This is a genomic window from Streptomyces sp. NPDC058240 (assembly GCF_042882135.1).
Classification (GTDB): domain Bacteria; phylum Actinomycetota; class Actinomycetes; order Streptomycetales; family Streptomycetaceae; genus Streptomyces.
This window is the reverse complement of the sequence record NZ_JBHVWT010000001.1, coordinates 260,924-311,200: the sequence shown is the minus strand read 5'-3', so window position 1 is coordinate 311,200 and position 50,277 is coordinate 260,924. Positions and strand designations below refer to the sequence as shown.

Genomic DNA, 50,277 nt, shown 5'->3' with positions numbered 1-50,277 from the left:
GTAGCGGCGGACCGCGTCCAGCATCTCCCCCTCTCCTCCCCCCCCCCCCCTCCTCCTAGGGTGATGAGATGGCGAATGCCTGGATCTGTGCGTGTGTGATCGGCGGCAGCGTCGGATGCGTCCAAGCCCCCCCGCCCCGCTCAGCCCGACTCGCGCCACCGGTTGGTGATCGGCAGCCGCCGGTCCTTGCCGAAGCCCTTCGGGGAGATCTTCGTGCCCGGCGGGTACTGCCGCCGCTTGTACTCCGCCGTGTCCACCATCCGCAGCGTCTTCGCCACCAGCGCCGCGTCGAACCCGGCCGCGACGATCTCGTCCAGCCCCTGGTCCCGGTCGACGTACAGCTCCAGGATCCGGTCCAGTACGTCGTAGTCGGGCAGCGAGTCCGTGTCGACCTGTCCCGGGCGCAGCTCGGCGCTGGGCGGCTTGGTGATGGACGCCTCCGGGATCGGCGGGGTCTGCCCGCGCTCCTCGGCGGCCCGGTTGCGCCACTTCGCGAGGCGGAAGATCGACGTCTTGTAGACGTCCTTGATCGGGCCGTACGCCCCGACCGAGTCGCCGTACAGCGTCGAGTAGCCGACCGCCAGCTCGGACTTGTTGCCCGGTGCGAGGACGATCTGGCCCTCCTGGTTGGAGACGGCCATCAGCATCGTGCCGCGCAGCCGGGACTGCAGGTTCTCCTCGGCGAGGCCGGTCAGCCCCAGCGAGCCCATGTACGCGTCGAACATCGGCTCGATCGGTACGGTGCGGAAGTTCAGCCCGGTACGGCGGGCCAGCTCGGCCGCGTCGCCCTTGGAGTGGTCCGAGGAGTACTTCGACGGCATCGAGATGCCGTACACGTTCTGCGCCCCCAGCGCGTCGCAGGCGATCGCCGCGACCAGCGCCGAGTCGATCCCGCCGGAGAGCCCGATCAGCACACTGCTGAAGCCGTTCTTGGCGGCGTACGCCCGCAGGCCCACGACCAGCGCCGAGTACAGCTCCTCGTCGTCGTCCAGCCGCTCGGCGTACCCGCCGGCCAGCTCCGCCGGGTACGCCGGGAGGGCCTCCTCGGAGAGCACCACGTGGTCGATCCGCAGTCCGTCGTTGACGACGCCGGACGGCGGCTCCGTGGCGGCGGCCGGCAGCTCCAGGTCGAGTACGACGCTGCCCTCGGCGAACTGCGGGGCACGGGCGATCACTTCGCCGTCCCGGTCGACGACGATCGAGTCGCCGTCGAAGACCAGCTCGTCCTGGCCGCCGATCATCGCCAGATACGCGGTGGTGCAGCCCGCCTCCTGGGCCCGCTTGCGGACCAGTTCCAGCCGGGTGTCGTCCTTGTCCCGCTCGTACGGCGAGGCGTTGATCGACAGCAGCAGCCCGGCGCCGGCGGCCCGCGCGGCCGGCACCCGGCCGCCGTCCTGCCAGAGGTCCTCGCAGATCGCGAGTGCCACGTCGACGCCGTGGACCCGTACGACCGGCATCGAGTCGCCCGGCACGAAGTACCGGAACTCGTCGAAGACGCCGTAGTTGGGGAGGTGGTGCTTGGCGAAGGTCAGCGCGACCTGTCCGCGGTGCAGCACCGCGGCGGCGTTCCGCGGGGAGCCGGCGGGCTGGCCGTAGCGGGGCTGGGCCGTCTCGGAGCGGTCGAGGTAACCGACCACGACCGGCAGTTCCCCGAAGCCCTCCGCGTCGAGCCGGGCGGCGAGCGCGCGCAGCGCCTGCCGCGAGGCCTCGACGAAGGACGGGCGCAGGGCCAGATCCTCGACGGGGTAGCCGGTCAGCACCATCTCCGGGAACGCCACCAGATGGGCGCCCTGTTCGGCGGAGTGCCGGGTCCAGTGGACGATCGCCTCGGAGTTGCCGGAGAGATCACCGACGGTCGAGTCGATCTGATTCAGTGCGAGACGTAGTTGAGGCACGCGGACCAGTGTAATCGTCTGACTGACGCAATGTCCTGGCGGGCCGCGGAATCACGGCCGCGGCCCGCCGGAACCAAGCCGGGAACGGGTCAGCGGCGGTAGCCGAGGACCGTCATCATGCCCACGTCCGAGTGGTAGATGTTGTGGCAGTGGAGCATCCACAGTCCCGGGTTGTTCGCGTCGAACTCGACGGCCAGGGAGCTGTTCGGCCGGATGATCGCGGTGTCCTTGCGCGCCCAGTCGACCGCGCCCCGCCGGGTGGCCCGGTGGCGCGGCCCCGCCGGTCCCACCAGGCCGAACGAGTGCCCGTGCAGATGGATGGGGTGCCACATCTCCGTGACGTTGAAGAACTCCAGCCTGACCCGCTCGCCCGCCTTCACCGGATGGCGCTGGCCGGGGTTGTACGGCTTGTGGTCGAAGGCCCAGTCGTACGCCCTCATGCTGCCGGTCATCCTGAACCGGATGGTCCGGTCGGGTTCGCGCGAGGACAGCTCCACGGACCCGTCCGGCATCAGTTCCTCCGCCTCCACCAGCCTTCCGTCCAGCTCCTTGGGCCGTACGGACGCGGTGGGCGCCGCCCCCTTCCCGGTACGCAGCAGGGCCAGCGCCGTGGCCTTCTTGCCCTCCGCGAGCGCGGTCAGCGGGAACACCCCGTCGCCGGCGGTGACCACCACGTCGTACCGCTCGCCCATGCCCAGCAGCAGGGCGTCCGTCGTGGTGTGCCGGACCGGGTAGCCGTCGGTGTGGGTGATCGTCATCCGGTGGCCGCCGAGCGCCACCCGGAAGGCGGTGTCGCCGCCCGCGTTGATGATGCGCAGCCGGATCCGGTCGCCGGGCTTGGCGGCGAAGGACGTGGGGGACTGCGGGGTGCGGCCGTTGATCAGGTAGTACGGGTAGGCGACATCGCCCCCGTGGCTGTCGAGCAGTTCGCTGAAGGAGTCCTTCTCCAACCGTGAGGGCCCGGAGCGGCCCTTGGCGGGCTTGGCCGGCTTGCCGGGGGCTCCGTGCGCGCCGCCGCTGTGGTCCATGCCGCCCCTGCCCCCGCTGAGCTCGTCCAGCACCGAGTCCGGCGTCGAACCGTCCACCCCGTCGACCCAGTCGTCCAGGACGACGACCCACTCCTTGTCGTACTTGAGGGGCTCCTTCGGGTCGTCGACGATCAGCGGCGCGTACAGCCCGCGGTCCTGCTGGACACCCGTGTGCGGGTGGAACCAGTACGTCCCCGCGTGCGGCACGGTGAACCGGTAGGCGAATTCCGCACCGGGTTTGATGGGTGCCTGGGTCACGTAGGGCACGCCGTCCATGTCGTTGCGCACATTGAGGCCGTGCCAGTGCAGAGACGTTTCCGCAGGCAGGTGGTTGGCGAGGGTGACCGCCAGCGTGTCCCCCTTCGTGACCCGGAGCTCCTTGCCGGGCAGCCGGGCGTTGTACGCCCAGGAGCCGACGGTGAGCCCGCCGCCCAGATCGAGCCGGGTCGGAGTGGCGACGAGGTCGAGCTTCCGTACGGGACCCGAGCCCCGCTTGGCCTCGGCCGCCGCGACCTCCTCCCCGTCGGGGGAGACGTACTCGCCCTTGGACTTCCCGCCGGGGGAGGCCCCGCGGTTCGCGCTGCCGTGGCTCGTGCCACCGGCGTTCGCGCTACCGGTCTTCTTGCCGCCGCGGCCCGTGTCGGATTCGCCGGAGCAGGCGGCCAGTACCGCCGAACCGGCGGTGGCGACAGCGGCGCCGAGCACGGCGCGTCGGGTGGGTGGAGTGCGCATGACGGAGTGCACCTCGGGGTGTTGTCGGTATTTCGGTCTGCTGGGGGAGGGGGAGGCGCGCCCCCTTCTATATGCGCAGCACCGACGACGGGGCGGGACGGGTCACGCCCGGCCGGGGACCCGGCTCCGGCAGTGGCGTGCCCCGTCCCGCGACGCCCCTGAGAAGGTGGAGGATCCCGATGAGCAGCGAGACGAACAGCAACAACTGTCCGTATGTCGCACATCCACTCAGGGTCATGTCGAGCACCCTACCCCCGCCGGGTATCCCTCGCGCGCGGAAACGTATCGCCGCAGTGGTACGGGCTCCGGCGGGGCGGGCAGCACGATGGCCCGGCACCCCTCGGCAAGGGATGACCGGGCCATCGGCACCGGACCGTGGGACCTGGTCCGCGCGGCCGGTCAGCCGCGCGCGTAGACCTTCTCCGCCCAGCCGGCGATCTGCTCCTCGGTGAGGTGCTGCGCCAGGTCGGCTTCGCTGATCATGCCGATCAGCATCTTGTTCTCGACCACCGGGAGCCGGCGGATCCGATGGGTCTGCATCTCTTCCAGAACCATCTCCACACCCGCCTCCGAGTCGATCCAGCGAGGGGTGCCCTGGGCGAGGTCGCCCGCCGTCATCTTCGACGGATCGTGGCCCATGGCCACACAGCCGATCACGATGTCGCGGTCCGTGAGGATGCCGATCATCCGGTCCCGCTCGCCGTTGGCCGAGATGGGCAGCGCGCCGACCTTGTGGTCGCGCATCAGCTGCGCGGCCCGGTCGAGCGTCTCGTGCGCGGGGATCCACGTGGCCCCGGTGTGCATGATGTCCTTGGCGGTGGTCATGAGGGATTCCTCCTGCGTGCCGATGGGCATGCTGTACGACCCCGAGCGAACCCATCGTCATGGGCCCGTTCGGGGGGCGCGACCGCTATCACCCGTTCGGGTGTACCTGCGGCGCGGAGGGAATCTTTCAGGACCGGGGCCCGGCGCCTCGTGCCACCAGCATGTGGGCCATCGCGTCCAGCTCCGACTGCTGGGCCTCGACCATTCCCCGGGCGAGCCGCTTCTCCGCCTTCACCGTGCACAGCCGGGCGCAGCCGCGGGCCATGTCGATGCCGCCCTTGTGGTGGGCGGTCATCAGTCGGAGGTACAGGACCTCGGCCTCCCGGCCCTTCGCCGAACGGAGCCGGTTCAGCTCGGTCCTGGTGGCCATGCCGGGCATGAGGGAGCCGTCATGGGGCCGGTAGCCGGTCCCCATGCCCTGCATCCCGTCCATGCCCTCCATCGAGTGCCCCTCGTGCCCGGCCGCCATCCAGTCCATCGGCTCCTGCCCGGCGGCCACCTTCGGCAGCTCCCACAGATCCAGCCAGCCGAGCAGCATGCCGCGCTGATTGGCCTGCGTATTGGCGATGTCGTACGCGAGACGGCGTACCTCCTCGTCCTGCGTACGGTCACGCACGATGAAGGACATCTCCACCGCCTGCTGGTGGTGGACCGCCATGTCACGGGCGAAACCGGCGTCCGCCGAATCCACGGCGGGCGTGCGCGGCGCGGTCGCGACGTGCTCCGCCCCGTTCCCGTCGCCGCGCGCGGAGGCGACCGTCGCCGCCCCCGCGAACAGCAGCGCGAGCACCACGGCGGAGCCGGCCACCCACTCGACGCGCCGGACGCGTTTCACCGCGGTCACTGCGCCCCCAGCCCGCCCGTGCACGTCGCACCGGGCTCGGGCGTCTGCGGCCCCTGCACGAACTCCGAGAAGAACCGGTCGACCCGCGGGTCGTCGGCGCCGTCCACCGTCACCTGCTTGCCCCAGGCGGTCAGCATGATCGTCCCGGACTGGCCCTCGTACGGGCTCATCAGCGAGTACGGCGTCCGGCCGACCCGCTCGGCGAGCTTCGCCACATCGGCGTCCGAGGCCTTGTCCGTGTACGTCACCCACACCGATCCGTGCTCCAGCGAGTGCACGGCGTTCACATCGGGCAGCGCCTTCGTGTACACCTCGCCGTCGCAGTTCATCCATACGGGGTTGTGGTCACCGCCCACCGGCGGCTTCATCGGGTACGCGACGGTCCCGCTGACGTGGTTGCGGGTCAGCTTCGCCGCGTCCCACGTCCGCAGTCCCTCGATCGACCCGTCGGTGGGCTTCTTCTGCTCCGCCGAGGGCGCCTTGTCGTCCGCCGCCGGGGCGGCCCGCTTCTGCTCGGACGCCTCGGACTTCTCCAGCACCATGTACGAGCCGAAACCGACCAGACCGACGACGACGAGCACGCTCAGGCCTATGGCCAGGGCACGGTCGCGGCGCTGCCGCGCGCGGTAGGCGTCGTGCTGCTGCGCCATGGGGGTCCTGGGGTCGAAACTCATGTCGTCAGTTCCTTCTGGGAAGGGGCGGGAACGGCTGGCGGGAAGCCAGGGCCTCTCGTTCGGATCATGCCGGGCTCGCGGGGTCCCTGATCCGGCCTGAACCAAACGAAAGACCCAGGAGAACCGGCGCGCGCGGAGCCGTCGCGAAGCCGCTCCACCCCCTGCGCGCCATGGGCGCCGATCGTAGTGGGTGGCCGGGTGCTCCATCTCACTTCGTGTGCGTAATCTGGGTGAAATCCCGGGTCGTGATACTGGAGCTTCTCCCCTACCCCGGGCGGTGGTGCACGGACCGTCTGAACTGCAAGGATGTGGCTATGGACAAGCAGCAGGAATTCGTCCTCAGGACGCTTGAGGAGCGCGACATCCGCTTCGTACGGCTGTGGTTCACCGATGTCCTGGGCTACCTCAAATCCGTCGCCGTGGCCCCCGCCGAGCTGGAACAGGCGTTTGACGAGGGCATCGGCTTCGACGGCTCGGCCATCGAGGGCTTTGCCCGGGTGTACGAGTCCGACATGATCGCCAAGCCGGACCCGGGCACGTTCCAGATCCTGCCGTGGCGGGCGGAGGCCCCCGGCACGGCCCGGATGTTCTGCGACATCCTGATGCCCGACGGCTCGCCGTCCTTCGCCGACCCGCGCTACGTCCTCAAGCGCATCCTCGCCAAGACCTCCGATCTGGGCTTCACCTTCTACACCCACCCGGAGATCGAGTTCTTCCTGCTGAAGGACAAGCCGGTCGACGGCAGCCGCCCCACCCCCGCCGACAGCTCCGGCTACTTCGACCACACCCCGCAGAACGTCGGCATGGACTTCCGCCGCCAGGCGATCACCATGCTCGAATCCATGGGCATCTCGGTCGAGTTCAGCCACCACGAGGGCGCCCCCGGCCAGCAGGAGATCGACCTGCGGTACGCGGACGCGCTCTCCACCGCCGACAACATCATGACCTTCCGCCTGGTGATGAAGCAGGTCGCGCTGGAGCAGGGCGTGCAGGCGACGTTCATGCCGAAGCCGTTCTCCGAGTACCCCGGCTCGGGCATGCACACCCACCTCTCCCTCTTCGAGGGCGACCGCAACGCCTTCTACGAGTCGGGCGCCGAGTACCAGCTCTCCAAGGTCGGCCGCTCCTTCATCGCCGGCCTGCTCACCCACGCGGCGGAGATCTCCGCCGTCACGAACCAGTGGGTCAACTCCTACAAGCGCATCTGGGGCGGCTCCTCCCGCGCCGCGGGCGCCGGCGGCGAGGCCCCCTCGTACATCTGCTGGGGCCACAACAACCGCTCCGCGCTCATCCGCGTCCCGATGTACAAGCCCGGCAAGACCGGCTCCGCCCGCGTGGAGGTCCGCTCCATCGACTCCGGCGCCAACCCCTACCTGACGTACGCGGTGCTCCTCGCCGCGGGCCTCAAGGGCATAGAAGAGGGCTACGAACTCCCGGCCGGCGCCGACGACGACGTCTGGGCGCTGTCCGACGCGGAGCGCCGCGCGATGGGCATCGAGCCGCTGCCGCAGAACCTGGGCGAGGCGATCGCGCTGATGGAGAAGAGCGAACTGGTCGCCGAGACGCTCGGCGAGCACGTCTTCGACTTCTTCCTGCGCAACAAGAAGCAGGAGTGGGAGGAGTACCGCAGCGAGGTCACCGCCTTCGAGCTGAAGGCGCTGCTGCCGGTGCTGTGACCGTGACGCAGTGACACCCGGGCCGGAGGCGGTGCGCCTCCGGCCCGGAGTGCGTTCAGGTTGAATACCGGCATGAGCGAGAGCGACGACCACACGAGAACCGGCGCCCGACTGACGAAGTCCGGCTGCCTGGCCGGCCTGCTGGTCGCCCTCGCGATCCCGCTGTGGATCGTCGGCGCACTGCTCGTCGATGTCCTTTCCCGCTAGCCGCTGCGCGTCGAAGCCGCTGCCGCTGGTCAGGTCTGGCTCCGTCCGGCCAGGAGATCGCCGGCCCCGGTGCGCCGGTAGACGACGCGTCGGCCGACTCTCGTGCCTGCGACCAGGTCCGCATCGCGCAGGACGGCCAGGTGGCCGCCGACGGTGCCCAGCGACTGACCGAGTTGCGCGGCGAGCTCGCTGGTGGTCGCGGGGCGTTCGAGCTCGTGGAGCAGGGCGGCGCGGCCGGGGCCGATCAGCCGCGCCAGTGCATGAGCCGGTTTCGGCCGCTCGGTCGCCGCGGCGGATCCGCGGGCCGGATAGACCAGCGCGTACCGGTCGGGCGGCGCCTCGGACAGCCAGGTGCCGCTCGTCATGCAGACCGGCACGAACAGCATCCCTTCCTCGCCGACGATGTGGTCCGGTCCGGGCTGGTCGCTGAAACGGATCGCGTCGGTGCCCACCCAGGCGCTGCGGCGGTTCATGTGCTGCAGGGCACGGGGCCAGCCGTACGCGGCCAGCAGCCCCGCGCGGTAGGTGACGTCCCGTTCCAGCAGCGCCCGGCGGCGCGGCCAGTCCGGGGAGACGTGTTGCTTCCACACGTACCGGAACAGGTCGGCCGTCCGAGCTCCCCAGCCGTGTCCTGCCAGCCAGTTCAGGTCGTGTCTTTTCCAACTGCGCGCCACGGCTGCCTCGAAGTCGGCGCGTACGTCCGCATCGCGCGCGGCGGCGACCGGTTTCAGCTCCTCGGTGAGACCGGTGCGCATGCCGCCGGACGGAGGCAGGGTGAAGAAACCGGGCAGGTACTTGGTCGAACCGACCAGCTCGACCAGCCCCTTGGCGAAGGGATCGGCGTTCAGGACTGCGCCGAATGCTTCGTGGTGGCGGGCGTGCCAGGGGGCGAGCCAGGGATCGGCGCAGGGCTTGCTCAGAACGATCATCGAGCCCAGCGTCTCGGCGATCGGCGACAGCGCGAACCGGGACCGTGACAGGGCCAACGAGCTCAGCCGCAACAGCACCATCTTTCGCCTCCTGCCGAAACGTTAGCGTGCGCGGCGGCAGCACCGGACACTCCGGGCGATGCATTCCTCTCCGCGTTCCTCCCTCTTCGGGCAGGCAGAATTCCGCGCGTTCTTCGCCGGACGCCTGGTGTCGTTGCTCGGCAGTTCGATGGCTCCGGTCGCGCTCGCCTTCGCGGTCCTGGACGCCTCGGACAGCGCTCATGACCTCGGCGTCGTCCTGGCCGTCCATATGCTGCCGCTGCTGGCGCTCCTTCTGGTGGGCGGGGCCGTGGCCGACCGGTTCCCACGCCGGTCCGTGCTGGTGGCCGCCAATCTGGGCTCGGCGCTCACGCAGGGCGGCGTCGCGGCGATCCTGCTGACCGGCCACTACTCACTGGTCCTGGTGGCCGCACTGGAGTTCCTCAACGGCGCACTCGCCGCGTTCGCCACGCCGGCACTGCGCGGGATCGTTCCCCGGCTCGTCGACAAGGCTCTGCTCCAGCAGGCGAACTCCCTGCTCGGATCGGCACGCAACGCGACGAAGATCCTCGGGCCGAGCCTGTCGGGCGTGCTCGTCGTCGCGGTCGGCAGCGGCCCCGCCATCGCCTTCGACGCGTTCACCTACCTGTTGGCGGCAGGTTTCCTCGCGCGACTCCGCCTCGCCGCCGACACGGACGCGCCCCGGCGGACCACCGTCCTGACCGACATGCGCGACGGCTGGACCGAGTTCCGTTCGATCCCCTGGGTATGGGTCGGCACGGTGTCCTTCTGCCTGATGAATCTGGTCCAGACCGGCACCTGGCAGATCCTGGGCCCCCAGCTCACCCGGCAGATCAGTGGCGAGGCGACGTGGGGGTTCGTGCTCAGCGCCCGCGGCGTCGGCCTGTTGGTGTCGAGCCTGCTGATGTACCGGCTGGTGGTCGAACGCCTCTTGCGGCTGGGGCAGTTGACGAGCGCGCTCGCCGCGCTGCCCCTGCTCGCGCTCGGAGCACAACTGCACGCCCCGTGGCTGATCGCGGGCGCGTTCATCGCAGGTCTCGGCTCCTCCGTCACCGCCGTCGCCTGGGACACCTCGCTGCAGGAGCACGTCCCCGAAGGTGTGCTGTCGCGCGTCGCGTCCTACGACGACCTGCTGTCCTACGTCGCCATCCCGATCGGACAGCTGTCCGTCGGCCCGCTGGCCCGGACGTTCGGCGGCTTCCGGGTGGCCGCAGCGGCCGGCGTCCTCTCTGCCGCCGTGGCCGTGATCCCCCTGGCTTCCACCGCTGTGCGCCGACTGCCCCACGTCCGGACCCACCGCACCGAACCCGCCCCACCGGCCCCGGGTGCTCTCGCGGTCGTGCCCGCCGAAGGCGCGGCCGGCGGCGGCCCTTGCGGAACCGATCGGGGTGCCGAACAGGGTGTGGAATGAAGCTAGTTGGGGACTGGTAGGAAAGTTTACTGTTCGCTAGCATTCCCGGCGGTGGCTTGGCGCGGTGCCCGCCGCGTGGGCATGACGCGCTCAGTGAGAGCTCTGGCCCGGCCACCACGATCCCGTCTCCTGCCCGTACGCGGGCAGGGTGCGGGGACACACGCACCGATGCCCAGCTCTCGCCACCCCCCAAGGCCAGGAGTCCAGGGATGCACCCGAACGGCTCAGCTTTGCTTCTCACGCCCACGCGGCGCCGTACGGTGGGCGTGGTCATCGCCGCCGTACTCGTCCTCGTCGGCGGCCTGTTGCTCGCCTATCCGGAACGGGCCGGCGCCGCCGCCGACCCCCTCATCTCGCGCGGCAAGACCGCCACCGCCTCCACCGACGAAAGTTCCGACTTCGGACCGCAGAACGCCTTCGACGGCGACCCGGCCACCCGCTGGGCGAGCGTCGAGGGCAAGGACCCGCAGTGGCTCAGCGTCGACCTCGGCGCCAGTGCCGATGTCACGCGGGTGAAACTGAGCTGGGAGGACGCCTACGCCAAGGCGTACCGGATCGAGATCTCCGCCGACGGCACCAGCTGGACCCGGCTCGCCGACGAGACGGCCGGGAACGGAGGCACCGACGACTGGGCCTCCCTCTCCGGCAAGGGCCGCTACCTGCGCGTGTACGGCACCGCGCGCGGCACCGCCTACGGCTACTCGCTGCACGAGGTCGAGGTCTACGGCACCCTCGGCGGCGAGCCCCCGCAGACCGGCGCCTTCACCGTGGTCGCCGCCGGTGACATCGCCGCCCAGTGCACCGCGTCCGATAGCGACTGCGCCCACCCCAAGACCGCGGCGCTGGCCCAGAAGATCGACCCGAAGTTCTATCTGACGATGGGCGACAGCCAGTACGACGACGCCCGGATCGCCGACTTCCGCGCCTACTACGACAAGACCTGGGGCGCCTTCAAGGCCAAGACGCGTCCGGTGCCGGGCAACCACGAGACGTACGACCCGGCCGGGGAACTGGCCGGCTACAAGGCGTACTTCGGGGCCATCGCGTACCCCCAGGGCAAGACCTACTACAGCTACGACGAGGGGAACTGGCACTTCATCGCCCTCGACTCCAACTCCTTCGACAACAGCGCCCAGATCGACTGGCTCAAGGCCGACATCGCCAAGAACAGCAAGGCGTGCATCGCCGCCTACTGGCACCACCCGCTCTACTCCTCCGGCGGACACGGCAACGACCCGGTCAGCAGGCCGGTCTGGAAGATCCTGTACGGGGCCAAGGCCGATCTCGTGCTCAACGGGCACGACCACCACTACGAGCGGTTCGCCCCGCAGAACCCCGACGGGAAGGCCACCGCGGACGGGATCACCGAGATCGTCGGCGGGATGGGCGGCGCCGAGCCCTACCCCATCGAGGAGGTCCAGCCCAACAGCCAGAAGCGGATCAGCGGTGAATACGGCGTCCTGAAGATGGACTTCACCGACTCCGGCTACAGCTGGAACTACGTCGGCACCGACGGCAAGACCAAGGACACCAGCCCGAAGTACACCTGCCACTGATGTATCTGGCGACCACAGGCCGCCGGGACACGTCGGCCCCGCCCCGCAGCAGCGGGGCGGGCCGGCGCGTCCCCGGCACCGTCCTGGCACTCGGCACGGTCAGCCTCGTCACCGACATCTCCTCCGAGATGGTCACCGCGGTGCTGCCGCTCTACCTCGTCCTCGGACTCGGTCTCTCACCCCTCCAATTCGGCTTCCTGGACGGCCTGTTCAACGGCGCCGCCGCCGTCGTGCGACTGCTCGGCGGGTACGCCGCCGACCGCGGCCGCGGGCACAAACGGGTCGCCGGGCTCGGCTACGCCCTCTCCGCCCTCTCCCGGATCGGCCTGCTGCTCGCGGGCGGCGCCACCGCCGGGATCGCGGCCGCCCTCGCCACCGACCGGGTCGGCAAGGGCATCCGTACGGCACCCCGCGACGCGCTGATCACCCTGAGCAGCCCGCCCGAGACGCTCGGCCGGTCCTTCGGCGTGCACCGGGCGATGGACACCACGGGCGCCCTGCTCGGCCCGCTCGCCGCGTTCGCCCTGCTCTGGGCGACCGCCGACGCCTACGACGCGGTGTTCGTCGTCAGCTCCTGCGTCGGCCTGCTCGGGGTGCTGCTCCTCGTCCTGTACGTCCCCGGGCACCAGCCGGCACCACCACCCCTGAACCCGGCTCCCCGCAGGCGCAAGGCGTTCGGGGCGCTCCGCGACCCCGCCTTCCGGCGGATCCTCGCAGCCGCCTCCCTGCTCGGTGCCGCCACCGTCGGCGACGCCTTCGTCTACCTCCTGCTCCAGCGCCGGCTCGACCTCCCCATCAGCTGGTTCCCGCTGCTGCCGCTCGGCGCCGCGGCGTGCTACCTGCTGCTGGCGGTCCCGGCGGGCCGGATCGCCGACCGGGTCGGCCGACGGCTGCCGTTCCTGTACGGACACCTCGCGCTGCTCGGCGTGTACGCCACGCTCCTCACCCCCATCGGGGGCCCGGCCCTGCTGCTCCTGGTGCCCGTCCTCGCGCTGCTCGGCGTCTTCTACGCCACCACCGACGGCGTGCTGATGGCCCTCGCCGGACCCGTGCTGCCCGCCGACGGCAGGGCGGGCGGACTGGCCGTGCTCCAGACCGGCCAGGCGCTGGCCCGGATGCTCGCCGCGGCGGGCTTCGGCGCTGCCTGGACCCTGTGGGGGCCGGGCCCCGCGCTGTGGGCTGCGGTCTCCGCCCTGCTCGTCGCCCTCGCGGGCGGCTGGGTGCTGCTGCCCCGCAATCCCTCCGGCACCCCCGCTCCCGGGGAGCCGGGAGCCCAGATCCCCGAAAGGCGGACCGCATGAGCGCCAGGTTCCCGAGAACCGCGACCCCATTGGGCCCCCGCGCCCGGATCGCCGTCGTGGTGGCCGCGGTGCTGCTCCTCGCGGGCGGTTCCGTCGGGTACGTGATGCACGCGCAGCAGCGGACGAAGGGGGAACAGACCGAGGCCGACGCCTCGTTCACCCTCGGCGGGCCCGCGCTGTACTTCCGTGACACGGCCAGCGGACGCGTCGCCCACCAGCCGCTGGCCGGTGCCCCCGGAGTCCGTACCGCGGGCGCCCGTACCGCCGGAGCCCGTACCACCGGCGGCCCCGCCTGCGACCGGTTCTACGCCTCCGACGAAGGCGCGCTCTGCCTGCGGGCCGAGCCCGGGGTGCTGCCCAGGACATACGCGATCGTCCTCGACCGGCAGTTGCGCGAGAAACGCCGGATCACCGTGCCGGGCGTTCCCACCCGCGCCCGGGTCTCCGCCTCCGGGCGGATGCTGTCCTGGACGGTGTTCGCGACCGGCGACTCGTACGCCACCACCTCCTTCTCCACCCGCACCGCCATCCTCGATCTGCGCACCGGCTACCTCATCAAGTCCATGGAGAACATCCAGCTCACGATCGACGGCGCCCGCTACCACGCCCCCGACGTCAACTACTGGGGCGTGACCTTCGCCCGCGACGACAACCGCTTCTACGCGACCGTCTCCACCAAGGGCCGCACCTACCTCGTCGAGGGGAACATGCGGGACTGGTCGGCGAAGGCGCTGCGGCAGAACGTCGAGTGCCCCTCCCTGTCGCCCGACAACACCCGGCTCGCCTTCAAGAAGAAGGTCTCCGATGACGCGGCGGCGCCCTGGCGGCTGTACGTCCTCGATCTGCGGACCATGCGCGAGACGCCGCTCGCGGAGGAGCACAGCGTCGACGACCAGGCGGCCTGGCTGGACGACGACACGCTCGCCTACGCGTTGCCGGGCGGGTCCGGCCGGGGGAGCGACGTCTGGACCGTTCCGGCGGACGGGACGGGAACGCCCCGCGTGGCCGTGAAGGGCGGGTCGTCGCCGGTGGCGGTGGCAGGGGCGGCGGGCTGAGCGAGGCAGCCGGGGTACCGGAGAGGCGACCGGTGTAGTGTGACGCATCCCCACACGGGGGCCGACCGAGGAGGTGAGACCCATTACCGCTGTATCAGGCTGGGTGCTCATCCCTCACGATCGCGTGGTCGACCCGACATAGTCGACTGCGGAGCGCCCATCGGCTTTCCCGAAAGGCTCCGCTCATGTCGGTTTCCACCACACCGCTCGCCGTCTCCACCATCGTCACCACTCTCCGCGCCGCCGGCTGCGTATTCGCCGAGGACGAGGCGGAGTTGATCGTCGCCACGGCCACCGACCCCGTCTCGCTCGCGGCCATGGTCGAACGGCGGGCCGCCGGTCTTCCCCTGGAACACGTCCTCGGCTGGGCCGAGTTCGGCGGTCTGCGGATCGCCGTCGACTCCGGTGTCTTCGTACCCCGCCGCCGCACCGAGTTCCTGGTCCGGCAGGCCGCCGCCCTCGCCGGGCCCGGAGCGGTCGTCGTCGACCTGTGCTGCGGTTCGGGAGCCCTCGGCGCCGCGCTCGCCGCGAGACTGGGCCGGGTCGAACTGCACGCCGCGGACGTCGAACCCGCCGCCGTGCGGTGCGCCCGCCGCAACATCGGCGAGGCGGGCGAGGTGTACGAGGGCGACCTCTTCGAACCGCTGCCCGGATCGCTGCGCGGCCGGGTGGAGATCCTGCTCGCCAATGTGCCGTACGTACCCACGGACGATGTCGGACTGCTCCCCCCGGAGGCCCGCATCCATGAACCGCGCGTGGCGCTCGACGGGGGCCTGGACGGCCTCGACGTCCTGCGCCGGGTCACCGCCGAGGCCCCGCGATGGCTGGCACCGGGCGGGCATCTGCTGGTCGAGACGAGCGAGCGGCAGGCGGAACGGGCCGAGGAGACCATCGCCCGCAGCGGCCTGATCCCGCGCGTGGTCGCCTCCGATGAGCTGTACGCGACCGTCGTCATCGCGACCAGGCCCGGCCCGAGGTCACCCGACAGGCTCTGAGACGCTCAGCTGAACCGCCACCGCGTCTGGCTGAAGCGGGCGCCCTTGCCGAAGCCGAAGGCCTTGCGGGGGCGCACCTGGAACACCAGCGCCGTGTGTCCCGCGTTCACGAACGTGCCGGCCCGGACGTCGAAGTGCCACTCCGGGCCGTACTTCGCCTCCCAGGCCACGGCCAGCAGGTTCAGCCGGTCCTCGTCCGTCACCCGCTCCGCCCGGCCCTCGACCACCACGTCGAGCCCCTCCGACATGGTGTTGTTGCCGGTCGTCAGCACCACTTCGGGGTTGGCGGCCAGGTTCCGGGCCTTGCGCTCCTCGGCGCCGGTGGCGAAATGCAGCGCGCTGTCCGCCCACACCCCGATCAGCGGAGTGACGTGCGGGCGGCCGTCCGGGCGGACCGTGGACAGCCAGTACAGTTCCGCCCTGGTCAGCAGGTCCCTCGCCGCCGACCACGGGCAGGCCGTCGTGTTCTTGTCGCTGTAGTCGCCATCCAGCTCGGCGTAAGGTTCGAATCCGGACATGTGGGCCTCCCGGTCTGGTCCTGGAAATGATCGTGCCCGCGAAGTACGGACCGCGCACCCGCTCCGAATTCATCGGAGCGGGCTAGGCTCGGAACGCTGGATGGTGTGTGGCGGCGAGCGGGAGAGCACGGAATGACGACGGTGCCGGGGCGCAGGAGCAGCACGTTCACCCGACTGCTGCGGCACGGTTTCACGGACCCCTCCGCCGCCGAGCGGCTCCTCGACCTGCCCGAGCTGTCGTCCGTACGCTCCGACCCGGTGCTGCTCGAAGCCCTCGGCGCCACCGCCGACCCCGATCTGGCCCTGCACGGGCTCGTCCGGCTGGTGGAGGCCGAGGAGGCGGACGAGCGGCAGATCCTGCTGGACACGCTCGTCACCGCCAAACCGCTGCGGGACCGGCTGCTCGGGGTGCTCGGGGCGTCCGAGGCGCTCGGCGACCATCTCGCCCGCCACCCCCGCGACTGGCAGGCCCTCGTCACCTACGAGGCCACCGATCTGCACCCCGGCGTGGCCGAGTTCGAGCAGGGTCTCGCCGGGGCCGACGACCCCGACTCGCTGCGCGTCTCCTACCGCCGGTGCCTGCTGGCCATAGCGGCCCGCGATGTGTGCGGTACGACGGACGTCGCCGAGGCCGCCGCCGAACTGGCCGATCTGGCCACCGCGACCCTGCGTGCGGCGCTCGCCATCGCCCGTACGGCCGCACCCGCCGACGCCGCCCAGTGCCGGCTCGCCGTCATCGCGATGGGCAAGTGCGGCGGGCACGAGCTGAACTACGTCTCCGACGTCGACGTCATCTTCGTCACGGAACCGGTCGACGGCTTCGAGGAGAGCGCGGCCGTGCAGGCCGCCACCCGACTGGCCGCGCACATGATGCGGATCTGTTCCGACACGACCGTCGAGGGCACCATCTGGCCCGTCGACGCCAACCTCCGCCCCGAGGGCCGCAACGGACCCCTGGTGCGGACGCTGTCCTCGCATCTCGCGTACTACCAGCGCTGGGCCAAGACCTGGGAGTTTCAGGCACTGCTCAAGGCCCGGCCGGTGGCCGGCGACCCCGAGCTGGGCGCGGAGTACGTCGAGGCCGTGTCGCCGCTCGTATGGCAGGCCGCGGACCGCGAGAACTTCGTCCCCGACGTGCAGAAGATGCGCCGCCGCGTCGTCGACAACATCCCCGCGGACCGCGTCGACCGCGAGATCAAGCTCGGCCCCGGTGGCCTGCGGGACGTCGAATTCGCCGTACAGCTCCTCCAGTTGGTGCACGGCCGCAGCGACGCCACCCTGCGCAGCGGCACCACGCTGGAGGCCCTGCGCGCGCTCGCCGAGGGCGGCTACGTGGGACGGGTGGACGCCGCGCAACTCGACGACGCCTACCGCTTCCTGCGCGCCATGGAGCACCGCATCCAGCTCTACCGGCTGCGCCGCACCCATCTGGTCCCGGAGGACGCCCCCGATCTGCGGCGGCTCGGACGCTCCCTCGGGATGCGCACGGACCCGATCACCGAGCTCAACCAGGCGTGGAAGCGGCACGCGTCCGTGGTGCGGCGACTGCACGAGAAGCTGTTCTACCGGCCGCTGCTCGACGCCGTCGCCCAGCTCGCGCCCGGTGAGTCCCGGCTCAGCGCGAAGGCGGCCGGGCACCGGCTCGAAGCGCTGGGCTACGCCGATCCGGCCGCCGCGCTCCGGCACCTGGAGGCGCTGTCGTCCGGCGTGTCCCGCAAGGCCGCCATCCAGCGCACCCTGCTGCCGGTGCTGCTCGGCTGGTTCGCGGACTCCGCGGACCCGGACGCCGGGCTGCTCGGTTTCCGCAAGGTGTCCGACGCCCTCGGCAAGACCCCCTGGTACCTGCGGCTGCTGCGGGACGAGGGCGCCGCCGCGGAGAACCTCGCCCGGGTGCTGTCGGCCGGCCGGCTCGCCCCCGACCTGCTGCTGCGGGCCCCGGAGGCGGTGGCGCTGCTCGGTGACCCGCAGGGGCTGAAGCCGCGCACCCGGGAGAACCTGGAGCAGGAGGTGCTGGCCGCGGTGGGGCGCGCGGAGGGCGCCGAGTCCGCCGTCGCGGTGGTGCGCGGGGTGCGGCGGCGCGAGCTGTTCCGGACCACGGCCGCGGACCTCATCGGCTCGTACGGTACGGAGGAGCGCCCCGCCGAGGAGGACCCGGGGGCCCTGGTCGACCGGGTGGGCAACGCCGTCACCGATCTGAACGCCGTCACGATCGGGGGCGCCTTGCGCGCCGCCGTGCGCGAACAGTGGGGGGACACCCTCCCCACCCGGTTCGCGGTCATCGGCGTCGGCCGGTTCGGCGGCCACGAGCTCGGCTACGGCTCCGACGCCGATGTGCTGTTCGTCCACTCGCCGCGCGAGGGGGTCGACGAGCAGGAGGCGGGCCGGGCCGCGAACGCGGTGGTCGCCGAGATGCGCCGATTGCTCCAACTGCCCACCGCCGACCCGCCGTTGATCATCGACGCGGATCTGCGCCCGGAGGGCAAGAGCGGACCGCTGGTGCGCACGCTGGCGTCGTACGAGGCCTACTACCGGCGCTGGTCGCTGGTCTGGGAGAGCCAGGCGCTGCTGCGCGCCGAGCCGGTCGCGGGCGATGCGGAACTCGGCCGCGAGTTCATCGAGTTGATCGACCCGCTGCGCTATCCGATGGAGGGCCTGGGGGAGGACGCGGTCCGCGAGATCCGGCGCCTCAAGGCCCGGATGGAGTCCGAGCGGCTGCCGCGCGGCGCCGATCCGACGCTCCACGCCAAGCTGGGGCGCGGCGGGCTGAGCGATGTCGAGTGGACGGTCCAGCTGATGCAGATGCAGCACGGCTGGGCGGAACCGGGGCTGCGGACGACACGTACCCGCGAGGCGCTGGCGGCGGCGTGCGCGGCGGATCTCATCCCGACCGAGGACGCGCAGACACTGGACGAGGCCTGGGTGCTGGCCACCCGGGTGCGCAACGCGGTGATGCTGGTACGCGGCCGGCCGGGCGACACGTTCCCGTCCGGGCCGCGCGAACTCACCGCGGTCGGGCGGTACTTGGGGTACGAGCCGGGGCATGTCGGGGACATGCTGGACGACTACCGGCGGATCACCCGGCGGGCGCGGGCGGTGGTGGAGGAGCGGTTCTACGGGGCGTGAGACGGGACGCGTACCGGCATCCCCGCGCCGCGCACCAGGGCCGCCCGAAAGCCCCTACGCCTCCTTCGCGTCCAGCAGTCCGCGGCAGTGCCCGATGAACGCGCCCAGCGCCAGCTCGAACGCCGCGTCCGCCCGGCCCGTGCCCACCGCGGCCAGCGCCTGCGCGAGGCGCGGGGTCGTGATGTCGTCCGGGAGCTCCCACATCGTCTCCGGGGCCGCCAGGTCCAGCGCCGAACCCAGGACCAGGTTCTCCAGCGCGGTGATCACCGTCATCACCTCGGACATCGCGAAGCCGACGCCCAGCAGCAGCCGGACCGCGCTCTCGTAGTGCTCCAGGACCTTCGGGGCGCGCACCGGTGAGGTCGTCAGCAGCGGAATCGCACGCGGGTGGGCGGCGAACGCGGCACGGTAGGAGCGGGCCCAGGCCGTCATGGCCGCGTCCCAGGGCTCCACGTCGAGGGTCGCGGAGTCGATCGCGTCGCACACCCGTTCCCGGACGAGCTCGACGACTCCGCCCCTTCCGTCCACATGATGGTAGAGCGACCCGGTCTGCACCCCGAGCCTCCGGGCTATCTGCGGGACGCTGAACTCGCCCTGCTCGTGGATGAGTTCGAGCGCCGTGGTGGTGATGCGCTCCCGGTCCAGCAGCGGTGTGCGCGGCCGTCCCATGCGTGGTTCTCCTGACGTGTGTCCACCGGGAGGTCTTCCCGGATGCCCGTGGGTGAGGCTACATTGCGCAAACCGAAAGCCTTTAGGTTTCTGGTCACCGGTCCTTGCCCCGCCAGTCGCAGAAGGGCTCCCCTTTACATGTCTGCGCCCACTCTCGGAAGAGGCACCCTCGGCACCGCCGACATCGCCTTCTTCGTCATCTCGGCGGCCGCCCCGCTCACGGTGATGGCCGGCGTCGCCCCCATCGCCATCCTGCTCGGCGGCATCGGCGCCCCCGTCGGCTATCTGCTGGCCGGCGTGACCCTCGCGATCTTCGCCATCGGGTTCACCACGATGAGCCGCCACGTCCGCAGCGGCGGCGCGTTCTACGCGTACATCACCCGGGGCATGGGCCGCCCCGCCGGCATCGCCGCCGCCCTGCTCGCGATGCTCGGCTACAACGGCATGGAGATCGGCGTCTACGGACTGCTCGGCTCCGCCACCGCCGACACCGCCCAGGCCCTGTGGGGCATCGACATCCCCTGGCTGCCGATCTCCCTCGCCGGACTGCTGCTCATCTGGTACGGCGGCTTCCGCTCCATCGACTTCGGAGCCAAGGTCCTCGGGGTGCTGCTCGTCGCCGAGACCGGCATCCTCGTCCTGCTCGCCGGCGGTGTGCTGCTGGACGGCGGAGCCGACGGGATCTCGCTCGCCTCGTTCGCCCCCGGCCATGTCCTCGTACCCGGCACGGCAGCCGTACTGGCCTGCGCGTTCGCCGCCTTCACCGGCTTCGAGTCAACGGTGATCTACCGGCGTGAGGCACGGAACCCGGACCGTACCGTCCCCCGCGCCACCTATATCGCCGTCGCGTTCCTCGGGCTCTTCTACGCGTTCATCGTCTGGACCGTCATCCAGGCCTTCGGCGACGCGAGCGTGGTCGAGGCCGCCGCCACCGACCCGGGCGGTCTGTTCTTCTCCGCCATCACCCACTACGTCGGCTCCTGGGCCGCGGACCTGATGCACATCCTCATCGTCACCAGCGTCCTCGCCTCGCTGCTCGCCTTCCACAACGCCATCAACCGGTACGGACTCGCGCTCTCCGAGGAAGGGGTGCTGCCCGCGGCCCTGGGCCGCATCCACCCCCGCCACCGTTCCCCCTACGTGGCCGGACTCGCCCAGATCGCACTCGGAGCCGTCGTCGTCATCGGCTTCGCGGCGGCTGGCGCCGACCCGTACGCGCAACTGCTGCTCTGGGTCAACACACCGGGAATGCTCGGCCTGATGCTGCTCCAGCTGCTCGCCGCGATCGCCGTACCGCTGTTCTTCCGCCGGTTCGAGCACGGCGAGGGCAGGTTCCGTACCGTCGTCGCGCCGGTCGTCGCCGCCGTGCTGCTGGCAGCCGCGATCTTCCTGGTCACCGACCACGTCGATCTGTTCTCCGGCGCCTCGACCGGCGTGAACATCGTGCTCGTCTCGCTGGTGCCCGCGGTCTTCCTGATCGGACTCGTGCTCGCGTACCGGCTGAAGCGCAACAAGCCCGAGGTGTACGCCCGGTTCGCGGCCGAGCCGTCACCGTCACCGTCGCAGGAGACCGGGGCCGAGACCGCCCCCGCCGCCTCCACCACCGTCTAAGGAGTCCCACCGTGTCCGCAGCCGACCTCCTCCTCACCGGAGCCCGTGTCCGCACCCTCGATCCGGCCCGGCCGGAAGCCACCGCCGTGGCGGTCAAGGACGGGGTGATCACCGCGGTCGGCGACGAGGCCGGACTGCGCGAGTGGCGCGGCAACGGCACGGTCCACATCGACCTGTCCGGGGCCACCCTCACGCCCGGCCTGGTCGACGCGCACAGCCACCCCGTCTGGGGCCTGGAGATGGCCACCGGCACGGACCTCACCGCCGTCCGCGACCTCGACCAGCTGCGCGCCGCCCTGTCAGCGGCCGAACGGACCGAGGGCTGGGTCATCGCCTGGGGCCTGGACCACAACGCCTTCGGCGGCCGGCCCGTCGACCGGGCCCTGATCGAGGACGCCATCGGCGGCGCCCCCGCCTTCATCCGGCTCTACGACGGGCACTCCGCCCTGGCCAGCGGGGCGGCCCTGGAACGCGCCGGGATCACGGGCCCCCGCACCTTCGTCCAGCGCTCCACCGTCGTCTGCGACCCCGACGGCCGCCCCACCGGGCATCTGATCGAGCACGCCGCGATGGACCTGGTCGGGGAACGGCTGCCCAGGCCCTCGTACGCGGAACGCCGCACCCGCCTCGTGGAGCTGCTCACCGGCATGGCCGCCACCGGCCTCACCGGGGCCCATGTGATGGACCTCGCCGACGGCTCCGTGCCCGAGCTGCTGGCCGCCGTCGAGGAGGAGACGGACCTGCCCGTACGGCTGCGACTGGCCCCCTGGTGCATGCCGGGCGCCGACCAGGAGGCCCTGGACGAGCTGGTACGTGTGCAGCGCGAGGCGGGCCGGCTCTGGCGCGTCGGCGGCGTCAAGTTCTTCATGGACGGCACCGTCGAGGGCGGTACCGCGTGGCTGGAGCACGCCGACTGCCACGGGGAGGGCACCGAGGCGTTCTGGCCGGACCCGCAGGCGTACACCGCCGCCGTCCACTATCTGCACCACGCCGGGGTGCGCACCGCCACGCACGCCATCGGGGACGCGGCCGTGCGGCATGTGCTGGACACCGTGGAGGCACTGGGGGAGAGCGGCCGGCTCCGCCACCGCATCGAGCACATCGAGACCGTGCCGAACGGCCTGGCCGCCCGGTTCGCCGCCCTCGGGGTGATCGCCTCGATGCAGCCCACGCACACCGCGTACACCCGTGCCGACCACAGCGACGCATGGTCGAAGCGGCTCGGTGACGAGCGGGCCGGGCGGGCCTGGCGCTGCCGGGACCTGCGCGACGCCGGGGCCTACCTGGCACTGGGCTCGGACTGGCCGATCGCCCACTACGACGTACGGCAGGTGCTGGCCACGGCCCGGCTGCGGCGGCTGCCCGGGGCGTACGACACCGAGCCGGTCACCGCCGAGCAGGCGCTGACCGGGCTGATGGCGCTGGAGGGCTGCACCTCGCACGCGGCGGTCGCCGCCGGGGAACAGCACGTCGCGGGCCGGATCGCCGTGGGGTACCGGGCCGATCTGACGGCGTTCGGGGTGGATCCGGTGGCGGCCCCGGCGGACGAGCTGGGGGAGGCGCCGGTGCGGCTCACGGTGTGCGGGGGACGAGTGGTGCACCGGGGGTGAGGTTCGGCGGCGGCGGACGGGCCGAATACGCCCTCAGAGCCTGTCGGGTGACCTCCGACCGGGCGGCCACGCCCTGGCACGCACGCTTCCCGCGTTGTCGTCGGTCGCCAACGCTCCGCGTTGACTCCCTCCTCCGCCTTGGAACCGCACGCACCAGACCGCGTCCGCTATCCGATCCGAGGTCACCCGACAGGCTCTCAGCGGCGGCCCGCCGCCGCGTCCGCCGCCGGGCGCCGCGGCCGGACCGGCGTACGCGCGGACAGGCCGGCCAGCCGCGCCCTTTCGCGCGGCAGGGGCACCCGCTTCGGGAGGTGGTGCGGCAGCGAGCCGTACCAGGCGTACGACACCGCGTAACCGAAGGCCAGGCACGCCATGCCGCCCAGCGCGTCCAGCCAGAAGTGGTTGGCGGTCGACACGATGACGACCAGGGTGACCGTCGGGTAGAGCAGGCCCAGGATGCGCGCCCAGGGTGCGGAGGCCAGCGCGAAGACGGTCAGACCGCACCAGAGCGACCAGCCGATGTGCATCGACGGCATCGCCGCGTACTGGTTCGACATGTTCTTGAAGTTGCCCGAGGCCATCGAACCCCAGGTGTGATGGACCAGCACGGTGTCGATGAAGTGGCCGCCGTTCATCAGACGGGGCGGCGCCAGCGGATACAGGTAGTAACCGAGCAGCGCCACGCCCGTGGTCGCGAACAGGGCCAGCCGGGCCGCCGCATAACGGCCGGGGTGGCAGCGGAACAGCCAGACCAGCACACAGACGGTGACGACGAAGTGCAGCGTCGCGTAGTAGTAGTTCATCGAGACGATCAGCCATGTCGCGGAATTCACCGCGTGGTTGACCGTCTGCTCCACCGCGATGCCCAGGTGGTTCTCGGCCGACCAGATCCAGTCGGCGTTGCGCAGGGCCTCGGTCCGCTGCTCCGGGACGGCGTTGCGCACCAGCGAGTACAGCCAGTAACTGGCCGCGACGAGCAGGATTTCGAACCAGATGCGCGGCCGGCGGGGGGAACGCAGGTGACGCAGTCTCGCCGGGCCGCTGTTGTGCCGTCCGGTGTTCCGCTTCGGGTTCGCCGCGGGGGCCGCCTCGTCCACGATGGGTGACGGGGTGGCCTCCGGCCGGCCGTCCTGTGACGTCACGCTCAATTCACCCATAGGCACAGAGTCTGCCAGAAAATGCCCCTCCGCCCGTTGATCCTCCGGCCGGGTCCGGGCCGCACATCAGGAGTGCCGGAAACGCGTGCTCGAACTGCGTGCCGGGAACGGGCGTGGGATCCTGGGCGGGTCAGGCGGTGGTGGCCGGAGCGGGCCCCGGACCAGCGGCCGTTGAACCGCGAACGACCAGTTCGGGCATGAAGACGAACTCGCTGTGCGGGGCGGGCGTGCCGCCGACCTCCTCCAGGAGCGTGCGCACGGCGGCCTGGCCCATCGCCGTCACCGGCTGACGGATCGTGGTCAGCGGCGGATCGGTGAACGCTATGAGCGGCGAGTCGTCGTAGCCGACCACCGACAGATCGCGCGGTACCTCCATCGACAGCCGGCGGGCGGCCCGGATCGCGCCGAGCGCCATCATGTCGCTCGCGCACACCACCGCCGTGCAGCCCCGCTCCATCAGCGCCGACGCCGCGGCCTGTCCACCCTCCAGGGTGAACAGCGAATGCTGGATCAGCTCCTCCACCTCGTCCGGCGCGAGGTCCAACTGCTCCTGCACGGTGGCGCGGAAGCCCTCGATCTTGCGCAGGACCGGCACGAACCGCTTCGGGCCGACCGCCAGACCGATCCGCTGATGGCCCAGCGACACCAGGTGCGTCACCGCGAGCCGCATCGCGGCCCGGTCGTCCGGAGAGATGAACGGCGCCTGGACCTTCGGCGAGAAGCCGTTGACCAGGACGAACGGGACACCCTTGGCGCGCAGTTGTTCATAGCGCTGCATATCGGCCGAGGTGTCGGCGTGCAGCCCGGAGACGAAGATGATGCCCGCGACGCCGCGGTCGACCAGCATCTCGGTCAACTCGTCCTCGGTGGAGCCGCCGGGGGTCTGGGTCGCCAGCACCGGCGTGTAGCCCTGCCGCGTCAGCGCCTGGCCGATGACCTGGGCCAGGGCGGGGAAGATGGGGTTCTCCAGCTCAGGTGTGATCAGGCCCACCAGTCCCGCGCTGCGCCTGCGCAGCCGCACGGGCCGTTCGTAGCCGAGAACGTCGAGCGCGGCGAGAACGGATTCGCGGGTGGCCGCTGCAACACCGGGCTTGCCGTTCAGTACGCGGCTGACCGTCGCTTCGCTGACCCCCGCCTGAGTTGCGATATCGGCAAGCCGTGCGGTCATGGAAGTGGACTGTACCGGGCGTATGTCGGATTGCCCACCATCCGCAGGAATCGGACGACCGTACCTGTGGGGTGCTCCGGGGTGGGATCGCGGCAACATCTTGCAAGGTCTTGCGAGCCCGGATTGCGGATCGCAGTCAGATCGTCGCACTACGGGATCGAGGGCTGTGGCCTGCCACTGCCAGGGATCGACGGCTCGCGTCAAGAGGCTTGACGGCAACCGTGAGGACACGCGAATGTAACGATCGTCGGTGCTTGCAGAAATCTTCCGCAAACTCTTTCGGCGTTCTTTCATCCTTGTTACGTTCTCGTCGACCCGGCGCCGCGACGGAGCGGTACGGCAGTTGAAGGAGTTCAGATGCGACGTGGCATAACGGCCACCGCCCTGGTCGCGACCCTGGCGTTCGCGGCGACCGCCTGCGGCAGCGACAGCGAGTCCGACGGCACGAGCAAGAGCTCGGGCGAGCTCTCCGGCACCGTGACGTGGTGGGACACCTCCACCGCGGGCAGCGAGGACAAGGTCTTCAAGAAGATCGCCGAGGACTTCACCAAGCAGCACCCGAAGGTCCACATCAAGTACGTCAACGTGCCCTTCGGTGACGCGCAGAACAAGTTCAAGAACGCGGCCCAGTCCGGCTCCGGCGCTCCCGACGTCATCCGCTCCGAGGTCGCCTGGACCCCCGAGTTCGCGGACCTCAGCTACCTGGCCCCGCTCGACGGCACCCCCGCGCTGCAGAGGCCGGACGACTTCCTGAAGCAGGCCGCCGCGTCCACCAAGTACAAGGACAAGACGTACGCGGTGCCGCAGGTCATCGACTCCATGGGCATCTTCTACAACAAGAAGATCTTCAAGGAGGCCGGCGTCGAGGTCCCCAGGACCATCGACGAGCTGAAGACCGTCTCCAAGAAGATCAAGGACAAGACCGGCAAGACCGGTATGTACCTGCGCGGCGACGACGCGTACTGGTTCCTCTCCTTCCTGTACGGCGAGGGCGGCGACATGGTCGACGCCTCCACCAAGTCCGTCACCATCGACAACCCCGAGGGCGTCAAGGCGATGAAGGTCGTCAAGGACCTCGTCGACTCCGGTGCGGCCAAAACCGATGCCACGGACGGCTGGGACAACATGCAGGCGTCCTTCAAGGACGGCAAGGTCGCCATGATGATCAACGGCCCGTGGGCCGTCGCCGACACCTACGCCGGCAAGGAGTTCAAGGACAAGGCCAACCTGGGCATCGCCCCGGTCCCGGCCGGCTCCGCCGCGCAGGGCGCCCCGCAGGGCGGCCACAACCTGGCCGTCTACGCGGGCTCGAAGAACCTCGACGCCTCCTACGCGTTCGTCGACTACATGACGTCCGCCGACACCCAGGCCAAGGTCACCAAGGAGCTGAGCCTCCTGCCGACCCGTACCTCCGCCTACGCCAAGCAGGACGTCGTCGACAACGAGATCGTCGGCTACTTCAAGCCCGTCGTCGAGACCGCCGTCGAGCGCCCCTGGATCCCGGAGACCGGCAGCCTCTTCGCGCCGCTCGTCACCGAGTACACCGAGGTCCTGACCGGCCAGACCACGCCGGAGAAGGCCGTCAAGACGACCGGCGACTCCTACCGCAAGCTCCTCAAGGACTGGAAGTAACAGGAAGGCAGGCCGGCTGATGGCTGTCCACACCAGCCAGTCGGTGGCGAAGGCCGCGGGCGACGACGTCGCCCGCGGCCGGAGCCGCGGTACTGGCAACCCCCCGCCGCCGAGCAGGCTCCGGCGGGCCCTGTCGACACACTGGTACGCCTGGACCATGGTCGCGCCGGTCGTCGTCGTGATCGGCGTGATCATCGGCTACCCGCTGGTCCGCGGCATCTACCTGTCGATGACCGATGCCAATGAGCGCAACGTCGAGCGGTCCATCGGTGTCAACCACATGCCCGCCACGTACGAGTTCGTGGGCCTGGACAACTACACCGACGCACTCACCGGCAATCAGTTCCTCGGCACGCTCGGGTGGACCCTGGTGTGGACGGTCTCCTGTGTGACCATCACCTTCGGTCTCGGCATGGCCCTCGCCAACATCCTCAACCGCCGTATCGCCGGACGCTCCGCGTACCGGATGGCGCTCATCCTGCCCTGGGCCATCCCCGGCTTCGTCTCCGTCTTCGCCTGGCAGTTCCTCTACAACGAGGACCGCGGGCTGCTCAACAAGATCCTCTCCGGTGGCGGGATCGACGGCATACCCTGGCTGAACGACCCCACTTGGGCGAAGTTCTCCGTCATCGCCGTCAACGTCTGGCTCGGCGTGCCGTTCATGATGGTCGCCCTGCTCGGCGGACTGCAGTCGATCCCCAGCGAGCAGTACGAGGCCGCGGAGATGGACGGCGCCACCGCCTGGCAGAGGTTCCGCCACATCACGCTGCCCGGACTGCGGCCGGTCTCCACCACGGTGATCCTGCTCTCCACCATCTGGACCTTCAACATGTTCCCGGTGATCTACCTGCTGACCCGCGGCGGACCCGGTGAAGCCACCCAGATCCTGGTCACCCAGGCGTACAAGTTCTCCTTCGAGATCAGCCCGCGTGACTTCGCGCAGTCCTCCACCTGGGGCGTGCTGATCCTCGTACTCCTGATGATCTTCGCCGCCGTCTACCGGCGAGTCCTCCGCACACAGGGAGACGACTGGTGACCACCGCCCCCGCAACCACCGTCCCGGCGACCCGCGCACGGCACTCCGCGCGCAAGGTCCGTCTGCGCGGCGAGCGTTCGCCGATCGCCTCCTTCGGGCTGCACCTCACGCTCATCGTCGCGTCCGTGATCGCCGTCTTCCCCGTGCTGTGGGTCCTGCTCACCTCGCTGAAGCCCGCCGCGTACGCGACCACCACGGACTTCTTCAAAGAGACCACGTTCGAGAACTACACGAACCTGATCCAGAACACGAAGTTCCTCACCTGGTTCGGCAACTCCCTGCTCGTCGCGGGGCTCACCACGCTGCTCGGCGTCATCATCTCCGCCTCCACCGGCTATGCCGTCAGCCGCTTCCGCTTCCCGGGCAAGCGCGGGCTGATGTGGACGCTGCTGATCACCCAGATGTTCCCGGTCGCCGTCCTCATCGTGCCGATCTACAACATCATGTCGGGCATGGGGCTGCTGAATCAGCCCGCCGGCCTCGTCATCACCTACCTGACCATCTCGGTGCCGTTCTGTGCCTGGATGATGAAGGGCTTCTTCGACACCATCCCGCGCGAGATCGACGAGTCCGGGCAGGTCGACGGCCTCACCCCGTTCGGCACGTTCTGGCGGCTCATCCTGCCGCTCGCCAAGCCCGGCCTCGCCGTCACCGCGTTCTACTCCTTCATCACCGCGTGGGGCGAAGTGGCCTACGCCTCCGCCTTCATGGTCGGCGAGGACAACCTCACCCTCGCGGGCGGACTGCAGCTCTTCGTCAACCGGTACGGAGCCCAGTGGGGGCCGATGACCGCCGCGTCCGTGCTGATCGCGATACCCGCGGCCCTGGTCTTCCTCTTCGCCCAGCGTCACCTGGTCACCGGCATGTCCGCCGGAGCGGTCAAGGGCTGAGAGGTCCGCTATCCGGTCCGAGGTCACCCGACAGCCTCTGACCCAGCACGCCCCGCACGCACCACGTCCCGGCGGCCGCCGGTACCCCGACCCGGTTCCGGCGCCGCTTCCCACCCCGACACCTCAGGGATGACATGACCCAGCACCTCGCTGCCCCCTCCACCGGCACGTTCGGCGACGCTCCGGCCCACCAGACCGGCTGGTGGCAGGACGCGGTGATCTACCAGGTCTACCCACGGAGTTTCGCCGACGGCAACGGCGACGGCATGGGCGATCTCGCAGGCGTACGCGGCAAACTCCCGTACCTCAAGGACCTCGGTGTGGACGCGGTCTGGCTCAGCCCGTTCTACGCGTCCCCGCAGGCCGACGCGGGCTACGACGTCGCCGACTACCGTGCCATCGACCCGATGTTCGGCACCCTGCTGGACGCCGACGCGCTGATCCGGGACGCCCACGACCTGGGCCTGCGGATCATCGTGGACCTGGTGCCCAACCACTCCTCGGACCGGCACGAGTGGTTCAAGCGCGCCCTCGCCGAGGGCCCCGGCTCCGCGCTGCGCGAGCGCTACCACTTCCGCCCCGGCAAGGGCGCGGACGGCGAACTGCCGCCCAACGACTGGGAGTCCATCTTCGGCGGCCCCGCCTGGACCCGGACCACCGACCCGGACGGCACCCCGGGCGACTGGTACCTCCACCTCTTCGCGCCCGAGCAGCCCGACTTCAACTGGGAACACCCGGCCGTCGCCGACGAGTTCCGGTCGATCCTGCGCTTCTGGCTCGACATGGGCGTCGACGGCTTCCGGGTCGACGTAGCCCACGGCCTCGTCAAGGCCGCCGGCCTGCCCGACCTCGGCAGCCACGACCAGCTCAAGCTGCTCGGCAACGACGTCATGCCGTTCTTCGACCAGGACGGGGTGCACGAGATCTACCGTTCCTGGCGCATCATCCTCGACGAGTACCCCGGCAACCGCATCGCCGTCGCCGAGGCCTGGACCCCCACGGTCGAGCGCACCGCCAACTACGTACGCCCCGACGAGATGCACCAGGCGTTCAACTTCCAGTACCTCTCCACCGCCTGGGACGCGGCCGAGCTCCGCAAGGTCATCGACACCTCGCTCGACGCGATGCGTCCGGTCGGCGCCCCCACCACCTGGGTGCTCTCCAACCACGACGTGACCCGGCACACCACCCGGTTCGCCAACCCGCCCGGCCTCGGCACCCAGATCCGTGAGGCCGGCGACCGCGAGCTGGGCCTGCGCCGGGCCCGCGCCGCCACCCTGCTGATGCTGGCGCTGCCCGGCTCCGCGTACGTCTACCAGGGCGAGGAGCTCGGCCTGCCCGACGTCACCGACCTGCCCGACGAGGTCCGTCAGGACCCGTCGTTCTTCCGCGCGGAGGGCCAGGACGGCTTCCGTGACGGCTGCCGGGTGCCGATCCCGTGGACGCGCGACGGCAGCTCGTACGGCTTCGGCGACGGCGGCAGCTGGCTGCCCCAGCCCGAGGGGTGGGGCGAGCTGAGCGTCCAGGCGCAGACCGGCACCGCCGGTTCCACGCTGGAGCTGTACCGGTCCGCGATCGCCGCCCGCCGGGCGCACCCCGGGCTCGGCGCCGGAACCGCGGTGGAGTGGCTCAAGGCCCCCGAGGGCCTGCTGATCTTCGCCCGCCCCGGCTTCGTCTGCACCGTCAACACGACGGGTCGCCCGGTGCGCATCCCGGTGCGCGGCACCGTGCTGCTGTCCAGCAGCCCGGTCGTCACCGACGGCGCCGAGATCGAGCTGCCCGCGGACACCACGGTGTGGTGGACGGTGTGACCGTCCCCCTACCCAGGGCCTCTCTTCCGGATCAGGCCGGATCAGGGAGCGGGGGCTGGCGCGTGCAGCTGCAAGGCGGAGGAGGGAGCCCACGCGGAGCGTCGGCGACTGACGACAACGCCGCAGATGCGCGTGTCAGCCCCCGCGAGCCCGGCAAGATCCGGAAGAGAGGCCCCGGGACCGGCGGTGCGCCGAGGCTCTCGGACATCGCCGGTCAGGCAGCGGTCAGCGAGGCGACCGTCAGCCGGGTGCTCAACGGGAAACCGGGCGTGGCGGACCCCACGCGTCAGCGGGTGCTCGCGGCGCTGGACATCCTCGGCTACGAACGTCCCGTGCGGCTGCGCAGGCGCAGCGCCGGGCTGATCGGACTGGTGACGCCCGAGCTCACCAACCCGATCTTCCCGGCGTTCGCGCAGTCCGTCGAGCAGGTGCTGGCCGGGCACGGCTACACCCCGGTGCTCTGCACCCAGCTGCCCGGCGGCGCCACCGAGGACGAACTCGTCGAGCAGCTCGTCGAGCGCGGCGTCGGCGGGATCGTCTTTCTCTCCGGGCTGCACGCCGACATGTCGGCCGACCCGGCCCGGTACGCCGCGCTCACCGACCGCGGCGTGCCGTTCGTCCTGATCAACGGCTACAACGAACGGATCAGCGCGGCGTTCGTCTCGCCCGACGACTCCGCCGCCGTGCGGATGGCCGTCGGGCACCTCGCCGACCTCGGCCACAGCAGGGTCGGTCTGGCGATCGGGCCGCAGCGCTACGTGCCGTCCCGCCGCAAGCGCGAGGGCTTCCTCGACGCCGCGGTGAACCTGCTGGGCCTGGACCGCGCCGAGGCCGAACTCCTCGTCTGTCCCACGCTGTTCAGCGTCGAGGGCGGCCAGGTCGCGGCGGGTGCGCTGCTCGACCAGGGGTGCACGGGCATCGTCTGCGGCAGCGACCTGATGGCGCTGGGCGTGGTGCGTGCGGCCCGGGAGCGCGGGCTCGGCGTGCCGCGCGACGTGTCGGTGGTGGGCTTCGACGACTCGCAGCTGATCGCGTTCACCGATCCGCCGCTGACGACGGTGCGTCAGCCCGTGCAGGCGATGGCGGCGGCAGCGGTGAGCGCCCTGCTGGAGGAGATCGGCGGCAGCCCGGTGCAGCGTACGGAGTACGTGTTCCAGCCGGAGCTGGTGGTACGGGGATCCACCGCGGCGCTCCGGGGCGCCTGAGGCGGGCGCGAGAACGGGGCCGGGTCGGGAGGGGGACCCGGCCTTTCGCGTTTCGTTGCGTCAGCGCCGTGGGCCGGTCGGCTTCCGTGACGCCCACGGCGGCTGCGACGGTGGGTCAGCTCTCGGAGGCGTACGTCACGAACGCATCCCATGCGGTCGGGGTGAACCCGAGGCGCGGCCCGGGCAGATCCTTGGAATCGCGCACGTGCACTGTGCCGGGTGCGGTCGCCACCTCTACGCACTCGCTGCCGTTGCTACTGTCGCTGTAGCTGCTCTTCACCCACTCCAACGCGGAAGCATCCCCAGCAGAAAGCTTGCGGATCACGTCTCTCCCAGCATTCGCTCGATGAAGGCATCGACTCCCGAGGGGGAGAGCCTGAGCCCGGATCAAGTCGGGTAGCGGGCCTCCTCCATCTCACGCTTCAGGATGGCGAGTTTGCCGCCCGCCCCCAGCACCTCGTCCGCCTTGTGAAGCTGCAACGGGCCATCTAGTCCGGCACTGGAACGCCATCACCGCCGCCGCCGAGCACGGCTTGAGCAACGGTCTCGCGGAGAGCATGAACACCAAGATCCGGCTCATCACCCGTATGGCCTTCGGCTTCAAGGACGCCACCGCTCTCATCGCCCTCGCCATGCTCAGCCTCGGAGGGCACCGCCCCCACCTACCAGGCCGTCACACCGCATGAACGCACCCACGGATGCGACAGAAGAGCCCGAAAACCAAGTGGGCATGGGGGGCGAAAGTGCAGTGCCGACAAGTTCTGATGTTCTGCATGTAAGCCATAAAGCTGGCATGTAGGGTGAGTTGTCATGCAGCTCCGGTACTCCTTCCGTATTGAGCCGACGCCGGGTCAGCGCATGGCGCTGTCCCAGGCGTTCGGTTGTGCGCGGGTGGTGTGGAACGACTGTCTGCGGGCGCGGCGGGACGCCCGCGCTGCGGGTTTGCCGTTCTTGAAGTCGGCGGAGCTGTCGAAGCGGTTCATCACCGAGGCGAAGAAGACCACCGGGCGTGGCTGGCTGGGTGAGGTGTCCGCTGTGGTGCTGCAACAGTCGCTGCGGGACCTGGATGCGGCGTACTCGAACTTCTTCGCCTCGTTGAAGGGCACCCGCAAGGGGCCGAGGGTTGCCGAACCCCGGTTCAAGTCGAAGCGGGACAACCGGCAATCCGTCCGGTTCACCGCGAATGCCCGCTGGTCGGTCACCGGGGACGGGAAGCTGAACCTTCCCAAGATCGGCCCGGTGAAGGTGCGCTGGTCGCGTCGGCTGCCGTCCGTGCCGTCCACGGTGACGGTGATCAAGGACGCGTCCGGCAGGTACTTCTGCTCCTTCGTCGTGGAGACCGACCCGGCGGACGAGTTGTTGCCCGCGCTGGAGACGGATCAGGGCATCGACCTGGGCCTGACCCACTTCGCCGTCATGGCGGACGGCTCCCGCGTCACCTCGCCCCGGTTCCTGCGCCGGGCGGAGAAGAAGCTGAAGAGGGAGCAGCGTCGGCTGTCGCGTAAGGCGAAGGGGTCGAGGAACCGGAACAAGCAGCGGATCAAGGTGGCCCGTGCTCATGCGAGGGTGGCCGATGCGCGCAGGGACTTTCACCACAAGCTGTCCACGAAGCTGATGCGCGAGAACCAAGCCGTCAGCGTGGAGAGCCTGAGCGTGAAGGGCCTTGCCCGCACCCGCCTGGCGAAGTCAGTGCACGACGCGGGATGGTCCAGTTTTGTGACCATGCTGGACTACAAGGCGACCCGGTATGGGCGCACCCTGACCAAGGTGGACCGTGCCTTCCCGTCCTCGCAGGTGTGTTCCGCCTGCGGTTACCGCGACGGGCCCAAGCCCCTGCACATCCGGGCATGGACCTGTAGCGCGTGCGGCACCCGGCACGACCGGGACCACAACGCGGGCCAGAACATCAAGCACGAAGGACGGCGTATCCGCGCCGCACAACAAGCTGTACCACCCACCCCCGGACCGGGGGCCCTCGCCCGGCAACGGACAAGGTAAACGCCTGCGGAGCGCACGTAAGACCAGGACCCGTCCCGGCAGCGCGCACAACCCCCACCCATCGGTGGGGAGGAACCAGGAACCCGACTCAAGGCGCACCGCACACACGGACGCCAGGGAGAGAATCCCCCACACTCGTGTGGGGGAGGAGGTCAAGTACAGGTCTCGCCGCCCCAGGAGCATGTCCAGGGCAGCCAGTGGTGGACCTCGCACCAGCCGGTCAGCTACAAGATCGCCGGACGGCTCGGCGACCGCGCTGCCTTCTCCCGCATGGTCAGCACCTGCCGCAGCGCGGGCGTCAAGGTCGTCGCCGACTCCGTCATCAACCACATATCGGCGGGATCGGGCACCGGCACCGGCGGCTCCTCGCACACCAAGTACGACTACCCCGGCGTGTACTCCGCGGCCGACATGGACGACGGCACCGCCCAGACCAGCAATTACCAGGACCGGGCCAGCGTCCAGAACTACGAACTCGTCGGACTGGCTGACCGACACGGGTGAGGACTACGTACGCGGCAGGATCGCCGCGTACCTCGGCGACTTGCGCTCCTTCGGCGTGGGCGGTTTCCGTATCGACGTCGCCAGGCACATGCCCGCGGCCGACCTCGCCAACATCAAGTCGCGGCTGAGTGACCCCGGCGCCTACTGGAAGCCGGAGGCGATCTGCGGGCGGGCGAGGCCGTCTCGCCCGACGAGTACACCGGGACGGGCAACGTCCAGGAATTCCGGTGCGCCCGCAGCCTCAAGCAGGTCTTCAACAACGAGAACCTCGCCCACCTGAAGAACTTCGGCGAGGGCTGGGGCTTCATGTCGTCGTCGAAGGCCGCGGGCTTCGTGGACAACCACGACACCGAGCGCGGCGGCGACACACTGAACTACAAGGACGGCGCGAACTACACCCTCGCCAATGTCTTCATGCTGGCCTGGCCGTACGGTTCGCCCGGTGTCCACTCCGGCTACGAGTGGTCCGACAAGGACGCCGGTCCGCCGGGTGGCGGCGCGGTGAACGCCTGTTACAGCGACGGCTGGAAGTGTCAGCACGCATGGCGCGAGATCCCCTCCATGGTCGGCTTCCGCAACACCGCGCGCGGGGAGGCTGTCACCAACTGGTGGGACAACGGCGGCGGCCAGATCACGTCGCGGCTCGAAGGCATTCGTCGCCATCAACCACGAGGGCGCCTCGCTGACCCGCACGTTCCAGACGTCGATGCCCGCCGGTGAATACTGCGACATCCAGCCCGGCAACGTCGTTACTGTCAATGGCTCCGGCCAGTTCACCGCAACGCTCGGCGCCAACACGGCCCTGGCGCTCCAGGTGAACGCCCGCTCTGCCCCGGCGGCATCACGGGCGCTGCGCAGTCCAGCGCTACCTTCGGTGTCAATGCGACCACGCAGCCCGGTCGAAACGTCTACATCCCACGCGGCTAACCTCGAGGGTCGTCCGCTCAAGAGCGAGTCGGGCGTCGATTCCTTGCGAGCAGGTATTGGGAAGCTCCACCGGGTGAGGGCCACGGTGGAGCCTCCTCATCCCTCACTGTCTACCGACTGGCTACTTGAACTGCCAGTTAGACATTCCGACCACATAGGCAGTTGAGCTCTCGCCGTACTCTGGGGTTCCCATGTTGTGCCACGGCAGGGTGTAGTTCTGCACCACACCCGGGCTGTTGGTGTACTGGAAGGTCACGGTCACGCGCCAGTATTTGGACGAGCGGCCACTGCACCCGGCGTCCCAAATGTACTTCTGGACCGAGTAGTCGAACCTCTTGACCCCTGCGCATCCCGACGGGCCCGAAAAATGGACGGTAGACGTAGACGCGGCGGCGGGTGCCACGTTGAGACACGTCAGTGCAATGGCTCCGGCGGCTAGGCCGACAGTGGTCTTGATGCGTCGTTTCACGCTAGCTCCTTGGATTGTTGAAGTGCTCATTCGGCTGGTGAAGCCTCGAGAAGCTAACATTCTTACAATGACTTGCGGAAGAGATTTCGCCGGCCTCGTTGCACTCTGATGTGCAGAAGTCCGGTCTGGAAAAGGTAGTTGACCTGGCGGCAGAGGTCTCGTACGGTCTGACGGCGCAGGATGTGAAAGAGTCTTCTGCAAGATATTTCAGTCACGAGCCAGTAGCCCATCGAGGATGTGGCACCGAGTGTGACGGATCCGCCGTCGGCCAGCGCGTCTGCATTTTTGATGAGGTTGTGCCGGGGCGGTTGGCCTGATGCGTCGTGCCAATTTGTTCATGGAACCAGGCCCTGCCAGATACGTCGGACGGCCCCAGTAAGGAGACCCCGCCCGTGTCCCGTTCCACCCTGAGACGGGGAGCCGTCGCCGCACTCTGCGCGGCGCTCCTCCCTGTCGTCCCGGCGGCAACCGCGTCGGCCGCGCCGAGACCCCCGGGCCCGCCCTCGGACGCGAAGCTCGCCCAGGCGCCCGCCCGGCACGACCTGACCCGCGAGCAGTTCTACTTCGTCATGCCGGACCGGTTCGCCAACGGTGACACCTCCAACGACCGCGGCGGGCTCACCGGTTCACGCACGGACACCGGCTACGACCCCACCGACAAGGGCTTCTACCAGGGCGGCGACCTCAAGGGCCTGACCGATCGGCTCGACTACATCAAGGGCCTCGGCACCACCGCCATCTGGCTCGCCCCGATCTTCAGGAACCGCCCCGTCCAGGGCACCGGCAAGGACGCCTCGGCCGGCTACCACGGCTACTGGATCACCGACTTCACACAGGTCGACCCGCACTTCGGCACCAACGCCGACCTGTCGAAGCTGATCGACAGGGCCCACGCCAAGGGCATGAAGGTCTTCTTCGACGTCATCACCAACCACACCGCGGACACCGTCGACTACGCCGAGAAGGCCTACGGCTACCGGCCGAAGGGCGCCTACCCGTACCTGGACAAGGACGGCCGCCCCTTCGACGACGCCAAGGGCCTGGCGAAGGTGGACGCGGACTCGTTCCCGTACACCCCGAAGAACACCGGGACCGCCGGGAACAAGGTCCCGTCCTGGCTCAACGACCCGACGATGTACCACAACCGCGGCGACTCGACCTTCGCCGGCGAGTCCGCCACGTACGGCGACTTCTCCGGGCTGGACGATCTGTGGACCGAGCGGCCCGAGGTCGTCTCCGGCATGGAGAAGATCTACGAGAAGTGGGTCAGGGACTTCGACATCGACGGTTTCCGGATCGACACCGTCAAACACGTCGACCTGGACTTCTGGACCCAGTGGGCGACGGCCCTGGACACCTACGCGGCCAAGCGCGGCCGTGAGGACTTCTTCATGTTCGGCGAGGTCTACTCCTCCGACACCGCCGTCACCTCGCCCTACGTCACCCGGGGCCGGCTCGACGCGACGCTCGACTTCCCCTTCCAGGAAGCGGCACGCCAGTACGCCTCGCAGGGCGCCCCGGCCGCGAAGCTCGCGGCGGTGTTCGGCGACGACTACCGCTACACCACCGACAAGGCCAACGCCTACGAGCAGGTGACCTTCCTCGGCAACCACGACATGGGCCGCATCGGCGCGTTCCTGAAGCAGGACAACCCGAAGGCCGACGACGCGGAACTCGTCCGCCGCGCGGAGCTCGCCAACGAGCTGATGTTCCTCGGCCGCGGGAACCCCGTCGTCTACTACGGCGACGAGCAGGGCTTCACCGGCGCGGGCGGCGACCGGGACGCCCGGCAGACCATGTTCGCCTCGAAGACCGCCGACTACCTCGACGACGACGAACTGGGCACCGAGCGCACCCACGCCGCCGACGCGTACGACACGAAGCACCCCCTGTACCGGAACATCGCCGCGCTCTCCGAACTCACCAGGAAGAACCCGGCACTGCGCGACGGCGTCCAGACCGAGCGGTACGCGGAGGGCTCCGTCTACGCCTTCTCCCGCACGGACTCCGAGCAGGGACGCGAGTACCTCGTGGCCACCAACAACGGCACCGCCCCGAGGACCGTCGAGCTGCCCACCGCATCGACCGGTATGAACTTCCGTACGCTGTACGGGGGTTCGGCGACCATCCGCAGCGGCGCGGACAAGAAGATCACCGTCACCGTTCCTGCCCTCTCCAGCCTCGTGCTGCGCGCCGAGAAGCCCTTGGGCGCCCCGGCCACCAAGCCCGCGATCACGCTCAAGGCGCCCGCCGCCGGAGCCACCGGCACCGTGGAGCTCTCCGCCGACGTCGACGGCGGACAGCTGAACCGGGTCGTCTTCGCCGCGCAGACCGGCAACGGGAAGTGGGTCACGCTCGGTTCCGCCGACCACGCCCCGTACCGGGTCACCCAGCACCTGGACGACAAGGTGGCGGCCGGAACACCGCTGCGCTACAAGGCGGTCGTCGTCGACCGCGCCGGCCGCACCGCGAGCGCACTCGCCGCGAGCACCGCCGGACAGGCCCCGGCCGACGCGAAGCCCGTGGCCGTACAGCGCGACTACGCCGTCGTCCACTACAAGCGCGCGGACGGCGACTACGCGGGCCGGCAGCTCAGGTCGGGCGACGCGACGGCCGACTTCACCGGGCGCGACGCCTACGGAGCCTTCGCCTGGCTCAAGCTCGACGAAGGCGCGTCCACCGTCCCGTACACCGTCGAGAAGGACGGCACCGCCGACGGGCCGCAGCGCACCGTCGAACTCGCGAAGACCGGGCAGGTCTGGATCGAGCAGGGCAAGGACGGCCAGGCCGACACGGCCCCCGACGGCGCCTACCCGCCGCAGGACACCACGAAGGCCGTACTGCACTACTACCGGCCCGACGGCGACTACGACGGCTGGGGGCTGCACACCTGGACCGGCGCCAAGGACCCCACCGACTGGGCCAAGCCGCTCCAGCCGGTGAAGAAGGACGCCTCCGGTGCCACCTTCGAGGTGCCGCTCACCGATGGCGCCACCTCGCTCAGCTACATCCTGCACAAGGGCGACGAGAAGGACCTCCCCAGCGACCAGTCGCTCGACCTCGCCACCTACGGGCACGAGGTCTGGATGCTCGGCGCCACGCCCGGCTACCTGCTGCCCCAGGCCGGCGGCGTACCCACCCCCGACCTCTCCAAGGCCGAGGCGCAGTGGATCGACGCCGACACCGTCGTATGGAAGGTGAAGGCCACCGGCGCCACCAGCCAGCAGCTCGTCCACGCACCGCGCGGCGGCATCTCCGTCGTCGACGGGGCACTCTCCGACGAGGGCCAGTGGCTGCGGCTCACCCCCTCCGCGCTGACCGACGCACAGAAGGCGAAGCATCCGAACCTCAAGGACTACCCGGCGTTCACCATCGACGCCCGGGACCGGGACAGGGTCCGTGACGCGCTGCGCGGCCAGCTGATCGCCACCCAGCGCGCCGCCAACGGCGCCCTGCTCGCCGCCACCGGCGTACAGAGCGCGGGCGTGCTCGACGACCTGTACGGCAAGAACGCGGCCGGCGCCTCGCTCGGCCCGGTCTTCGACCACGGCCGCCCCACCCTGTCCGTCTGGGCACCCACCGCGCGGACCGTCGCCCTCGAACTCGACGGGAAGAGCGTCCCGATGCGGCGCGACGACCGCACGGGCGTCTGGTCCGTCACGGGCACCGAGCAGTGGACGGGCAAGCCCTACCGCTACGTGGTGGACGTCTGGGCGCCCACCGTCCGGAAGCTCGTCACCAACAAGGTCACCGACCCGTACTCCACCGCGCTGACCACGGACTCCGCGCGCAGCCTCGTCGTCGACCTGGACGACCCCGGCCTCGCACCGAAGGGCTGGTCCGGGCTGCGGAAGCCCGCCGCCGTTCCGCTGCGCGACGCCCAGATCCAGGAGCTGCACATCCGCGACTTCTCGATCGCGGACCGTACGTCGAAGCACCCCGGCGAGTACCTCGCCTTCACCGACACCCGCTCCGACGGGATGAAGCACCTCAAGCGGCTCGCGGACTCCGGCACCGGCTACGTCCATCTGCTGCCCGCCTTCGACATCGGCACCATCCCCGAGAAGAAGTCCGCCCAGCAGAAGCCGGCCTGCGACCTGTCCGTGTACGCCCCCGACTCCGAGGAACAGCAGGCCTGCGTGGCGAGGGCCGCCGCGAAGGACGGGTTCAACTGGGGCTACGACCCGCTGCACTACACCGTCCCGGAGGGCTCCTACGCCTCCGACCCGGACGGCACCCGGCGCACCGTCGAGTTCCGGCAGATGGTTCAGGGGCTGAACGGCACGGGGCTGCGCACCGTCATGGACGTCGTCTACAACCACACCGTCGCCTCCGGCCAGGACGACAAGTCCGTACTCGACCGGATCGTGCCCGGCTACTACCAGCGGCTCCTGGACGACGGCACCGTCGCCACCTCCACCTGCTGCGCCAACACCGCACCCGAGAACACCATGATGGGCAAGCTGGTCGTGGACTCGGTCGTCACCTGGGCCAAGGAGTACAAGGTCGACGGCTTCCGCTTCGACCTGATGGGCCACCACCCCAAGGACAACATCCTCGCCGTCCGCAAGGCGCTGGACGGGCTGACCGTGGCCAAGGACGGCGTCGACGGGAAGAAGATCATCCTGTACGGGGAGGGCTGGAACTTCGGTGAGATCGCCGACGACGCCCGCTTCGTCCAGGCCACCCAGAAGAACATGGCCGGCACCGGCATCGCCACCTTCTCCGACCGCTCCCGCGACGCCGTCCGGGGCGGCAGCCCCTTCGACGAGGACCCGGGCGTACAGGGCTTCGCCACCGGCCTCTACACCGACCCCAACACCTCGGCGGCCAACGGAACGAGGACCGAACAGAAGACCCGGCTGCTCCACTACCAGGACCTGATCAAGGTCGGCCTCACCGGCAACCTCGCCGACTACACCTTCACCGACTCCGCCGGCAACACGGTCAAGGGGTCCGGCGTCGACTACAACGGCGCCCCCGCCGGATACGCCGCGGCCCCCGGCGACGCCCTCGCCTACGCGGACGCCCACGACAACGAGTCGCTCTACGACACGCTCGCCTTCAAGCTCCCGGCGGGCACATCGGCGGCCGACCGGGCCCGCATGCAGGTCCTGGCCATGGCGACGGCCACCCTCTCGCAGGGCCCCTCGCTCTCCCAGGCGGGCACCGACCTGCTGCGCTCCAAGTCCCTGGACCGCAACTCCTACGACAGCGGCGACTGGTTCAACGCCCTGCACTGGGACTGCCGCGACGGCAACGGCTTCGGCCGCGGACTGCCGCCGGCCGCCGACAACGCGTCCAAGTGGTCCTACGCGAAGCCGCTGCTGGCCGACGCCGCGCTCCGCCCCGGCTGCGCGCAGATCGACGCCGCGTCCGCCGCGTACCGGGACCTGCTCACCATCCGCTCCACGGAGAAGGACTTCGGCCTCGCCACCACCGGCCAGGTGCAGTCCGCCCTGTCCTTCCCGCTCTCCGGGAAGGACGAGACACCGGGCGTGATCACCATGCGGCTCGGGAAGCTGGTGGTGGTCCTCAACGCCGCCCCCGGCACCGAGACCCAGACGGTCGCCGGGCTGGCGGGGAAGCAGTACGCACTGCACCCGGTCCAGGCCGCGGGCGCGGATCCTACCGTCAAGAAGTCCACGTATGAGAAGAGTTCCGGAAGATTCACCGTCCCGGGACGTACGGTGGCGGTTTTCTCCCTGAACTGAGCCATGACGGGGCTACGCTGGGAGGCAGCAGCCGTCGGGGAATGCCGCAGCACCGCACCCCCGGCGCGCCCTCCCACCCCCCGGCCGGTCCCGGCCCCTTTCCGGTACGCCAGGCGTCCTCGCATGCCTGCGCCGTACGGGAACCAGGGGCCGGGACCGGCCGGTCCACCTGTTTCAGCGACGGTGACCATGGCGAGCAACATCCCCGAGGAGACAAGCAGCTTTGTCGGACGGAAAGCGGAACTTGCCAGGCTGGAGCACACTCTCGCCACGCACCGGCTGACCACGCTCACCGGCACCGGCGGCGTCGGCAAGACCAGACTCGCCGTCCGGGCGGCCCGGCAGGCGGCGGCCGGTCACCGCGACGGCGCGTGGTGGGCGGACCTGTCGCCGCTCCACGACGACGGACTGCTCATCGCGACCGTCTCCGACGCGGTCGGGCTCTCCGACCACACCCTGCGCATGCCCATCGACGCCCTGTGCGAATGGCTCGTCGACAAGGAACTGCTGCTGGTTCTCGACTCGTGCGAACATCTGCGCTCCGCCTGCGCGCACCTGCTCGGCGAGATCCTCACGACGTCCCCCGGCCTCACCGTGCTTGCCACCAGCCGACAGCCCCTGGACATCAGGGGCGAACAGATCGTCGAAGTGGACCCGCTGCCCGTCGAGGGCGCGGCCGACGCGCTGACACTGTTCCGGGACCGGGCGGCCGCGGCGGCCCCGGAGCTCGCCCTCGACGAGCCGGGGAACGCGGAGGCCGCCGCCGAGATCTGCCGCAGCCTCGAAGGCATTCCGCTCGCCATCGAACTCGCGGCGGGAGCCCTCGGCCGGGACACCGTCGAGCAGGTCGCAGCGAGGATCAGGTCCCGCTTCGACGTACCGGCCGACACGTCGCTCTGGCCGCCGCGCCACCGCACCCTGCGCACCGCCATCGGCTGGAGCCATGAGCTGTGCACCCCGCTGGAACGGCTGCTCTGGGCCCGGCTGACCGTCCTGCGCGGCGACTTCGACGAGGCCGCGGCCCGCGAGGTCTGCGTCGGGCGGCCGCTCACCCCGGACGGTGTGACCCAGGCGCTGAACGGCCTGGTCGCCAAGTCCGTCGTCGGACGGGACGGCCTGCGGTACCGCATGCTCGACACCATCCGCGAGTACGGACGGATGTGGCTCGCCGAACTCGGTGAGGAACGGGCCGCCGCCGACCGGCACGCCGCCTGCTTCCTCGGCCTGGCCCGCAACGCCCACGCCGGCTGGACCGGCGACGACCAGATCAGCTGGTACCACCGCATCGCCGAGGCGCACGCCGACCTCTGCGCCGCCCTCGACCACCTGCTGGTCCACGACACCGCGGCCGCCCAGGAGATGGCGGGACGGATCGGCTTCTTCTGGTGCTGCTGCGGCCATCTTCCGCAGACCCGCGAATACGCCCGGCGCGCCCTGGCCGCCGGACCGGCCGAAGGACCCCACCGCACCCGCGCCCTGTGGGTGCTGGGCATCACCGTCATGCTCCAGGGCGACTACCCGGCCGCCCGCCGGCTGGGCCGGGAGTGCACCAGGGAGGCGGCGCGCGACGGCACCGACGAGGGCATCCTCGCCGCCGCCTATCTGTGCGGCCTCACCCATCTGATGACCGGCCGCCCCGAGGCGGGCCTCCGCGAGGTCGACCGGGTCCTGCGCTCGACCGGCACCGCCACCCCGCTGGAGAAGGCCTACCGGCTGCGGTGCCGGCTCATCACGGTCTTCGCCCTGACCGGGCTCGGACGGCTGGACGAGGCGGCGGAGGCGGCCTCGGTCCTGCGCGCGGTCTGCGAGGCCCTGGACGAATGCTGGACCCGTAGCTACGTCGACTACCAGCTCGCCCTGATCGCCCTGCTCCAGGGCGACGCCGAATCATCCGCCGCCCACGCCCGCTCGATGCTCGCGGGCAAGCACCGCATGCGCGACAGCTTCGGTATCGCGCTCGGCCTGGACATCCTGGCCGCGGCGATCGCCGCCCAGGGCGCGGGCGCCCGCGCCGCCCGGGTGTACGGCACGGGCCAGGTGTACTGGCGCATGGTCGGCCAACCGCAACGCGGCACCCCGGAACTGGGCCCACTGCGCGAGGCCTGCGAACGCCAGGCCCGTGAGGCCGTCGGCGACGCCGCCTACCAGCGGGCCTTCGAGCGGGGCCGGGCGGACAACGCGGAAGTGGGCCTGGCGGCGGCGCTCCAGGGCGAACTGCTCATGTAGCGCGTGCCCGGCCCCATGGGAACGGCCCCGTTGGAACGGCCCCACGAGCCCGGCCCCACGAGAACGGCCCGGTTCCTCGCCGGGCCGCCGGACAGGTGCTACGGCAGCCGCTGCGGGGGAACGGCCGGTACGGCGGGTGCCAGGGCGGAGAGCCGCTCCAGCAGTTCCCCGAACGGCCCGTCCGCCGGCTCCTGTCCGAGTACCCGCAGCACGATGCCCGCCGTCTCCGGGCTGTACGCGGCACTCACCGCGGCCAGCGCGGCGAAGTCGTGCACCAGCTGCAACTCCAGCTCCTCGCGCGGAATCCGTCGGCCGTCCAGCCAGATCAGCGCCGTCGACTCGGCCAGCGACACCCACGACCGCACGATCAGCTCCAGCCGAGCCGGGGGATCCTCGACCCCCAGATGGGCCAGGATCTGCTCGCAGGCGGCCTGCCGCACCCCGTCGATCATCGCGTTCGCGGTCGAGGACCCCGCCGCGGGCCCGCCCCGCATCAATGCCGAGAAGCCGGGCCCGTGCTCGTCGACGAAGTCGAAGAACCGCCCCATCACCCTCAACAGCCGCGACCCGAGCGGACCTTCGCGCGGTTCCACGAACCGGGCCGCCAACTCGTCGGCCGCCCGCCGCAGCGCGGCCTCGTAGAGGCTCTGCTTCCCCGGGAAGTAGTGGTAGACCAAGGGCCGCGAGATCCCCGCGGCGGCCGCGATCTCGTCGATCGACACCTCGTCCGGGGCGCGGTGACTGAACAACTCCAGCGCGACACCGATCAATTGCTGTCTGCGCTCCTCGACGCCCATCCTGCGTCGCACCCCGGTCGTCATGGTGGACAGCGTACCGAGTGGAGCGGCGGGGGAGGGGCGTCGGGCGGCCCCGGACCCGCTCCTAGGCCCTGTCGTCGAACTGCCGTCTGCCGTGCGGCGTCCGGCACGCACGCTCGCGGCGTTGCCGAAATGCCCTGGTAGCTCCGCTACGAGACCATTCCGGCGCCTTGCGATCGCACGCACCGGACGCCGCACGGCCGCCCTCCGGGCGACGACGGCAGTTCGACGACAGGGCCTAGAGATCCAGCACCAGCCGCTCGCCCCGGCACCGCGACACGCAGATCAGCATCGAGTCGTCCCGTTCGGAGTCCGTCAGGAGCTCGTCGCGGTGGTCGATCTCGCCCTCCAGGACGCGCTGTTGGCACGTTCCGCAGAAGCCCTGCTCACAGGAGTACGACACGTACGGAAGCTCGTCGCGCACCGCGGCCAGCACCGATCGGTCCGCCGCCACCCGGACCGTACGGCCGGAGCGGCGCAGTTCGACCTCGAAGGGGCCGGAGCCGGCCGACGACGTGGCCGCCGCCGTGAAGCGTTCCAGATGGAGGGTGCGGCCGGGCGGCAATGCGGCGGTGACCGCGTCCATCAGGGGTTCGGGGCCGCAGCAGTGGACGGCCGTGCCCTCCGCCGTGTCCGCCAGCGCCGCGGCGGCGTCCGGACGGCCCGCCTCGTCCTCGGGGACGACCGTCACCCGGCCGTCCTCCGCGCCCAGCTTCTCGATCTCGTCCAGGAACGGCATCGAGGCACGGGTCCGTCCGCCGTACAGCAGCCGCCAGTCGGCTCCCGAGGCGGCGACCGACCGCAGCATCGGCAGGATCGGGGTGATGCCTATGCCGCCCGCGACGAACAGGTACGCGGGGGCGTCGGCGAGGGGGAAGCGGTTGCGCGGGTCGCGGATCTCCACCTCCTCGCCCTCGTGGAGCCGCTCGTGGACCTCGCGGGAGCCGCCGCGGCCGTCCTCGACCAGCCGCGTCGCGATGGTGTACGTGCCGGGGTCGGCCGGGTCCCCGCACAGGGAGTACTGGCGGACCAGGCCGGAGGGCAGCAGGAGGTCGAGGTGCGCGCCGGGCTGCCAGGCGGGCAGCGCGGAGCCCTCAAGACGGAGCTGGACGACGCCCTCGGCCGGGGTGGTCCGCTCGGTGATCAGCAGCCGGCGGGTGGCCGTGGTGCGGCGCTCGGAGTGGCCCGAGACCGGTTCCTCCAGGGCCGGCAGCGGCCACAGCGGGGAGTTCTGGATGCGGCGGTGCAGGGCGCGCTTGGCCAGCAGTGCGGCGCCGGCGACCAGGACGACGGTACGCAGGCGGGGCAGGGGGAGCGGCATGGTCAGCTGGTTCCCGTCATACGGGCCTCGGCGGCCGTGGCCGCGGGCGAGTGGGCGAGATAGTCGATGGCCTGGGCCGTACTGCCCTCCTGCGAGGGGTGATAGCCGCGGCTCAGATAGCGGGGCACCGAACGCAGCAGATCACCGGTGGCGGGCAGGGTGCCGCGCCTGCCGCTGAGGTAGAAGTCCTTGACCGACCCCTTTCCGTTCAGCAGGCTCGGGTCGTTCTCCATGAAGAAGCGGATGCCCCGCTGCCAGAGGAAGACCAGCGCGCTGAACGCCGTGGCCCAGGTGCGCGCCCGCCGCCGGTAGCCGCCGTCGACATGCATGAACACCTCGAACGCGACCGAGCGGTGCTCGACCTCCTCCGCGCCGTGCCAGCGCAGCAGATCCAGCATCATCGGATCGGCGCCGCGCCGGTCCAGCTCGTCGGCGTTCAGCACCCAGTCGCCGAGGAAGGCGGTGTAGTGCTCGATCGCCGCGATCAGCGCCACCTGCTCCATCAGCCACCACTTGCTCGCTCGGCCCGGCGGCAGCGTCCGGTCGCCGAGCAGCTTCTCGAAGAACCAGTCGACCTGCGCGGTGTACGGCGTCGGGTCGAGACCGAGCTCCTTCAGGCGGGGCAGCACGTCGTCGTGCGCCTGGGAGTGCACGGCCTCCTGGCCGATGAAGCCGATGACGTCCTGGCGCAGTTGCTCGTCGTGGATGTACGGCAGCACCTGCCGGTACACGTGGATGAACCAGCGTTCCCCGGCGGGCAGCAGGAGGTGGAGCACATTGATGGTGTGCGTGGTGAACGGATCGCCCGGCACCCAGTGCAGGGGAGTCTTCTCCCAGGCGAAGGAGACCTTGCGGGCCTTGAGAGGCGTCCGCTCCGACGCGACCGGCGCTGGCTGCGTGTTAGACATGTTGTCAATGTACTGAGAGGTAGGACGCGGGAACAGGGGCGTGCGGCGAATTCCTGACCTCGGCGGGACGACGCGTCAGCGCAGCCCGCCCGCCCGACTGCCGTCCGTCAGCGTCCCGTTCAGCCGCGCCCGGTCGCCCGCCCTGGCCGGCACGGCGAGGAGGCGGCTGTCGGAGCGCCCCTCCACTCCGCCCGACGCGGTCAGCGAGGCGAACTGCTCGCTGCCCGCCGCCAGTACGTACCAGCGGCCGCCCTGCGACTTCCACAGCACCCCCGCCAGCACCCGCGGGTCGCGCGCCCCGCAGGCCGGGGAGTCCTCGGCCCTGGCCGCTACCGCCCCCGGCGGGCCGCCCGTCGCGACGGCCGGTGCCGACGGGGCCTGGAACTGGGCGAGGACCCGGCTCCCGGTGCCCCGCCAGGTCTCCGCCCTGGTGCAGAGCCAGCGCGCGGAACCATCGCCCTCGGGCAGCGGCTGCTCGGCGTACTGCCAGGAGTTCACCGACCGCACCCCGCGCGAACGCACCGCCGGCAGCAGACAGGCGGTCCGCGCCCAGCTGTCCCGCTCCGCCCGCCCGGCGACGTCGTGCGGCGCGGACGGCGGGCCCGAGGTCAGCCGGGCGGGGGTCAGCTCGCCCAGGTCCGTCATCAGCCGGGCCGCCGAGCCGTCGCGGATCTCGATCACCTGCCAGGCACGGCAGTCGCGGGCGGTCGCCGGGCTGGTCAGCGCGGCTGTCACACCGTCGGGGCCGCGGCGCAGCGGCTGCGGGGCGCCGCCCGGCGCCAGCAGGTCCCGCACCGACACCGCGGTCACCCAGGGCGCGGTGAGATAGCGGATCCGGTCGTCGGCACGGGCCACGATCAGGGCGGCGGCCGACGCCATGTCCGCACCGTCCACCCGGGCGAAGTCGAGCCCGACGCCCTCGTCCCGGTCGGCGGCACGGGGCTCCGCGTACCGCACGACGCGCAGCCCGTCGTAGAACAGCACCACCGTCACCTGGTCCACCTCGCCCGCGTACAGCAGTTGCGGCGCGCCCATCGGCGGCCCGATGGGGGTGTCCGGGGTCGCCGAGATGCGCACCGTGCCGTCCGGGTGCGCCCAGACGGTGAGCGCGCGGCGCAGCAGCCGGGTGTCCTCGGTGCGGTTGCCACGGGTGGGCCAGGCGGTGAAGTCGGTACGCGGCGAGCGCCGCCAGAAGTTCGCGGACACCCGGCTCGACCTGACCGGATCCAGGGCCTGTGCCACGGCGGCGTCATGGGTGTACGACGACGCGGTCCGGGCGTCGCGCCCCCAGCCGTTGCCCGGCAGCCCCAGCAGCGCCCCGCACACCAGCAGCGCCGCGACGGCCGCCAGCGCCGCCTTCGCGTGTTGCCGGCGGCGCAGCAGATCCGGCGGCCGGGCCTGGAGCGAACAGGGGTCGAACTCCGGGGAGCCGAGGAGCGAGTACGGCGCCGGGACGCCCTCCGCCTCCGCGAGCGCCGCATGCGGGTCCGCGACCCCGGCAGCCGCGAGCACCCGCCGCACCTCCGTGTCGGCCAGCCCCTCCAGGCCGCGCAGGGCATGGGCGGCGCGCCCGGGGGCGGAGAGTGCCGACAGGGCGTGCTCCAGGGCGAGTCCGTCCGATCCGCCCGAGTGCGGGAACAGCCGTAGCCCCCACACGAGAGGAAGGAGCGACGGCGGCCGGGTGCGGGCCCACGCGCGTCGTGGACGGCCCGCCTCCAGTGCCGCACGCAGCACCCGCCCGCGGGCGCGGGCATAGGACGGATCGACCGCCGCCGCACCGCCGGGCCTGCGCGGCACCGGGACGCCGCCCCCGGCCCCGTACCCCGCCCGGCGTCCGGACAACAGGCACCGCTGGGCCAGCGCGTGCGCCCTCAGCACCCGGCGGTGGCTGCCGAGGGACGGCGGCAGCACGAGATAGCCGAGCCGGACCAGCCTCGGATAGTGCTCGACGAGCGCCGCCCCGGCCTGCTCCCCGTCGGCCGGGGCGGCTGCGGAAGGTACTTCTGGCAGTGGACGCACGTTCAGCAGAACGAGCGAATCGTGCGATGGTCACCCCGGCCCGGCGGTGCGCGGAGCAACGGGCCGTCCTCTCACCGCAGTTGCCACCCGCTGAACTCGACCGTGCCGCGCAGCCCGCTCCCGCCGTTCGTCGCGCTCATGAAGATCCCCACGTCCTGGGCAGCCGCCGTCCCCGGCGCGGCGACCGTGCCCGCCGTCCGCCGGTTCAACCCGTGCGCCTACCTGCGGAAGCTCGGCCGAAGGGCACCAATTTTTGAACCAGATTAGGACAATTCGACATCTCTTGGCGGGTAGAGCAGCATTGCTATGCGGGAGGTGTACAGATCGCTGGCCCCAGCAATGACGGCGCGGCCAGTTGACGGGCGCCGGGTAGACCGACCCCTACGCGATCACAAAGCCATGAGCTCATATGATCTCGCTTTCTTTCCGCCGCCCACCAGGTCCGGGCCGTCCGTGAGCATCTCTCTTCTCGGCGGTTTCGACATCGTAGTCGGCGACGAACCAGTGACCGTCCCAGTTGGCTCGAAGCGACTACTTGCGTTTATCGCGCTACAATCCCGGGCCGCTGTCCCCCGAACTCTGGTAGCCGGGAGTCTCTGGCCCGAAGCATCCGAGCAAGGTGCGAACACGAACCTGCGGTCGGCATTGTCACGCCTCCAGGGCCTCGGGAAGCAAGCACTGAACATCTGCCCCGCCGAGTTGCGCCTCGCGCGGGAGGTCACCGTCGACCTGTTTCGAGCTCGGTCGTTGGCCCAGCGAATACTCGATCCCCATGTCCCTGCCCAGGAGCTCGACCTCAACGCGGCGGCCGTCGACCAGCTGTCCGCCGATTTGCTGCCCGGCTGGTACGACGAGTGGATGTTGCCGGAGGCGGAGCAATGGCGGCAGCTTCGACTCCACGCACTTGAGGCATTGACGGGTGCTTTCATTGACACGAAGGAGTTCGCCTGGGCTGTGACGGCCGCCCATGCGGCCGTCCAAGCGGATCCGCTGCGGGAGAGCAGTCAGGCTTCCCTGATCCGCGCCCACCTGGCGGAGGACAATCGGTCCGAGGCACTGTACGACTTCGAACGCTACGAGCAGCACCTTCGTGACGAGCTGGGGCTCCGACCCACACCGCGGCTGCGCCGGCTGGTGTCCGAACTGCAGCAGTCGCGCCCCGGTAATGGATCCAGCCTCTAGCTGTAGGTTCCCGTCGTAGCGTGGAGTCATTGGCTGCAGGGAAATTTGGCGCTTCGACTGCGCCGCGAGCGAGTTCCCGGAGTTGGCGAACCGGAGTTGGCGAACCCGCCACTGACCAGTGGCGGGTTCGCGCTACCGAGTTTGGTCGGCAGGCTTGTCGTGGTCAGCACGCGACAGAAGTTACGTCTGTGCGCCTTGCTGGAGGACGTTGCCGTTGCCTCCGCCGGTCTGTGCGCCTTGCTGGAGGACGTTGCCGTTGCCTCCGCCGGTCTGTGCGCCTTGCTGGAGGACGTTGCCGTTGCCTCCGCCGGTCTGTGCGCCTTGCTGGAGGACGTTGCCGTTGCCTCCGCCGGTCTGTGCGCCTTGCTGGAGGACGTTGCCGTTGCCTCCGCCGGTCTGTGCGCCTTGCTGGAGGACGTTGCCGTTGCCTCCGCCGGTCTGTGCGCCTTGCTGGAGGACGTTGCCGTTGCCTCCGCCGGTCTGTGCGCCTTGCTGGAGGACGTTGCCGTTGCCTCCGCCGGTCTGTGCGCCTTGCTGGAGGACGTTGCCGTTGCCTCCGCCGGTCTGTGCGCC

The 50,277-nt window shown here is 70.6% G+C and carries 36 protein-coding genes and 4 pseudogenes; 21 read left to right on the top strand and 19 right to left on the bottom strand.

Annotated elements, in window-relative coordinates; genetic code table 11:
• Positions 1 to 140: 140 nt before the first annotated feature.
• The 6 genes from ACFVX4_RS01380 to ACFVX4_RS01355 form a co-directional block, all read right to left on the bottom strand.
• On the bottom strand, positions 141 to 1,895 hold the full coding sequence (locus ACFVX4_RS01380; protein WP_389970682.1) for an NAD+ synthase: 1,755 nt from the start codon (positions 1,893 to 1,895) through the stop codon (positions 141 to 143).
• A gap of 89 nt (positions 1,896 to 1,984) precedes the next feature.
• Positions 1,985 to 3,655, bottom strand: coding sequence for a multicopper oxidase domain-containing protein (locus tag ACFVX4_RS01375; RefSeq protein WP_389970679.1), 1,671 nt, complete (start codon positions 3,653 to 3,655; stop codon positions 1,985 to 1,987).
• Positions 3,656 to 3,722: 67 nt separating this feature from the next.
• Positions 3,723 to 3,893, bottom strand: a complete 171-nt coding sequence (locus tag ACFVX4_RS01370; RefSeq protein ID WP_389970676.1) for a hypothetical protein — start codon at positions 3,891 to 3,893, stop codon at positions 3,723 to 3,725.
• A gap of 161 nt (positions 3,894 to 4,054) precedes the next feature.
• On the bottom strand, positions 4,055 to 4,480 hold the full coding sequence (locus tag ACFVX4_RS01365; RefSeq protein ID WP_389970673.1) for a CBS domain-containing protein: 426 nt from the start codon (positions 4,478 to 4,480) through the stop codon (positions 4,055 to 4,057).
• Between the two features lie 127 nt (positions 4,481 to 4,607).
• On the bottom strand, positions 4,608 to 5,315 hold the full coding sequence (locus tag ACFVX4_RS01360) for a DUF305 domain-containing protein (RefSeq protein WP_389970670.1): 708 nt from the start codon (positions 5,313 to 5,315) through the stop codon (positions 4,608 to 4,610).
• A gap of 5 nt (positions 5,316 to 5,320) precedes the next feature.
• Entirely contained in the window at positions 5,321 to 5,998 is a 678-nt protein-coding gene (locus ACFVX4_RS01355; protein WP_389970667.1) for a DUF3105 domain-containing protein, read from the bottom strand.
• Between the two features lie 314 nt (positions 5,999 to 6,312).
• Between ACFVX4_RS01355 and glnA the strand changes: the two genes are divergently transcribed.
• Together glnA and ACFVX4_RS01345 are read left to right on the top strand one after the other, a co-directional pair.
• Positions 6,313 to 7,674 carry a type I glutamate--ammonia ligase gene (glnA, locus tag ACFVX4_RS01350; RefSeq protein ID WP_072483343.1) on the top strand — a complete coding sequence of 454 codons (1,362 nt, stop codon included), beginning with the start codon at positions 6,313 to 6,315 and terminating at the stop codon, positions 7,672 to 7,674.
• Positions 7,675 to 7,746: 72 nt separating this feature from the next.
• Positions 7,747 to 7,881: a hypothetical protein gene (locus ACFVX4_RS01345; RefSeq protein ID WP_389970664.1), complete on the top strand. Its 135-nt coding sequence runs from the start codon at positions 7,747 to 7,749 to the stop codon at positions 7,879 to 7,881.
• Between the two features lie 29 nt (positions 7,882 to 7,910).
• Here ACFVX4_RS01345 and ACFVX4_RS01340 read toward each other — a convergent pair whose 3' ends face one another.
• Complete coding sequence (locus tag ACFVX4_RS01340) at positions 7,911 to 8,891, bottom strand: ArsR/SmtB family transcription factor (RefSeq protein ID WP_389970661.1); 981 nt, start codon at positions 8,889 to 8,891, stop codon at positions 7,911 to 7,913.
• A 58-nt stretch (positions 8,892 to 8,949) separates the two neighbouring features.
• On the opposite strand from ACFVX4_RS01340, the gene ACFVX4_RS01335 reads away from it, so the two are divergent.
• The 5 genes from ACFVX4_RS01335 (at position 8,950) to ACFVX4_RS01315 (ending at position 15,188) form a co-directional block, all read left to right on the top strand.
• A complete protein-coding gene (locus ACFVX4_RS01335; RefSeq protein ID WP_389970658.1) occupies positions 8,950 to 10,281 on the top strand; it encodes an MFS transporter in 1,332 nt (443 codons plus the stop codon).
• A 209-nt stretch (positions 10,282 to 10,490) separates the two neighbouring features.
• A complete protein-coding gene (locus ACFVX4_RS01330; protein ID WP_389970655.1) occupies positions 10,491 to 11,837 on the top strand; it encodes a discoidin domain-containing protein in 1,347 nt (448 codons plus the stop codon).
• Positions 11,837 to 13,138 (top strand): MFS transporter, encoded by a 1,302-nt coding sequence (locus ACFVX4_RS01325; RefSeq protein ID WP_389970652.1) that lies wholly within the window; start codon positions 11,837 to 11,839, stop codon positions 13,136 to 13,138. The genes ACFVX4_RS01330 and ACFVX4_RS01325 overlap by 1 nt, the downstream gene beginning before the upstream one ends.
• A complete protein-coding gene (locus tag ACFVX4_RS01320; RefSeq protein WP_389970649.1) occupies positions 13,135 to 14,193 on the top strand; it encodes a TolB family protein in 1,059 nt (352 codons plus the stop codon). The genes ACFVX4_RS01325 and ACFVX4_RS01320 overlap by 4 nt, the downstream gene beginning before the upstream one ends.
• Positions 14,194 to 14,378: 185 nt before the next feature.
• Positions 14,379 to 15,188, top strand: a complete 810-nt coding sequence (locus ACFVX4_RS01315; protein WP_389970646.1) for a putative protein N(5)-glutamine methyltransferase — start codon at positions 14,379 to 14,381, stop codon at positions 15,186 to 15,188.
• A gap of 5 nt (positions 15,189 to 15,193) precedes the next feature.
• On the opposite strand, the gene ACFVX4_RS01310 is transcribed toward ACFVX4_RS01315, so the two are convergent.
• Positions 15,194 to 15,706, bottom strand: coding sequence for a pyridoxamine 5'-phosphate oxidase family protein (locus tag ACFVX4_RS01310; RefSeq protein WP_389970643.1), 513 nt, complete (start codon positions 15,704 to 15,706; stop codon positions 15,194 to 15,196).
• Positions 15,707 to 15,838: 132 nt separating this feature from the next.
• Between ACFVX4_RS01310 and ACFVX4_RS01305 the strand changes: the two genes are divergently transcribed.
• The gene (locus ACFVX4_RS01305) at positions 15,839 to 18,829 is read left to right on the top strand and encodes a bifunctional [glutamine synthetase] adenylyltransferase/[glutamine synthetase]-adenylyl-L-tyrosine phosphorylase (RefSeq protein ID WP_389970640.1); all 2,991 of its coding nucleotides are present in this window, start codon (positions 15,839 to 15,841) and stop codon (positions 18,827 to 18,829) included.
• A 54-nt stretch (positions 18,830 to 18,883) separates the two neighbouring features.
• On the opposite strand, the gene ACFVX4_RS01300 is transcribed toward ACFVX4_RS01305, so the two are convergent.
• The gene (locus ACFVX4_RS01300) at positions 18,884 to 19,498 is read right to left on the bottom strand and encodes a TetR/AcrR family transcriptional regulator C-terminal domain-containing protein (RefSeq protein ID WP_389970637.1); all 615 of its coding nucleotides are present in this window, start codon (positions 19,496 to 19,498) and stop codon (positions 18,884 to 18,886) included.
• Positions 19,499 to 19,636: 138 nt separating this feature from the next.
• Between ACFVX4_RS01300 and ACFVX4_RS01295 the strand changes: the two genes are divergently transcribed.
• A complete protein-coding gene (locus ACFVX4_RS01295) occupies positions 19,637 to 21,109 on the top strand; it encodes an APC family permease (protein ID WP_389970634.1) in 1,473 nt (490 codons plus the stop codon).
• A gap of 11 nt (positions 21,110 to 21,120) precedes the next feature.
• Positions 21,121 to 22,719, top strand: coding sequence for an amidohydrolase (locus ACFVX4_RS01290; RefSeq protein ID WP_389970631.1), 1,599 nt, complete (start codon positions 21,121 to 21,123; stop codon positions 22,717 to 22,719).
• Positions 22,720 to 22,916: 197 nt separating this feature from the next.
• Here ACFVX4_RS01290 and ACFVX4_RS01285 read toward each other — a convergent pair whose 3' ends face one another.
• Together ACFVX4_RS01285 and ACFVX4_RS01280 are read right to left on the bottom strand one after the other, a co-directional pair.
• A complete protein-coding gene (locus ACFVX4_RS01285) occupies positions 22,917 to 23,876 on the bottom strand; it encodes a phosphatase PAP2 family protein (RefSeq protein ID WP_389970629.1) in 960 nt (319 codons plus the stop codon).
• A 130-nt stretch (positions 23,877 to 24,006) separates the two neighbouring features.
• The gene (locus ACFVX4_RS01280) at positions 24,007 to 25,044 is read right to left on the bottom strand and encodes a LacI family DNA-binding transcriptional regulator (protein WP_385327202.1); all 1,038 of its coding nucleotides are present in this window, start codon (positions 25,042 to 25,044) and stop codon (positions 24,007 to 24,009) included.
• A gap of 357 nt (positions 25,045 to 25,401) precedes the next feature.
• On the opposite strand from ACFVX4_RS01280, the gene ACFVX4_RS01275 reads away from it, so the two are divergent.
• From ACFVX4_RS01275 to ACFVX4_RS01255, 5 genes are all read left to right on the top strand, one after another.
• Complete coding sequence (locus tag ACFVX4_RS01275; protein WP_389970625.1) at positions 25,402 to 26,676, top strand: extracellular solute-binding protein; 1,275 nt, start codon at positions 25,402 to 25,404, stop codon at positions 26,674 to 26,676.
• A gap of 19 nt (positions 26,677 to 26,695) precedes the next feature.
• Entirely contained in the window at positions 26,696 to 27,712 is a 1,017-nt protein-coding gene (locus ACFVX4_RS01270) for a carbohydrate ABC transporter permease (protein ID WP_389970622.1), read from the top strand.
• Positions 27,709 to 28,602 carry a sugar ABC transporter permease gene (locus ACFVX4_RS01265; RefSeq protein ID WP_389970619.1) on the top strand — a complete coding sequence of 298 codons (894 nt, stop codon included), beginning with the start codon at positions 27,709 to 27,711 and terminating at the stop codon, positions 28,600 to 28,602. Before ACFVX4_RS01270 ends, ACFVX4_RS01265 begins: the two co-directional genes overlap by 4 nt.
• A 134-nt stretch (positions 28,603 to 28,736) precedes the next feature.
• Positions 28,737 to 30,413 carry a glycoside hydrolase family 13 protein gene (locus tag ACFVX4_RS01260; RefSeq protein WP_389970616.1) on the top strand — a complete coding sequence of 559 codons (1,677 nt, stop codon included), beginning with the start codon at positions 28,737 to 28,739 and terminating at the stop codon, positions 30,411 to 30,413.
• A 158-nt stretch (positions 30,414 to 30,571) separates the two neighbouring features.
• Positions 30,572 to 31,618, top strand: coding sequence for a LacI family DNA-binding transcriptional regulator (locus ACFVX4_RS01255; protein ID WP_389972040.1), 1,047 nt, complete (start codon positions 30,572 to 30,574; stop codon positions 31,616 to 31,618).
• Positions 31,619 to 31,733: 115 nt separating this feature from the next.
• Here ACFVX4_RS01255 and ACFVX4_RS01250 read toward each other — a convergent pair whose 3' ends face one another.
• Positions 31,734 to 31,943 (bottom strand): DUF397 domain-containing protein, encoded by a 210-nt coding sequence (locus ACFVX4_RS01250; protein WP_389970613.1) that lies wholly within the window; start codon positions 31,941 to 31,943, stop codon positions 31,734 to 31,736.
• A gap of 181 nt (positions 31,944 to 32,124) precedes the next feature.
• On the opposite strand from ACFVX4_RS01250, the pseudogene ACFVX4_RS01245 reads away from it, so the two are divergent.
• The 3 pseudogenes from ACFVX4_RS01245 to ACFVX4_RS01235 form a co-directional block, all read left to right on the top strand.
• Positions 32,125 to 32,304 (top strand): annotated as a pseudogene (locus ACFVX4_RS01245) (transposase); the annotation flags it as partial.
• Positions 32,305 to 32,428: 124 nt separating this feature from the next.
• Positions 32,429 to 33,663, top strand: a pseudogene (locus ACFVX4_RS01240) (RNA-guided endonuclease InsQ/TnpB family protein); the annotation flags it as partial.
• A gap of 97 nt (positions 33,664 to 33,760) precedes the next feature.
• Positions 33,761 to 35,047: pseudogene (locus tag ACFVX4_RS01235) on the top strand (alpha-amylase family protein); the annotation flags it as partial.
• A gap of 121 nt (positions 35,048 to 35,168) precedes the next feature.
• On the opposite strand, the gene ACFVX4_RS01230 reads toward ACFVX4_RS01235, so the two are convergent.
• Positions 35,169 to 35,516, bottom strand: a complete 348-nt coding sequence (locus tag ACFVX4_RS01230; protein WP_389970610.1) for a hypothetical protein — start codon at positions 35,514 to 35,516, stop codon at positions 35,169 to 35,171.
• A gap of 392 nt (positions 35,517 to 35,908) precedes the next feature.
• Between ACFVX4_RS01230 and pulA the strand changes: the two genes are divergently transcribed.
• A complete protein-coding gene (gene pulA / locus ACFVX4_RS01225) occupies positions 35,909 to 41,230 on the top strand; it encodes a pullulanase-type alpha-1,6-glucosidase (protein WP_389970607.1) in 5,322 nt (1,773 codons plus the stop codon).
• Positions 41,231 to 41,419: 189 nt separating this feature from the next.
• Complete coding sequence (locus ACFVX4_RS01220) at positions 41,420 to 43,456, top strand: ATP-binding protein (RefSeq protein ID WP_389970604.1); 2,037 nt, start codon at positions 41,420 to 41,422, stop codon at positions 43,454 to 43,456.
• Positions 43,457 to 43,554: 98 nt separating this feature from the next.
• On the opposite strand, the gene ACFVX4_RS01215 is transcribed toward ACFVX4_RS01220, so the two are convergent.
• The 5 genes from ACFVX4_RS01215 to ACFVX4_RS01195 form a co-directional block, all read right to left on the bottom strand.
• Positions 43,555 to 44,277, bottom strand: coding sequence for a TetR/AcrR family transcriptional regulator (locus ACFVX4_RS01215; RefSeq protein ID WP_266420106.1), 723 nt, complete (start codon positions 44,275 to 44,277; stop codon positions 43,555 to 43,557).
• 235 nt (positions 44,278 to 44,512) lie between these two features.
• Positions 44,513 to 45,595, bottom strand: a complete 1,083-nt coding sequence (locus ACFVX4_RS01210; protein ID WP_389970601.1) for a PDR/VanB family oxidoreductase — start codon at positions 45,593 to 45,595, stop codon at positions 44,513 to 44,515.
• Positions 45,596 to 45,597: 2 nt separating this feature from the next.
• Entirely contained in the window at positions 45,598 to 46,503 is a 906-nt protein-coding gene (locus tag ACFVX4_RS01205; protein WP_389970599.1) for a metal-dependent hydrolase, read from the bottom strand.
• 75 nt (positions 46,504 to 46,578) lie between these two features.
• Positions 46,579 to 48,522, bottom strand: coding sequence for a hypothetical protein (locus ACFVX4_RS01200; RefSeq protein WP_389970596.1), 1,944 nt, complete (start codon positions 48,520 to 48,522; stop codon positions 46,579 to 46,581).
• Between the two features lie 71 nt (positions 48,523 to 48,593).
• Positions 48,594 to 48,731: a hypothetical protein gene (locus ACFVX4_RS01195; protein WP_389970594.1), complete on the bottom strand. Its 138-nt coding sequence runs from the start codon at positions 48,729 to 48,731 to the stop codon at positions 48,594 to 48,596.
• Between the two features lie 244 nt (positions 48,732 to 48,975).
• Here ACFVX4_RS01195 and ACFVX4_RS01190 point away from each other — a divergent pair, with 244 nt between their 5' ends.
• Positions 48,976 to 49,704 (top strand): BTAD domain-containing putative transcriptional regulator, encoded by a 729-nt coding sequence (locus ACFVX4_RS01190; protein WP_389970592.1) that lies wholly within the window; start codon positions 48,976 to 48,978, stop codon positions 49,702 to 49,704.
• Positions 49,705 to 49,884: 180 nt separating this feature from the next.
• Here ACFVX4_RS01190 and ACFVX4_RS01185 read toward each other — a convergent pair.
• A pseudogene (locus ACFVX4_RS01185) lies at positions 49,885 to 50,277 on the bottom strand (glycosyl transferase); the annotation flags it as partial.

Bases quoted from the DNA above. Each gene is read 5' to 3' on its own strand.
- ACFVX4_RS01335 (WP_389970658.1), top strand. From the start codon at position 8,950: ATGCATTCCTCTCCGCGTTCCTCCCTCTTCGGGCAGGCAGAATTCCGC.
- ACFVX4_RS01315 (WP_389970646.1), top strand. From the start codon at position 14,379: ATGTCGGTTTCCACCACACCGCTCGCCGTCTCCACCATCGTCACCACT.
- ACFVX4_RS01365 (WP_389970673.1), bottom strand. From the start codon at position 4,480: ATGACCACCGCCAAGGACATCATGCACACCGGGGCCACGTGGATCCCC.
- ACFVX4_RS01300 (WP_389970637.1), bottom strand. From the start codon at position 19,498: ATGGGACGGCCGCGCACACCGCTGCTGGACCGGGAGCGCATCACCACC.
- ACFVX4_RS01330 (WP_389970655.1), top strand. From the start codon at position 10,491: ATGCACCCGAACGGCTCAGCTTTGCTTCTCACGCCCACGCGGCGCCGT.
- ACFVX4_RS01370 (WP_389970676.1), bottom strand. From the start codon at position 3,893: ATGACCCTGAGTGGATGTGCGACATACGGACAGTTGTTGCTGTTCGTC.
- ACFVX4_RS01215 (WP_266420106.1), bottom strand. From the start codon at position 44,277: ATGACGACCGGGGTGCGACGCAGGATGGGCGTCGAGGAGCGCAGACAG.
- ACFVX4_RS01310 (WP_389970643.1), bottom strand. From the start codon at position 15,706: ATGTCCGGATTCGAACCTTACGCCGAGCTGGATGGCGACTACAGCGAC.
- ACFVX4_RS01375 (WP_389970679.1), bottom strand. From the start codon at position 3,655: ATGCGCACTCCACCCACCCGACGCGCCGTGCTCGGCGCCGCTGTCGCC.
- ACFVX4_RS01325 (WP_389970652.1), top strand. From the start codon at position 11,837: ATGTATCTGGCGACCACAGGCCGCCGGGACACGTCGGCCCCGCCCCGC.
- ACFVX4_RS01285 (WP_389970629.1), bottom strand. From the start codon at position 23,876: ATGGGTGAATTGAGCGTGACGTCACAGGACGGCCGGCCGGAGGCCACC.
- ACFVX4_RS01275 (WP_389970625.1), top strand. From the start codon at position 25,402: ATGCGACGTGGCATAACGGCCACCGCCCTGGTCGCGACCCTGGCGTTC.
- ACFVX4_RS01355 (WP_389970667.1), bottom strand. From the start codon at position 5,998: ATGAGTTTCGACCCCAGGACCCCCATGGCGCAGCAGCACGACGCCTAC.
- ACFVX4_RS01260 (WP_389970616.1), top strand. From the start codon at position 28,737: ATGACCCAGCACCTCGCTGCCCCCTCCACCGGCACGTTCGGCGACGCT.
- ACFVX4_RS01280 (WP_385327202.1), bottom strand. From the start codon at position 25,044: ATGACCGCACGGCTTGCCGATATCGCAACTCAGGCGGGGGTCAGCGAA.
- ACFVX4_RS01205 (WP_389970599.1), bottom strand. From the start codon at position 46,503: ATGTCTAACACGCAGCCAGCGCCGGTCGCGTCGGAGCGGACGCCTCTC.
- glnA (WP_072483343.1), top strand. From the start codon at position 6,313: ATGGACAAGCAGCAGGAATTCGTCCTCAGGACGCTTGAGGAGCGCGAC.
- ACFVX4_RS01345 (WP_389970664.1), top strand. From the start codon at position 7,747: ATGAGCGAGAGCGACGACCACACGAGAACCGGCGCCCGACTGACGAAG.
- ACFVX4_RS01210 (WP_389970601.1), bottom strand. From the start codon at position 45,595: ATGCCGCTCCCCCTGCCCCGCCTGCGTACCGTCGTCCTGGTCGCCGGC.
- ACFVX4_RS01220 (WP_389970604.1), top strand. From the start codon at position 41,420: ATGGCGAGCAACATCCCCGAGGAGACAAGCAGCTTTGTCGGACGGAAA.
- ACFVX4_RS01295 (WP_389970634.1), top strand. From the start codon at position 19,637: ATGTCTGCGCCCACTCTCGGAAGAGGCACCCTCGGCACCGCCGACATC.
- ACFVX4_RS01270 (WP_389970622.1), top strand. From the start codon at position 26,696: ATGGCTGTCCACACCAGCCAGTCGGTGGCGAAGGCCGCGGGCGACGAC.
- ACFVX4_RS01320 (WP_389970649.1), top strand. From the start codon at position 13,135: ATGAGCGCCAGGTTCCCGAGAACCGCGACCCCATTGGGCCCCCGCGCC.
- ACFVX4_RS01305 (WP_389970640.1), top strand. From the start codon at position 15,839: ATGACGACGGTGCCGGGGCGCAGGAGCAGCACGTTCACCCGACTGCTG.
- ACFVX4_RS01340 (WP_389970661.1), bottom strand. From the start codon at position 8,891: ATGGTGCTGTTGCGGCTGAGCTCGTTGGCCCTGTCACGGTCCCGGTTC.